This is a genomic window from Streptomyces sp. NBC_00273, from assembly GCF_036178145.1.
GTDB lineage: Bacteria > Actinomycetota > Actinomycetes > Streptomycetales > Streptomycetaceae > Streptomyces.
Map to the genome: position 1 here is coordinate 8,161,743 of NZ_CP108067.1, position 57,671 is coordinate 8,219,413.

The following is a 57,671-nucleotide window of genomic DNA, read 5'->3' on the forward strand; positions in this document are numbered from 1 at the left end:
GCTGGAGTCCGGAAAGGGTCGCGGGGCGTCGGCGAGGCGCAGGCCGGCGGCGTCGATGCCCAGGTCCGGGTGCGGCGCGGTCCGCGGCTGCGGAACGATCGTCCGGTGGTGGACGACCAGGGCCGTCTTGATCAGTCCGGCGATGCCCGCGGCGGACAGCGAGTGCCCGATGAGGGCCTTGCCCGCGCCGACGTAGCACAGCGAGGGGTCGTCGTCGGGGTACTCGGTGCGCAGCCGGCGCAGCGCCTCGACCTCGGCGCGGTCGCCGGTGGCGGTACCGGTCCCGTGGGCCTCCAGGAAGCCGACCGTGGACGGGGCGACCCCCGCGTCGTCGTAGGCCCGGCGCAGGGCGCGCAGCTGGCCTTCGGGAGCGGGCGCCAGCGGCCCGGGGGACGCGCCGTCGTTGGCCGAGCCGATGCCCTTGACCACCGCGTAGACCCGGTCGCCCGCGGCGAGCGCGTCGGCGAGCGGCCGTACGACGACGGCGCCGGCACCCTCACCGAGGACGAAACCGTCGGCCCCCTCGTCGAAGGGGCGGCACACCCCGGTGGCGGACAGCGCCCGGAGCGTGGAGAAACCGATCAGGCTGTCGGGCGTGAGGTTGAGGTACACGCCACCGACGACGGCGATCCGGCAGCTGCCCTGGCGCAGTTGGGCCATGGCCTGGTCCAGGGCGACGAGCGAGCCGGAGCAGGCGGCGTCGACGGCGAAGCTGGGCCCGCCGAGGTCGAAGTGCCGGCTGACGGTGCCGGGGGCCATGTTGAGCAGGCTCCCCGGCAGGCTGAAGGCCTGCACGGTGCCGAGCGATCCCGCGTGGTCCTTGACGGCGTCGAGGAGGCCGCCGGGGTCCGCCGCGGCCTGCCGCGCGTCCTCCGCCAGGGCGATGGCCCGGATGGGCGCCGACATCAGGTCCTTGTAGTCGGACACCGACATTCCGCAGAAGACCCCGGTGTTCTCCCGGTCGAAGTCGCCCCGGCCCAGCCCCGCGTCGTCCAGGGCCTCGCGGGTGACGTCCAGCAGCAGCCGGTGCTGCGGGTCCATGGCCCGGGCGCGAGCGGGCGGTACGCCGTAGTGCAGGGCGTCGAAGCGGTCCACGTCGTCCAGGAAGGCGACCTGGTCGGTGTACGTGGCATGGGGTGCGGAGGGATTGCCGGGTTCGTGGAAGGTCTCATGGTTCCAGCGCTCCTTCGGCACGGCGGAGAACTGTCGTTCCCCGCTCAGCAGGAGCTTCCAGTAGGCGCTGATGTCGGGAGCGCCGGGGAAGCGGCAGCCGAGTCCGGTGATGGCGATGTCGGTCATGGGAGTTCTTCCTTGCCGTGAGAGGGGGGTGGGACGGGGGTACGGGAGGGGACGGGTAGGGGAGGGGCGGCTGGGCAACGGCGGTCAGTGGCGCGCGCGGGCCGGGGTCCGCAGGGCGGGCCGGGCCGTGGGACACCTGCGGACGGGCGCGGGAGGCGGCCGGGACGCCGGGAGCGGCTCCTTGGGCCGGATGGGACGCGGCGCCCACCAGTTCAGTCCGCCCGCCAGGCGCATCAGCGCCGGTACGAGGACGCCCCGTACGAGCGTGGCGTCGAGGAGGACGCCGAGGCCCGCGCCGATCCCGAAGAACTGCAGGAGGGACACCTGCGAGGTGCCGAAGCTCAGGAGGGTGAAGGCGAGCAGCGCGCCGGCCGTGGTGACGATGCCGCCCGTGCGGGCCATGCCCGTGACGATCGAGCGGGCGTTGTCCTGCCCGGCTTCGTGCGCCTCCTTGATGCGCGCGAGGACGAACACCTCGTAGTCCACCGAGAGCCCGAAGACGATGCAGAACAGCAGGACCGGCATGGTCGTGCTGAGGGGTCCCGGCGTGAAGCCGAGCAGCTGGTGCAGGTGACCCGACTGGAAGACCCACACCATGGCGCCGAGGACGGCAGCGAGACTCAGCGCGTTCAGCGCGATGGCCTTCAGCGGCAGCAGCAGGCTGCGCGTGAAGCCCAGCAGCAGCGCGAAGGTGGTGAGCGAGATCAGTGCGAGGGCCAGCGGGATCCGGTCGCCCACGGTGGCCTTGGCGTCGACCAGGACCGCGCTGGGGCCGCCGACGAGGGCCTCGGTGCCCGCGGGAGCGGGGACCGCACGGACGTCGTGGACGAGCTGCTGGGCGGCGTGCGACTGGGGGTCGACCAGCGGCACCACGGAGAGCTGGACCGGGGCGTCCCCGGTGGGCCGGTTGGTGGCCGAGGCCGGGCTGGAGACCGCTGCCCGCTCCCCGTACCGGAACCCGCCGTCGGGTCCGACGACCTGGGCGACCTGCGGGAACGCGGACAGGCGGCGGGCGTACTCCACCCGCTCCGACGGGGAGGCGTTGCCCGTGGTGACGACCGTCAGCGCGCCGGAGCCCTTCATGTCGAACCGGTCGCGCACCAGGTCACCGGCCTGCCGGCTGGACGCGCCCGACGGCAGCGCCCGGTCGTCGGGGGTGGCGAAATCGGCGTGCGCGAAGGGCGCGGCGAGCAGCACCAGCAGGCCGATCACCGGCAGCGCCGCGATCAGCGGGCGGCGTACGACGAGCTGCGCCAGCCCCTCCCAGAACCCGGACCGGGAGCCCGAGCGGACCGTGCGGCGCCACGGCACGGCCCAGGAGTTCACCCGCTTTCCGAGCAGTGCGAGCAGGGCGGGCAGTACGGTCACGGCGCTCACCGCCGCGATCGCCACCACGGCGATGCCCGCGTAGGCGAAGGAGCGCAGGAAGTACGGCGGGAACACCAGCAGCGTGGCGAGCGCGGCGGAGACCGTGGCGGCGCTGAAGGCGATCGTGTGGCCCGCGGTGCGGACGGTCCGTACGGCGGCGGTGCTCGGGCGGAACCCGGCGGCGAGCTCCTCCCGGAACCGCGAGACGACCAGCAGCCCGTAGTCGATGCCCAGCCCCAGGCCGAGCGCCGTGGTGAGGTTCAGCGCGAAGACGGACACGTCGGTGACACGGCCGAGGAGGCTCAGGACCAGCAGCGTCCCGGCGATGGAGAGGACCCCGATCAGCAGGGGCAGGGCCGCGGCGACCACACTGCCGAACACCAGGACCAGCAGGACCAGGGTGCCCGGCAGGACGACGGACTCGGCCCGCTTCAGGTCGGACTCCGAGATGTCCTGGAGCTCGGCGTCGACGAGGGCGCTCCCTCCGACGTGCACCGTCAGGGCCTTGCCGGCACCCGCCGGGGTGGCCAGCTCCGCGCGCAGCCGCTCGGCCCGCCCCGCGAGCTCCTCCCCCTCGCCGTCCACGTGGGCGACCAGCATCGCGGCGCGACCGTCGCGGCTGCGCAACTCCGCCGCGCCGCCGGTCCAGTACGAGGTCACGGCGCTCACGTGCGGTTGCGCGGCGAGCCTTCCGGTCAGCTCCGCGCCCGCGCTGCGGGCGGCCGGGCCGTCCACGGAACCGCTGCCGCTCTCTGCTACCAGGACCAGGTTCGGGGAGGCGCCCAGGCGCTCGGCGGCCAGGTGCGCGGCGCGGCTGGACTCGGACCGCGGATCGTCGTACCCCTGAGTCTTCAGCCGTCCGGTCGCATCCATGCCGAAAACGACGGACAGGACGAGGAAGACGAGCGCGCCGACGAGGACGAGTCGGGGGTGACGGGTCACGAAGGCCCCTGCGCGGCGGAACATGGATGCCTCCGGTACGGACGGCGATTCGCTCCTGCTCTCGCGCAGGAAGGTCGATATCCACCGTGCCCGGAGGCGGGTCGGGGCCGTAGTCCCGGCCATTCGTACCTTGACAGGAGCGCAGGGGCGGTAGCCCCGGGGCGTCGACACGCAGGGTGACATTGCGTGTCCGCGGGTCACTCGATGTGGTGGGTCCGTGGTGGGAGTGGCGGCGCCGGGGTGCGTCCGGTGCGTCCGCCGCCGACTATGGGCGGCGTACCACCCCCACTGCCGTTGTCAGGAGCTCACCATGCTGGAGCGCAAACTGCGCAAGGACCACACCGAGGTCACCTTCATCCTGCCCGTCGACACCCCGCCGGGACCGGTCAGCGTGGTGGGCGACTTCAACGACTGGCAGCCCGGTGTCCACACCCTGGCCCGCCGCAAGGACGGCAAGCGCGCCGTGACCGTCGAGCTGCCCAGCAAGAGCACGCATTCCTTCCGGTACCTGGCGGCCGGGGACTACTGGTTCAACGACGAGAGCGCCGGGGACCAGGACGGCCCCAACAGCCGCCTGCACACCTGACGGCCCGGACTCCTCGCGAACCGCAGCGCGCCCCGGCCATGGGCCGGGGCGCGTTTGTGCGGCACTGATCAAGTGAAGTAAGGTTAGGCTAATCTAATCGATCAACAGTGCATATTTGGGGGCGAGTTGGTGGCCTCTCACTCCCGCCTGCCCGTTTTGTCTATCGACAGCGCGCCAGGGGATCAGCTTAGCTTTGCCTAAGTTTCGGTCGCGGTTGCGTCGGCGTGCCGACCCGTCCGGGCGGTGGATCGAAGGGATGACGTAGAGCGACATGGGCACGATTGCAGTGGAACGCCCCGTGCCCAGGGGCGTAACGGAGGCCCGTCGGCGGCGGGTCGTGGGTTCGGTCACCCTGGTGCTGGTCCTCCTGGCCGCCGTGGTGGTCTCGTTGGCCGTCGGCGCGCGGGCGCTGACTCCCGCCGAGGTGTGGCGCGGGTTATCGGCGGCGCCGGACCCCGACCAGCGGCTCACCGAGATACGGCTCATCGTGCGGACCGTACGGGTGCCGCGCACGGTGCTCGCGGTCGCGGCGGGCGTGGCCCTGGGGGTCGGCGGGGCACTGATCCAGGGGTACACGCGCAATCCGATCGCCGACACGGGTCTGCTGGGCGTGAACTCCGGTGCCTCCTTCGCCGTGGTGCTGGTGATCGCCCTGTTCGGGTTCGCCAACCCGTTCCAGTACGTCTGGTTCGCCTTCCTGGGCGCCGCCGTCGCCGGCGTCGTCGTCTTCGGACTGGCGAGCATCGGCCGGGGGGCCGGAAACCCGCTGACCCTCGCGCTGGCCGGACAAGGGGTCACGGTGTTCCTCGCCGCGATGACCACGGCGGTCGCGCTGTCCGACAAGGCCTCGCTGAACGCCCTGCGGTTCTGGAACGCGGGCTCCGTGGCCGGTGTCGGGTTCGACGTCATCTGGCCGGTGATCGCGTTCATCGCCGTCGGGCTGGTGCTCGCGCTGATCACGCTGCCCGCCCTGAACCTGCTCAACCTCGGCGACGACGTCGCGCGGGGGCTGGGCGTGAACATCGTGCTCAGCCGGACCATCGGCATCGCCGCCATCACCCTGCTCGCCGGAGCCGCCACGGCGGCGTGCGGCCCCATCGCCTTCCTCGGCCTGATGGTGGCCCACATGGCCCGGTACCTGACCGGGCCGGACTACCGCTGGCTGGTGCCGTACGCGGGCCTGCTCGGCGCCGTCGTCCTGCTGGTCTGCGACATAGCGGGGCGGCTGCTGGTGCGGCCGGGGGAGCTGGACGCGGGGGTCGTCGTGGCCCTCCTCGGAGCCCCGTTCTTCGCGGCGCTGGTGTGGCGCGGAAAGTTCAAGAGCGCATGACCGGAACCGAGGTGACCGAGGTGAAGGCATTGGCACCGGTGACGCCGGGCGTGCGGCTCGGCGCCGTCTCGTTCGTGTGGCGGCCGTGGGTCGTGTGCGTCACGCTGCTGCTGGCGGCGGCGACCTTCCTCGTGTTCTGCGTGTCCATCGGAGTGGGGGACTTCCCCATCGGCCTGTCGCGGGTGATGGCCACGGTCGTGGGCGGGGGCGAGCAGGTCGACAAGTTCGTGATCATGGATCTGCGGATGCCGCGCGCCCTGGCGGGGCTCGTCGTGGGCGTCGCGCTCGGGGTGTCCGGGGCGATCACCCAGTCGATCGCGCGCAATCCGCTGGCCAGCCCGGACATCCTGGGGATCACCGGGGGCGCCGGCGCGGTCGCGGTGTTCCTGGTGACGGTGTCCGGCGGGACCGCCGCGGCGGTCGTCAACTCCGTGGGCCTGTCCGGGGCGGCGCTCGCGGGCGGCCTCGGCACCGGGCTCCTCGTGTACTTCCTGGCGTGGCGGCGCGGGATCGACGGCTTCCGGCTCATCCTCATCGGCATCTCGGTGAGCGCCGTGATGGAGGCGGTCACGACCTGGCTGCTGGTCACGGCCGACATCAGGGACGTGGCCCGGGCCCAGGCCTGGCTGGTCGGCTCCCTGGACAACCGGTCGTGGGACGACGTGGGCGTGGCGCTGTGGTGCACCCTCGCCCTGATGGTCGTCGTGACGGTGGTCGCGTTCCAGTTCAAACCGCTGCACCTCGGTGACGACGTGGCCGCGGGCCTGGGCGTCCGGTACACGAGGGTGCGCGCCGTGCTGCTGCTGTGCGCGGTGCTGCTGGCCGGCGTGGCGGTGAGCGCGGCCGGCCCGGTCCCGTTCGTCGCGCTGGTGGCGCCGCAGGTGGCGATGCGGCTGACGAAGTGCCCGACACCGCCCATGGCGGCCTCCGGGATGGTCGGAGCCCTGCTGCTGATCGGCGCGGACCTGGTCGCCCGTACGGCGCTGCCGATCACCCTCCCGGTCGGCGTGGTGACCGCCGTGATCGGCGGTCCCTTCCTCATCCATCTGCTGGTGCGGGCCAATCTCCGCTAGCCGCCGTCCCCGTAGACCCTCGGGCACCAGACCTTCAGGCACCAGACCTTCAGACCTTCAGACATGCCTACTTCAGGGGGAGTTGTGGCCGCATCGCAGATCGCCGGGACCGAGTCCGACGGGGACGAGGCCGTACGGCTGGCGGCCAGAGGGGTCACCGTCGGGTACGGCGGCCGGGTCGTCATCGACGACCTCCACGTGGCGATCCCACCGCGGGTGATCACCACGATCATCGGCTCCAACGGGTGCGGGAAGTCGACCCTGTTGCGGACCCTGTCCCGGCTGCTCAAGCCGACCAGTGGATCGGTCGTGCTGGACGGCGAGGACATCGGCCGGCTCAGGACCAGGGACGTGGCCAAGAAGCTCGGCCTGCTGCCGCAGGCTCCGGTGGCGCCCGAGGGGCTCACCGTGGCCGACCTCGTCGCCAGGGGCCGCCATCCGCACCAGAGTTGGCTGCGGCAGTGGTCCTCCGACGACGCCGACGTCGTGGCGCGGGCCCTGGCCATGACCGGGGTGTCCGACCTGGCCGACCGCCCGGTCGACGCGCTGTCGGGCGGGCAGCGGCAGCGCGTCTGGATCTCGATGACGCTGGCCCAGGGCACCGACCTGCTGCTCCTGGACGAGCCGACCACCTATCTGGACCTGGCGCACGCGATCGACGTGCTCGACCTCGTGGACGACCTGCACGAGTCGGGATGCACCGTGGTCCTGGTGCTGCACGACCTCAACCTGGCCGCGCGCTACAGCGACAACCTCATCGTGATGAAGGCCGGTTCGATCCTTGCGCAGGGGCATCCCCGTGACGTGATCACCGCCGAGCTGTTGTACGAGGCGTTCGGGCTGCGCGCCAAGGTGATCGACGACCCGGTGGGCGACCGACCGCTCATCGTGCCCATCGGGCGCGCCCACGTGAACACCCCATAGATCAAACAAAGTTACGTTGCAAGTAAGGCTAGGCTAGCCTCACTTGGGCGCGGTAGGGTTTGGCTGCCCTCGGGCGGAACTGCAGTGGACGGCACGAAAGCAAGGGATTTCGGATGCTTTTCCATCGAACGACACGTATGAAGCCCTGGCAGCGGCTGGCGGCAGGAGTGTCCGCCGCGACCCTCGGTGTCGGCCTCCTGGCCGGATGCGGTTCCGATTCGGCGGACCAGGCCGACAAGAAGAGCGACGGCGCCCCGGCCGCCGGGGGTACCTTCCCGGTCACCGTGGAGCACGCCTTCGGATCGACCAAGGTCGAGAAGGCTCCCAAGCGGGTCGTCTCGGTCGGATACACCGACGACCAGGCCATCCTGGCGTTCGGCAGCAAGCCGGTCGGCATGGTCGACCAGTACCCGAACCCACCGGGCACCTCCCCCGACATCAACACCCAGTGGCCGTGGGTGAAGGAGAAGTGGGGGGACACCCGCCCCGAGGTCGTCATGAGCAACGGTGACGCCGGCCCGAACTACGAGAAGATCGCGGCCCTGCGGCCGGACCTGATCATCGCCGTGTACTCCGAGATCGACCAGGCCGGCTACGAGAAGCTCTCCAAGGTCGCTCCGACGGTGGGCCGCACCAAGGCCGAGAAGGAGCCGTTCAGCGCCCCCTGGCAGGACAACGCCGTCCACATCGCCAAGGCGCTGGGCCAGGAGGCCAAGGGCACCGAACTGGTGAAGGGCATCCAGGACAAGCTCGACACGGCCAAGAAGGCGCACCCCGAGTTCGCGAACCAGACGGCCGTCCCGCTGTCCTGGTACAAGGACTCGGTGGCCCCGTTCACCACCACCGACGTGCGCGGCCGGCTGGTGACGGGCATCGGCTACAAGGGCCAGACCGAGATCGACAAGATCGCGGACGGAAAGTTCTACACCACGCTCTCCCCGGAGCGCATGGACCTCGTCGACGTCGACCGCATCTTCGTCATCGCCGACAAGGCGGACCAGGAAGCACTGAAGAAGTTCCAGCTGTTCACCAACCTGAACGCGGTCAAGAACGGCAAGGTCTCCTACCTCCTCGACAGCGAGGGCCCGGCCGTCGGCGCGGCCATGTCCCAGGGCACCCTGCTCTCCCTGCCGTACGCGATCGACGAACTCGTCAAGTCGGTCGGTTAGGTGTGAGCACCACCGCCACGCGCGTCGCCCCGTCGACCCTGCGCACCACGACCGGACGCGAGGCCACCCGCTGGGTCGCGACGCACTGCCGCGAGGTGCCGTGGCTGACCTTCGCCACCGTGTTCACCACGGTGGCGGGGGCGGCCCTCCAGGTGCTCCCGCTGCTCCTGCTCGGCCGGGTCGCCGACGGGGTGGTCGCGGGCGGACCGCGCTCGATCCTGGTCACGACCGGGGTGTTGATGGTGGCCGCCGCGCTGCTCGGCGCGGCGGCCACCGCCCTGTCGACCTACCTCATCGGGCGCCTCGGCGCGGACCTGCTCGCCCGGCTGCGCGAAGGCGCCGTCCGGGCGGTGCTGGGGATGCCGAGCGCCCGCATCGAGCAGGTCGGCCGGGGAGACGTGCTCTCCCGGGTCGGCGACGACGTGGCCGTCCTGTCCAAGGGCATCAGGACGGCCGTCCCCACCGTGTTCTCGGCGGGGGTGCTGGTCGTCATCGCCACGCTCGGCATGTTCGGCCTGGACTGGCGGCTCGGACTGGCCGGTGCCTGCGCGCTGCCCGCGTACGGGCTGGCCCTGCGCTGGTACCTGCCCCGCTCCGCCCCGCTCTACCAGAAGCAGCGGGCGGCCCAGGCCGACCGCGCCCAGGCCCTGATCAGCGGGCTGAACGGGATCGACACGGTCCGCGCGTACCGCCTCGAAGGGGCCGTCCGCGAGAAGGTCACCCACGAGTCGTGGCGGGTGCGCGAACTCGGCATCGAGGTGTTCCGGCTCTTCGGCCGCTTCGTCGGCCGCGAGAACCGCGCCGAGTTCATCGGACTGGTCCTGATCATCGTGGTGGGGTACGCGCTGCTGGAGGCCGACGCCGCCAGCCTCGGCGAGGTCTCCGCGGCCCCCCTGCTGTTCCACCGCCTCTTCACCCCGCTCGGCTCGATCATGTTCACCTTCGACGAGGCGCAGAAGTCGGGCGCGAGCCTGACCCGCCTGGTCGGAGTACTGGAGGAGGACGCGGAGGACCGGCTGGTGGGGGCCCTGGCCGCGACGCGGGCGGCGGACCCGCCGGACCCGGTGACCGTGGAGGTGCGCGGGCTGACGTTCCGCTATCCCGACTCCGAGGATCCGGTCGTCCGGGACGTGGACCTCACGATCCCGGCAGGCACCTCGCTCGCGCTGGTCGGGGCCACCGGCGCGGGCAAGTCGACTCTCGCGGCGCTGATCGCGGGCATCGGCACCCCGCAGGCCGGGTCGGTCCGCATAGGGTCCACCGACCTCGCCGGTCTCGACGAGGCCGGGGCGCGGGCCCTGGTGAGCATCCTGACGCAGGAGACCCACGTCTTCTCCGGTCCGCTCGCCGAGGACCTGCGCCTGGCCGCACCGGAGGCGACCGACGCCGAGCTGAGGGACGCCCTGCGCACGGTCGGCGCCGACGCATGGGTCGACGCACTGCCCGACGGGCTGAACACCCCGGTCGGCGAGGGCGGCGAACGCCTCGACGTCACCAAGGTCGCCCACATCGCCCTGGCCCGGCTGGTTCTGGGCCGCACCCCCGTCGTGGTGCTCGACGAGTCCACGGCGGAGGCGGGCAGCGAGGGCGCGGCCGAGCTGGAACGGGCCGTGCTCGCCGCCTGCGCGGGCCGGACCACGCTGTTCGTGGCACACCGGCTCACCCAGGCGATGGCGGCGGACCGGATCGCCGTACTGGACGCGGGACGCGTCGTGGAGCAGGGGACGCACGAAGAGTTGGTGGCCCTGAGCGGCCGCTACGCACGACTGTGGCGGGCCTGGCGCGAAGGCAGCTAGGCCGCCCCTTTTTCGGTTGGGCCAACATATCGATCTGGAAAGGGCGTTGAGCCTCCGATGACGGAATCGACCGCTCGTCTCGTGCTGCTTCCTGCCACCCGCCTGGCCGACGTGCGCCGGCGATCCGGTGACTACGGCGATACGACCATCGCCCGGGCCTGCGCCATCGCACTGGCCTACTGGGCTACGGGACAGAGCCCCGACGGCCTGGAACTCACCCCCGGCACCCTCTTCGCCGACGTCCTCGGCTGGGCGGACAACGGCGGTGCCGCAGCGGCCGGCTGGGAGGTCGGGACCGACGGCCCGGACGGCGAGGACGGCCGCAGCATCAGCCTCCCGGAAGGCGTCGTACCGGCCGACGCACAGCTCGCCCTGGACGACCTGGCCGACTTCCCGGACCGACCCCTCTCCACCATCGGCCCGTCCGGTGTCGCGCAGCGACTCGCGACCCTGGCCGAGTGGAACGACACCGGGGCGGACCGGATCCGCCCGACCATCGTCGAGATGTTCCGCGAGCAGGCCCGCCTGCGGCCGGACGCCGTCGCCATCGTCGACGAGCACCGCTTGCTGACCTACCGTCAGGCGGCCGAGCTCTCCGGCCAGCTGGCCCACCACCTGATCGCCCGCGGAATCACCGCCGAACAGATCGTCGCCATCTCCCTGGACCGCTCCGCCGCCATGGTGATCAGCCTGCTCGGCGTGCTCCAGGCCGGAGCCGCGTTCGTACCGCTCGACCCGCAGTGGCCCGCCGCGCGCCGCTCCGTCGTCATCGCCGACGCCCGCGTCGTCCTGCAGCTCAACGACTCGGGCGAGCACGCCCCGGACGAACCGGAAGCCGTGCCCGTCGACCTCGGCGACTGGCGGTTCGGCTCCTACCCCGGCGAGGGGACCGCCCTCACCGTCCCCGGCGACGCCCTGGCCTATGTGATCTTCACGTCCGGGTCGACCGGCCGGCCCAAGGGCGCGATGATCCGCCACGAGGCCATCAGCGAGCGCCTGCTGTGGCAGGTCGACGAGATCCTGGGCTTCGGCCACGACGACGCGTCCCTGTTCAAGGCGCCGCTGTCCTTCGACATCTCCATCAACGAGATCTTCCTGCCGCTGGTGTGCGGCGGCCGGCTCGTGGTCCTGCGCCCCGGCGGCGAACGCGACCCGCACCACCTGCTCAGCGTGATCGCCGAGCAGCGCGTCACCTTCACCTACCTCGTGTCGTCCATGCTGGACGTACTGCTGGAGATCGCGGGCGACTCCGGACGCCTCGACAGCCTGCGGCACGTGTGGTGCGGCGGCGAAGTGCTGACGCCGGAGCTGTACGAGCGCTTCCGCACCCGCCTCGACATACCCATGTACCACGGCTACGGCCCGGCCGAGACGACCATCGGCGTCTCGCACGTGATCTACCGGGGCGCCGCGGAACGCCTGTCGACGTCGATCGGCAAGCCCAACCCCAACACCCAGCTGTACGTGCTGGACGACGAGCTGCGCCCGGTCCCGTTCGGGGTCGGCGGCGAGCTGTACGTGGGAGGGTTCCTGCTCGGGCGCGGATACGTGGGCGCACCCGGCCTGACCGCCTCCCGGTTCGTCGCGAACCCCTTCGCCACGGACGGGTCCCGGCTGTACCGCACCGGTGACCTCGCCCGCTTCGCCCCCGACGGATCCCTGGACTTCCTCGGCCGCGCCGACAACCAGATCAAGATCCGAGGCATGCGGCTGGAGATCGAGGACGTCGAGGTCGGCCTCGCCGAGCACCCCGCCGTACGCCACACCTGCGTCGTCGCGAAGAAGAACGCGGCCGGCGGCACCTACCTCGTGGGCTACGTGATCCCCGCCACCGGGAGCGAGGACCTGCGCGCCGACGAGGTCAAGGAGTGGGCCACCGGGCACATGGTGGAGTACATGGTGCCCACCCACATCGTCGTGATGAAGGAGTTCCCGCTCACCGCGAACGGCAAGCTCGACCGGGGCGCGCTGCCGGAGCCCCAGACCGGCGCCGGCGCGCTCGCCCCGCCCGTCACCGAGAACGAGCGCCTGGTGTGCGCGGCGGTCGCGGCGGTACTGCGGCGCGACGCGGTCGGCGTCGACCAGGACTTCTTCCAGCTCGGCGGGGACAGCATCCTGGCGATCTCCCTGCTGAGCGCCCTGCGCGAAGCGGGCCTCCACGTCACGGCCCGCCAGATCTTCACCAACAGCGTCGTGGGCGCGCTGGCAGCGGTCGCGGACCGCGAGGCCGCCGCAGTGGACCACGGCGACGTCGCCACCGGCACGGTCGTGGGATCGCCGATCGTGCAGTGGCTCGGTGCGACCACGGACGCCATCGACGGCTTCGTGCAGTCGGTGGTGCTCAACACCCCGGCGAACCTGACGGCCGACGCGCTCGACGCCGTCCTCACCGCCGTGGTCGCACGGCACGACATGCTGCGCGCCGAACTGGTGCGCGGCGAGCGCTGGAGCTTCGAGATCCCGGAGCCGGACCACGCCGTAGCGCGCTGGCAGGAGAGCGACCTGCCCCTCGACGAGTGCGTCGCGCTCGCCACCGCCGGGCTGGACCCGGAGAACGGCGTGATGCTGCGCGCCGTCTGGCGCAGCGAAGCGCGCCAACTGGTCCTGGTCGCCCACCACGTGGTCATCGACGGCGTGTCCTGGCGGATCCTGATGGAGGACCTCTCCACGGCCTGGCGCTGGTACGTCTCGGGCGCGCCGATCGACCTGCCCCCGGTGGGCACCTCCTTCCGGCGCTGGACGCAGCTGCTGGAGCGCGCGGGATTCGACGGCGACCGCGACCACTACCGGCGCGCCCTGCCGGGGGCGGACGCGCCGCTGGGCCGGCGCGCGCTGTCCGCGGCTGACACCGTCGCCCGCGAACGCACGACGACCCTCTCGGTCGGCCCCGACGTCACGGCCGCGCTCCTGGGCGAAGTCCCCGCGAGGTTCCACGCAGGAGTCAACGACGTCCTGCTGACCGCGCTCGCCGTCACCCTCGCCCGATGGCGCCGCGACCTCGGCCAGGACCAGACGTTCGCGCACGTCGAACTGGAGGGCCACGGCCGCGAAGGACGCCACGTGGCGGACTCCGCCGGCTTCGAGCCGGAACTGTCGCGGACCGTCGGCTGGTTCACCACCCTGTTCCCGGTGACCGTCGACCCCGGCGCCGCCGCCGACCTGACGGCCCCCGCCTACCTGGTCGCCGCGCTCAAGGCGGTCAAGGAGGACCTCGCCCGGGTGCCGAGCAACGGCGTCTCCTACGGAGCCCTGCGCTACCTGGCCGACACCGCATTCGACGCGCCCGCACCCCAAGTGTTGTTCAACTACCTCGGCCGCTTCGACGCGGGCTCCGCCGGCGACTGGGAACTCGCGCACACCACGGGCCAGTTGGGTGAGAGGCGCGACCCCCGGATGCGGCTGCCGCGCGCCCTGGAGTTCAACGCGATCGCCGAACCCGCCGCGGCCGGCGGCGGGTACGAACTGGTCACCACCCTCTCCTGGCCCGACGGGCTGCTCGGCGACCAGGACGTCGAGACCATCGGCGGGTACTTCCGCGAGGCCCTGACCGGACTGGCCGCACTGGCCGCCGTCGACCTGGCCGCACTCGGCCTGGGCGGCCACTCGCCCAGCGACTTCGCCCTGCCCGCACTCACCCAGTCCGACGTCGACGAGCTGGACGGCCCGGCGCTGCGGGACGTCCTGGCGCTGACCCCGCTCCAGGAAGGCCTCTACTTCCACTCGGTCTTCGACGACGACTCCGCGGGCAGCTACGTCGAGCAGCAGCTCCTGACCCTGGACGGCGAGGTGGACGCCGACCGGCTCGCCGCGGCGGCCACCCGACTGCTCACGCTCTTCCCCAACCTGGCCGCACGGTTCACGGCCCTCGCGGACGGCCGCGTGGTCTCCGTACTGGAGGGCGGGGTCCGGGCCCCGTTCACCACCCTGGACCGCCCCGGCATCACCGACGAGGAGATCCGCGAGCACGCCGAGCGCGACCGCCGCGCCGGGTTCGACCTGGCGAGCGGCCCGCTGATGCGGTACACGCTGATCCGCACGGGCCCCGCCCGCAGCGTCCTGGTGCAGACCGTGCACCACATCATCGCCGACGGCTGGTCGGTGCCGCCGATGCTCCGCGCGCTGCTGACCGAGTACCACGCACCGGGGACCGTGCACCCGCTCGGCGGCTTCACCGACTACGTGCGCTGGCTCGCCGGACGCGACGAGGACGAGAGCGACCGGGTGTGGCGCGAACAGCTCGCCGGACTCCCCGGCCCCTCACTCGTCGCCGAGGGGCACACGCCGTCCGACCGGTTCGCCGACACCGCCACCTCGCCGGAGGGGGACGTCGACGAGGCCGCCCGGTCCGCCGGTGTGCCGCTCAGCGTGGCCGTGCACAGCGCCTGGGCCGCCACGCTCGGCGGCCTCCTGCACACCAGGGACGTCGTCTTCGGCTCCACGGTGTCCGGGCGCGACGCGGACGTGCCCGGCATCGGGGACATGGTCGGCCTGTTCATCAACACGATCCCCGTGCGCGCCCGGTGGACCGCCACCACCCCGGCGCGCGACCTGCTCGCCTCGGTCCGGGACCACCAGAGCGCGGTGCTGGCGCACCAGCACGTCTCACTGGCGCGCATCAGCCGTCTGAGCGGAGCCGGCCCGCTCTTCGACACCCTGGTGGTGTTCGACGTGGCGACCGATGTCGCGGACCTGCGCGGCCCCCAGGACACGCTCGTCATCAGCGACATCGTGAACGAGGGCGCCCCGCACTACCCGTTGACCCTCGTGGTGGAGCGCGCGCTCGACGGCCGCCCCCGCTTCAACCTGATCTACGACGGCGCGCTGGTGCGGGAGTCGACCGCCCGGACGGTCCTGGACACCTTCACCCGCACCCTCACCGGCCTGCTCACCCGGCCGGACGACCTCGTCGACGACCTGGCTCCCACGGGCACCCGGACCCCCGCACCGATCACCCCGACGACGCTGGGCGCGCTGTTCGACGCCGCCGCGCACCGCGATCCGGCCGCCACCGCCGTCACCCAGTGCGCCCTCGACGGCGGTAGCCGGTCGCTGACCTACGGCGAACTGGCCGACGCGAAGGACGAGCTGGCCTCGGCCCTGCGCGCCGCCGGTGTCCGGCCGGGCGAACGGGTCGCCGTCGCCGTCCCGCGCTCCCTCGAACAGGTCGTCGCCCTCGTCGCCGTCGTCACCGCGGGCGGTGCGTACGTACCGCTGGACCTCGCCTACCCGGACGGACGCCTGGAGTACGTACTCGCCGACGCGGCCCCGCAGGTCGTGCTCGTGGACCGGGAGCACCGGGACCGCTTCACGCGGCTGCTGGCCCGGGCGGGCGTACCGGCCCGCGTGCTCGTACAGGGGGAGCTGCCGCCGCAGGACGCCCGGGTCGCCGGGGACGGCTCCGGGCCCGGAGCCGACTGGCACGATCCCGCGTACGTGATCTACACCTCCGGGTCGACCGGGCGGCCCAAGGGCGTCGTCGTCCCGCACTCCAGCGTGGTGACCCTGCTCGCGAACACGCGAACCGACATGGACTTCGGCCCGCACGACGTGTGGGTCCAGTTCCATTCGTACTCCTTCGACTTCGCGGTGTGGGAGCTGTGGGGCGCGCTGGCGCACGGGGCCGAGCTCCTCGTGCCGGAGTACGCACTGACCCGCTCACCCGTCGACTTCCACCGTCTGGTGCGCGAGCGCGGGGTGACCGTCCTCAACCAGACCCCGTCCGCCTTCTACCAGTTCATCGAGGCCGACCGGCACGCCGACCAACCCGTCACCACCCTGCGCCGGATCGTCTTCGGGGGCGAGGCACTGGATCCCGGGCGGCTGCGCGGCTGGGTCGAGCGGCACGGGACGGCCCGGCCCGAGCTGGTCAACATGTACGGCATCACCGAGACCACCGTGCACGTCACGCACCGGGTCCTGACCGACGAGGACTTCCGCCCCGGCGCCGGGGCCAGCCCGATCGGAGGCCCGATCCCCGGCCTGGTCACCTACCTGCTCGACGACCGGCTCCGACCGGTCCCGCCGGGCCGGGTGGGCGCCATCTACGTCGCCGGCGACCAGGTCTCCCTCGGCTACCTGGGCCGCCCGTCCCTCACCGCGGGCCGGTTCGTCGCGGACCCGTTCGCAGCCGACGGCTCCCGCATGTACCACACGGGCGACCTCGCCCGCCGTGCCCTCGACGGCGAGCTCGAGTTCACCGGCCGGGCCGACGACCAGGTGCAGCTCAAGGGCTTCCGCATCGAGCTCGGTGAGGTGGAGGCCGCGATCCGCGAACTCGACGGCGTCATCGACGCTGCCGTCACCGTGGCCGCCAGCGCGGACCACCTGGTCGCGCACGTCGTGGGCCGGGTTCCCTTCGACACCGCCGGCCTCGCCGCCCTCGCCGGCGTGCTGGCCTCGAAGCTGCCCGCCCACATGGTCCCCGGCCTGGTCCTCCCCGTCGACGCACTGCCGCTGACGGTCAACGGCAAACTGGACCGCAAGGCCCTGACCGCACGCGCCGCGGCGCACGACGCACCGGACGACGTACCGGCCGCCGCGACCGGCTCCACGACGGGTTCCACGACCGGCTCCGCGCTCACCGCCCTGGTCGACGTCTTCACCGAGACCCTGCCCGGCACCGCCGTCGACGGCGACAGCGACTTCTTCCGGGCCGGCGGCGACAGCATCCTCGCCATCACCGTCGTCAACCGGGCCAGGGCCCTGGGCCTCGCGATCGCCCCCCGGGACGTGTTCCTGCTCAGGACCCCGCGCGCGCTCGCCGAGCACCTGGCGACGAACACCCCGCACCCCGCGGTGCCCGGCGCACCCGCCCCCGCCACCGCACCCCGCGAGGACGGCCCGCTGACACCGACCCCGATCATCCTGCGCCGGCGCGAACTCGGCGGAACCCTCGCCCGGTTCGCCCAGGCCCGGGCCCTGGTCACGGCCGAGGGCACCGGCCACGCCGACGCCGAGCGCGCCGCGAACGCCGTCGTCGCCGCCCACCCGGCCCTGCGGCTGCGACTGCGCACCGAGCACGGCGTGTGGGCCCTGCGCACCGAACCCGCCCGCGCGGTCACCGTCGTACGCAGCGACGCGCCCGACGCGACGGCCGCCGCGGACGAAGCCGCCGGGCGGCTCGACCCCGAGGCCGGTGACGTCATCGCGTTCACCTGGCTGGACGCGACCCGGACCCTCGTGGTCACCGTGCACCACCTCGCCGTCGACGCCGTCTCCTGGCTGATCCTCCTGGACGACATCGCCACCGCCCTGCGCGGGAATCCGCTCGCGCCGCCGACCACCTCCTACGCCGAGTACGCGCAGGCACTGGCCGACCGGTCGGCCCACGAGACCGGCGGCCTCGGGCACTGGATCACCACCCTCCAGGCACCCCCGCTGCTGCCCGTGGCCGAGCGGCCGCGCGAGAGGACGGTCGTACTCCCGCCCGAGGTCAGCGACCTCGTGACGCGCACCGCGCCCCCCGCACTCGGCGTCGGCCTCACCGAGCTGCTGTGCGGCGCGCTGCGCACCGCGCTCACCCGCATCCAGCCCTCGCCCACCGATCTGGCGATCGAGCTGGAGCGGCACGGCCGGGTCCCGGCCTCGGCACACCACGACTACACCCGCACGGTCGGCTGGTTCACCGCCATCGCCCCGGTGCGCCTCACCGCGCACACCGACCCCGTCGCCGCCGCCCGAGAGGTCGCCGAACGCCAGCCGGACGAGCGCGCCCACGTCGCGTACGGCGGGCTCCGGTACCTCAACCCGCAGACGGCCCCCCTGCTCACCGCCCGCCCGCAGGTGCTGTTCAACTACCTCGGCCGGGGCAGCGAGTCGCAGGCCCTCCACCTCACCGGCGTCGACGAGGGCAGCCCGTACGCCGTCGAGGTCAACGCCTGGACGGACGCGGCCACCGGAAGCCTGCACGCGGTCTTCAGCCTCGCCGAGGGCGTACCCGACGAGATCACCCAGCACTGGCGGGCCGCCCTGGAACACGTCGCGGTCGCCGCCACGACCGCCGAGCGCACGGCCCCGGTCACCCCGCTCCAGCGCGGCCTGTTCTTCCAGGCGCAGCTGGCGGGCCCGGCCGGACACTACGTCGCGCAGAGCTGGTTCACCTTCGACCGGCGCCTGGACACCGACGCACTGGCCGAGGCGATGGCCTGGGTGATCGCCCGGCACCCGGTCGTGGGCGCCGGCTTCACCACCGATGACGACGGCAGGGCCGTCCAGGTCCTGGGCGCGGGCCGGCGGGTCGGTGTCCGTACGGTCGACCTCGCGACGGACGCGGAGGTCGACGCCCTGCTCGCCCGCGACCGCGACACCGGATTCGACCCGGGCGAGCCGCCGCTGATCCGCCTGACCGTGGTGCGGCTGCCCGGCGACCGCGACGGCCTGCTGCTCAGCTACCACCTGCTGCTCTGGGACGGCTGGTCCCGCGAGATCGTGCTGCGGGACCTGTTCGACGCCTACGAGGCCGCAGTGGCGGGCGAGCTGACGCCCCCGGCCCCGGCCACGCCCGGCTTCGAGGACTACGCCCGGGCGCTCGACGCGAAGGACCCGGCCGTCTCGGAACGCTTCTGGGCGCAGCACCTGACCGGTCTGTCCGGTCCGACGCTGCTCGCCGGACCGGCGCCGGCCCTGGTCGACGACCTGCCGCGCACGCTCGTGCACACCCTCTCCGCCGAAGGGTCACAGCTGCTGCGGGACGTCGCCCGGAGGTACGGCGTCACCCTCAACTCGGTGCTGACCGGCGCCTTCGGACTCCTGCTCGGAGCCCGCACGGGCCGCGCCGACGCCGTGTTCGGCGTGACCGTCTCCGGTCGCGAGGGCGAGGACCTCTCCGAGGTCGTCGGCGTCCTGCTCAACACCGTGCCCATGTGGACCAGGGCCCGGCCGGACGACACCGTCCGGGACTACCTGACGGCCGTACAGGCGGCCCGGGTCGAGGCGATGGAGCACGAGCACCTCGGGCTCGGCGAGATCCAGCGGGCCGGCGGTCACGACACCCTGTTCGACAACCTTTTCGTGCTCCAGAACTTCCTGGACATGGACGCGTTCGCCGAGATGAACGCCCGGCACGGCATCACCGCGGTACGGGCCGACGACTCCACGCACTACCCGTTCACCTGGGTCGTCACCCCCGGCGACCGGCTCACGGTCAAGCTGGAGTACCGCGACCACGACACCGGGGCGGCCCGACGGCTCCTCGACGACTACCTGGACCTGCTCACCGAGATGGCCCGCACCACCGGGCCGCTCGGCGCGCTGCCGGGCGCGGGGCCCGAGCCGGTGTCCGCCGTGCGCACGGAGGTCGGCACGGACACCGTCGTCGACCGGTTCGACCTGGCGGCCGACCGCGATCCGCAGCGGACCGCGCTCGTCGCCCACGGCCGGACCATGACCTTCGAGCGGCTCCGGGACCGCAGTCGCGACCTGGCGGGCGTGCTCGCCGCACGCGGCATCGGACCCGAGACGACGGTGGCCCTCGCCGTCCCGCGCTCCCTCGACTCGATCGTCGCGCTGTTCGCCGTACTGCGCGTGGGCGCCGCGTACGTGCCGCTGGAGCTGGACCACCCGGACGAGCGGATCGCCGCCATCGTCGCGGACGCCCGCCCGGACGTGACCCTCACCGTGAGCGCCGTATCGCCCCGGCTGACCGGAGACCTGATCGAACTGGACCGGCCCCTACCCGAGGCCGAGCCGTTCGTGACCTTCGCACCCGACGACCCGGACCGCCTGCGCCACCCCGCGTACACGATCTACACCTCCGGGTCCACCGGCAGGCCGAAGGGCGTGGTGACCGAGTACGCCGGGCTGACCAACATGCTGATCAACCACCAGCGCCGGATCTTCGAGCCGGTACTGGCGGACCACGGCCACCGGGTCTTCCGCATCGCCCACACCGTCTCCTTCGCCTTCGACATGTCGTGGGAGGAGCTGCTCTGGCTCGCCGACGGCCACGAGGTGCACATCTGCGACGAGGAACTGCGCCGCGACGCCCCGCGCCTGGTCGAGTACTGCCTGGAGCACGGGATCGACGTCATCAACGTGACCCCGACCTACGCGCAGCAGCTGGTGGCCGAGGGCCTGCTCGACCACTCCGAGCGGCGGCCGGCCCTGGTGCTGCTGGGCGGCGAGGCCGTCACCCCGACCCTGTGGCAGCGGCTCGCCGAGACCGAGGGCACGGCCGGCTACAACCTGTACGGACCCACCGAATACACCATCAACACCCTGGGCGTCGGCACCTTCGAATGCCAGGACCCGGTGGTGGGCGTCGCCATCGACAACACGGACGTGTACGTCCTGGACCCGTGGCTGCGGCCGCTGCCGGACGGCGTCCCCGGAGAGCTGTACGTGGCGGGCATCGGCATCGCCCGCGGCTACCTCGGACAGCCCGCCCAGACCGCGGACCGGTTCGTCGCCTGCCCCTTCGGCGCACCAGGCGAACGCATGTACCGCACCGGGGACCTGGTGGCCCGGCGGCCCGACGGGAACCTGATGTACCTGGGCCGCACCGACCAGCAGGTCAAGATCCGCGGACACCGCGTCGAACTGGGCGAGGTCGAGGCCGCGTTCGCCGCGCACCCGGCGGTGCGGTTCACCGCCGCGGTCGCCCAGCCCGACCCGCAGGTCGACGGCGCGTACCGGCTGGCCGCCTACCTCGTACTCGGCGGCCCCGACGGCCCCGGCGGCCCCGACGGCCCCGGCGGCCCGGACGGCCCGGACCTGGCGGCGGTCGCCGCCGAGGTGGGCGCCGGACTGCCCGACTTCCTGCGCCCGACGCACTACGCCCGGGTCGACCGCATCCCGCTGACCGTCAACGGGAAGGCCGACACCAAGGCCTTGCCGGAGGCCAAGCCGCTCGGCACGCTGACCACGGCGGGGGAGCGCGGCCCGGAGACCGAGACCGAGACCGTCGTGTGCGAGTTCTTCGCCGAAGCACTCGACCTGGACGACGACGAGGTGAGCGCGTTGAGCGATTTCGTGTCCCTGGGAGGGCACTCCATGCTGGCGGTGCGGCTGATCGGCCTGCTCCGCCGGGAGTACGGTCCTGTGATCACGGTCCGTGATCTCTTCACGTTGCGAACCCCGGAAATGATTGCCCGTCACCTCGATGAAAAGTCCTGACACGCAGCGGCCCCGACCGGGGTCCGACATCCTCAAGACCGCGCTGCGCCGCAACATCGGCGCCATGACCTGGGGCACCGTCCTCATGGGCCTGTACCAGGCCGGTGAGACCGCCTTCCCCATCGCGCTCGGCCTGATCGTCGAGCACACGATGCAGGACCGCAGCCCCGGTGCGCTCGCCCTGTCGATCGGCGCGCTGGCCGTGATCATCACGACCGTGTCGCTGTCGTGGCGGTTCGGCATGCGCATCCTGCAGAAGGCCAACACGACCGAGGCGCACCGCTGGCGGGTGCGGGTCGCGGACTGCGGGCTGGAGCCGGTCGCCAGGGACGCCGGCCTCAAGTCCGGCGAGGTACTGACCATCGCCACCGAGGACGCCGACCAGACGGCCGACATCATCGAGGTGGTGCCGCTGTTGATTAGCTCACTGGTCGCCGTGCTGGTCGCAGCGGTCGCCCTGGGATTGGCCGACGTCCGGCTCGGCCTGCTGGTGATCGTGGGCACCGCCCTGATCCTCTCCATCCTGAGCGTGATGTCCCGGCGGATCGGCTCCAGCACGCGCGAACAGCAGGCCCGGGTGGCCCGGGCGGGCGCGAAGGTGGCCGACCTGATCACCGGCCTGCGCCCGCTGCACGGCTTCGGCGGCAACCACGCCGCCTTCCGGTCCTACCGGAAGGTCAGCACGGAGGCCAAGCGCCAGGCGATCACCGTGGCCGGGGTGAACGGCGCCTACACGGGCACCGCGACGGCCCTCAACGCGGCGCTCGCCGCCGGCGTGACCCTGACGGCCGGTTGGCTGGCCTTCGACGGCCGGATCACCGTCGGAGAGCTCGTCATGGCCGTCGGGCTCGCCCAGTTCATCATGGAACCGCTGAAGTTGTTCTCGGACATGCCCAAGTACGTGATGATGGCCCGCGCTTCGGCCGAGCGCATGGCGCTGGTGCTGACCGCGCCCCCGGTGGCCACCCACGGGCCGGAGCGCCCGGCCGCCGGAGGTGGCCTGGAGGTCGACTGCGTCCGGTACGGGGCCCTGCGCGCCCTGAAGTTCCAGGTCCCGGCGGGCGAGTTCGTGGCGATCGCCGCCTACCAGCCGCGCGCGGCGGCCGACCTCGCCGCGATCCTGGCGGTGCAGGTCCCGCCGCACGCGTACGAAGGAGCGGTGCGGGTCAGCGGGGAGGAGCTCGCCGCCCTGTCGATCGAGGCGGTCCGCGCGCACATGCTGGTGAACCCGTACGACGGAGAGATCTTCGCGGGCACCCTCCGTACGAACATCGACCCGTCGGGCACCAGCCGCACGGTCGCCGAGGCCGTCGAGGCGTCCATGCTGACCGACGCCGTCGCCCTCCACCGCGAAGGACTCGACCACGGGGTCCGCGACCGCGGCGCGAACCTCTCCGGCGGCCAGCGCCAGCGGCTGTCCCTGGCCCGCGCCCTGGCGGCCGACTCCGACGTCCTCGTCCTGCACGATCCGACCACGGCCGTGGACGCGGTCACCGAGCAGCTCATCGCACGCAACATCGCGAAGCTGCGCCGGGGCCGCACCACGGTCGTGATCACCAGCAGCCCGGCCCTCCTGGACGCCGCCGACCGCGTGCTCGTCCTGGACGACGGGGTCATCACGGCCGAGGACACCCACCGCAACCTCCTCGCCGGGGACGAGGAGTACTGCTTGGCGGTGGCCCGCTGACCCCTGGGGGACGGTTGTCAGCCGAGCGCCCAGGCCACGTCCCGGAGCAGGGCCTGGCGCCAGCCCGCGCGGTCGTGGCCCGACGCCGAGCGGGAGGCCCGCACGGTCGCTCCGGCCCGTTCGGCCAGGCTCTCGACCAGTTCGCAGTGGGGCAGCATCCGCGTCTCGTGTTCCCCCACGTCGAAGGCGATCCGTAGGCCGGACAGGTCGGGGCGCTCCCGCAGGCGTGCGGCGACGGATCCGCCGACCGGGCCGCCGAGGGGGTCCGCCGACCGCACGGCGCCGGGTGTCCACCACAGCGAGGCCGACTGGCAGGCTACCCGGGACACCAGGTCCGGGAACTCGAGGGCCGCGTACACGGCGCTCAGCCCGCCCAGGCTCTGCCCGGCGACCACCAGTCGGTCCCCGTCCGCGGGTACGCCGGACTCCGCGACCAGCGGCAGCAGTTCGTCGCGGACCGCCTCCCACAGCTCCGGCCGGCACCCGAACTCGGCCTCCCGGTCCTTCGTCGGTAGGAAGACGAGGGTGACGGGGGGCGTCTCACCAGCGGCGACGGCGGAGTCGAAGGCGGTCATGGCCGGGTGGAGGTACAGCCAGTCGTCCCCGTCCAGCAGCAGCACCACGGGTCCGCCGCCGCCCGCCGCGTGGACCCGTACGGTCCGCCGCCTGCCGAGCCGCTCGCTCGCCCAGCGGAGCCGGGTCCGCGGCAGGGGCAGTACGTCGTCGGCCCCGAAGGCGGGCCAGTGCGGCTGGGCCGGAGCGTCCGGGGTGGCGGCGACGGACCGGTCACCGCCCGCCCCGGCCGGGTTGAACGGGTCGGCGTGCGCGGCGTCGCCCACGAGGAACTGGTAGGTCACCCGCAGCCGAGCGGGCATGCGGACCTCGGCGTACCAACAGTCCGTGTCGCCCCAGCGGCGCAGGGGGACCTCCGGCGACCAGCTCTCGAAGCCGATCCGGGCCGCGGCGCCCCGCCACAGGAACAGGGTCGTCCAGCCGCCGCCCTCGGCAGGCACCGCCCCGGGCCCCGAGGCCGCCGCCCAGAACTCCTCGGACCCCGGCTCACCGGGCAGCCCGTATGCGGCGAAGGCGGTCTCCGGGGGCATGAAGTCTCCTAGCGGCAGCGGGAGTTAGGCTGCCCTAAGTTTATAGCGTTCCGGTGGGGTCGGGGAGAGGAAGACGACCTTGATCGACGGAAGGGGCGTCGTACGGGGAGTGGTGTCGGCGGGTCGGATGGTCACGGGTCCGGGCGGACAGGTGCTCGCGGACGGGGCCGTCCTGCACGACGGGGCCCGATCGCGGCGGCCGGGCCGCGCGCGGAGGTCGTGGCGCAGGCCGGCCCCGGGGTTCCCCGACTGGCCTTCCCCGAAGGCACCTTGCTCCCGGGCCTGATCGACTCCCACGTCCCTCTCGTGCTCGATGCCGGCCCCGACCCCGTGGCCGGCCTCCAGGCCGCCCCGGACGCCGAGCTCCACGCCGCGATGGCCGACCGGGCGGGCACTGCTGGTGGTCGACGCCCTCGCGGCGCACGGCCGGCGGGAGGGTGTTCAGCCCGCTGCCGGGGGCCTCCTGAGCAGGGGTACCAGGGGCGCCAGGGGCGTGCGGGCCGCCGGGACGCGTTCCAGGACGCCGCCCGCGAAGACGTCGTAGAGCGGCAGCGTCTCCAGGTGGACGTAGCCGATGTGGCAGTCGCAGGTGGTCAGCGGGCACGGACGCGGGCCCAGCGCGGTCCGGTAGGTGCCGTCGTAGAGGTTGCCGAGCTCGGCGCGGACGAAGTGGCAGCGGCGGACCGTGCCGTCGCCGTCCACCGAGATCACCGACTCGCCGGTGCGGCACGGCAGTCCGGCCGAGCGGTGCGGGTGCCGGCTGTACGGGAACAGCGGGTCGAGGGCCGTCCACGTGTCGGCCTCGGCGTCGGTGTAGGTGTGGCCGTCGGCCGCGTTCACCCACAGGTAGACGTGGGCGGGCAGCGCGGCGCGCAGTCTGCGTGCGTGTTCCAGGTTCTCGGGGAGGCCGACGATGCCGACGCTGTGGCGGACGCCCCGGTCGGCGAGGTCGCGCAGCTTGCCCAGGAAGCGGTCGTACGGGGTCTGCCCCGGGTGGTAGGTGCACCACAGGGCGAGCGTGGCGGGGTCGGCCTCCGCGAGCCAGTCCGTGCGGCAGCTGAGGTTGGTCTGGATGGCGACGCGGTCGACGTGCGGCTGGTGCGAGAGGTCGACGAGGGCACGGCGGTACCAGGAACGGACGAGCCCCTCGCCCCACGGGGTGAACAGCAGGGAGAGCCGGTCCTCCCCGCTGCGGGAGCGCGCCCAGCCGGTGAACCGTTCGAGGGCGGCCCGGTCGGCACGCAGCTGGGCCGTGGTGTCGCGCCGCTTGGCGAAGGGGCAGTACGGGCAGTCGTAGTCGCAGGAGGCGAGCGGGCCGCGGTAGAGCAGGGTGAGGTCCACGGCGGCTACTTGGCCTCGTAGGCGGCCATCGCGGCCCGTACGGCCGGTGAGAACAGCTCGGGGCCGAGCGCGTCGGAGTGGGCCAGGCCCTCGGGCGTGAGGCGCAGGAGCGGGCCCGCGCCGTCCTGGTCGAGCCAGCCGCGGGCGGCGAACGCGGCCAGTTCGGCGGGGAAGTCCTCGTGCGGGTCGGCGCCGAACCGCTCCCGGTAGTCGGCGACCGGCATGCCCTGTGCCTGGAGCAGCGACTGGAGGAGGTGGCGCCGGCGCGCCTCGTCGCCGTTGGTGGGCCGGCCGTGGACGGCGCGGGTGAAGTCGTCGGTGGCGGTGTAGTCGTCGATGATGCCGCGGATCTCGCCCATGTCGACCGCGTAGTCGAACGAGTAGTGCAGCGCGGAAGTGTAGGAACGGGCGCCGCAGCCCAGGCCGATCATGCCGTCGGTCTGGCAGGCGTGGTCGTCCGGGCCCTGGGGTGCCGTACCGGCCAGCCGGAACATGCGCATCGACACCTGCTCGTAGCCGTGCGCGAGGAGGTGGTCGCGGCCCTGCCGGTACAGGCTCAGGCGCTGCTCGTCCCAGGCCCGGTCGGTCAGGGCGGTGCGCCGGGCGAGCCCGGTGAGCGGCCGGACGTACAGCGGGTACAGGTACAGCTCCTCCGGGCGCCAGGCCAGGGCGGCGTCCAGGGAGGTGCGCCAGGTGGCGGGGGTCTGGCCGTCGATGCCGTAGATCAGGTCGATGTTGAGGACGGGGACGCGGGCGTCGCGGATGCGGCCGAGCGCCGCCTCGACGTCGGCGCGGCGCTGGGGGCGCACGGCCGCCCGGGCCTCCTCGGGGAGGAAGCTCTGGACGCCGATGCTGACGCGGGTGGCGCCGCGCTCGGCGAGGACGGCGAGCCGGTCGGCGGTGGCGGTGGCGGGGGACGTCTCCACGGAGAGCGGGACGGCGCGCAGGTCGGCGCCCATGCGCTGCTCGGCGATGTCGCAGAGCCGGTCCAGTTCGGGTGCCGTCAAGAAGGTGGGCGTCCCGCCGCCGAAGGCGGCGTTGGCGAAGGAGACCGGGCCGTCGTCGCCGAGGGCGTCGCGGACGGCGGTGGCCTGGCGCTCCAGGGCGTCGAGGTAGCGCCCGGTGAGCCCGTCCGGGGCGCCGATGCGGGTGAAGAGGTTGCAGAAGCCGCAGCGGACCTCGCAGAAGGGTATGTGGAGGTAGAGCGAGAGGGCCTCCTTGCGCTCGCCGTGCCACAGGTCGCGCAGGGCGGGCCGCTCGGGCAGCGGCCGGTACGCGGTCTTGTGGGGGTAGGCGTACACGTAGGCGCTGTACGGGCTGCCCGGCGGCGCGGTGGGCGCGAGCGGGGCGGGTGCGGGGGCGGTCATGCGGACGGCTCCAGGAAGAAGTGGGCGTACGGCACGGTCCAGACGGCCTCGTGGGCGAGGCGGTGGCCGGTGTAGCCGTCGTCGCCGTAGGTGGTGCCGTGGTCGGAGCAGACGATGGCGAAGCAGCGGCGGCGGGAGCTCATGGCGGTGAGGAGCCGGCCGACGTGCCGGTCGACGTATTCGAGGGCGGCGGCGTGGGTGGCGCGGGTGTCGCCCGCTTCGGCGGTGGCACCGGCGAGGTGGAACCAGTTGGGCTGGTGCAGCGCGGAGGCGTTGACGAAGAGGAACAGCCTTTGGTCGGCGGGGAGCGCGGCCACGACCTGTTCGGCCCGCTCGACCTGCGCCTCGAAGGAGGTGGGCGAGGCGACGCCGAAGGCCGGTTCCCAGTGGCTCTCCTGGAACATGCCGGGGAGTACGTCGCCCAGCGCGCCCTGCTTGTTGAAGAAGCCGACGCCACCGATGCACACCGTCTGGTACCCGGCCGCGGCCAGGCCCGACACCAGGTCGGGGGTGTCGAACACGTACGTGCGGCCGGCGGTGCTCTCGCTGCCGGCGAAGCGGGCGGCGAACAGCCGGGGGTGCGGGCCGGGCCGGGCGGGGGTGGGCAGGAAACCGGCGAACATCGCCTGGTGGGAGGCGTAGGTGAAGCTGCCGGGGGCGTGCCGCTTCTCCCAGACGCCCCCGGGCAGGTGCCGGGCCAGGTTCGGAATGCGCCCTGCGGCGGCCAGTTCGACGGCGACGTCGTGGCGCAGGGTGTCCAGGGTGAGCAGGAGCAGGTCGTCGCGGCCGACGACCTCGTTCATGTCGGGGAGCGGGAGCGCTGGGGTCTCAGGCGGGTGCACGGTGGTTCCTCGGGGGGTGGTGCTGTACGTGTCTTCGGATGGCGGCGGCCACTTGTGCGGCGTAGGTGTCCTGGCCCTCGGCGCCGCTGCCGGGCAGTCCGGTCAGGCCCGGCAGGAGGTCGCCGAAGGCGTTGACCTCGGCGACGGCGAACCGCTGCCAACCGACGGCGGGCAACAGGTCGACGCCGACGCACAAGGTGCCCGGGAAGCAGGCCGCGGCCCGCTCGCAGGTCCGCAGGGCTTCGGCCCAGGCGGGGCCCGCGGCCCGGACCGCGGCGGCGAGGTCGCCGCGTCGGCCGCCGAGGTGGAGGTTGGTCATGGGGGTCCGGCTGGTGCGGACCACGGCGTGGGTGGCCCGACCGGCCACGACGACCACGCGCAGGTCGGCCGACCCGTCCCCGAGGGAGGCCTTGGGCCACCACCGTTCGAGGTGGAGCCCGTCGGGGGCGAGGGCGTCGACCAGCGCGGCCACCTCCGGCTCGCGCGTGAGGCGCCGTACCCGCAGGGAGTTGTGCAGCCGGCCGTCCTCCGCGCCCTCCACGGAGGTGGTCGCCCTGATCCGGCCCCTGCCGGCCGTCTCGACGGCGACGACACCGGAGGCCGAGGACCCGTGGGCCGGCTTCAGGAACACCCGGGGCATGCCGTGCGCGGCCATGAGGGCCCGTACGTCGTCCCAGCCGCGCACCGGAGCCTTGCCGCCGGAGGTCGGCGACCGCGGAACCGGGACGCCGGCGCGGGCGAGGACCTCGTGGCAGAGCCGCTTGTCGAAGAGGACGGCCAGCTCGTCGGGGTCGTCGAGGCGCCGGCCGCCGGTGAGCGTCCGGACGGCCGCCGTGAAGGCGGCGTACCAGCGGGCCCCGCCCTCCACCCGAGTGGGGTCCCCGGCGCCCCGCAGGAGCCGGTCGACCTCGGCGTTCTCCCCGGGCGACTCGATCCGTACGATCTCGTCGGCGGCGAAGGCGGCGCCGCCCCCGCGCAGGACGTCCGTCCAGGGCACGACGCGCGGCGCGGGCAGCCCCGCGTCGCGCACCGCCCCGGAGAACAGGGCGACGCGCCGGTTCTCCGGGTTGCCGACGACCGCCCAGCGCGGCGGTGGTGCGTGGTGCGTCATGGCCCGCGCGCTACTCGCCGACGGCGACGTAGCGCCAGACGCGGCCGTCGTCCTCGTCCTCTTCGGCGTGGCCGCGGTCCAGGTCGAGGGTGACGCCGGCGCCGCCCAGGACCTCCTGCAGGCGCTCGCGCAGCGGCCCGCCGAGGTAGTTGTGGTGCAGGTCCAGCTTCTTGAGGTGCGTCAGGGGCTGGCCGGAGAGCAGGGCGGCGCCGCCCTGGTCGGTGAGGACGCCCATCGACAGGTCGAAGGTCTCCAGGCGCGCGACGACGGGAGCGGACGCGACGGCGGTGGCGATCTCGTCCTGGATGTCGCTGTTGCGCAGGCCCAGGTGACGCAGGCTCGGCAGGCGGTCGCCGTCGAGGATCGGTGCCAGGTCGGTGACCGTCGCGTCCCCGCCGTACTCGCTCGTGCCGAGCCACAGGTCGAGGTGGACCAGGGCGGGCAGGTCACTGGCGGCGACGCCGCGGACCGCCTCGGCGGGCATGCCGCCGGTCTCGACGGTCAGGGAGCGCAGCTTGTGGTGCGTGACGGCGGGGAAGACCAGCCCGGAGCCGCCGCGCACGCCGAACTCCTCCAGTTCGGGGAAGCCGTCGAGGAGCGGACCGACGTCGCTCTGGGTGATCCAGGAGATCTCGCACTCCTCGGAATGCATGTCCCCGAGGAACAGGCCGCGCAGGGCGGGCAGGTGGGGACGTGCGTCGAGGAGGGCCCCGATGATCTCCTCGGGCCCGCTCTCGTAAGCCTCTTCCCAGGAGCCGACGACGATCGCCCGGACCGTCGTCGTGTCGACCGCGGCGCGGAACCGGGCGAACGCCTCGGTCCAGCTCTCCTCGCTGTCGTAGCTGTCGCTGGAGATCCGCCAGGCGACGGCGTCCGCCGCGGGCAGGGGAGTCGTGTCAGCGTCCTCCGGGCTCGGGAAATCGAAGACGGGCAGCCCGCACGATTCCGTCAGGTGTCTCGGGTGACTCATGGGGTGTCCGCCGTTCCTCGCCTGTCGCGTCCGATGTGCTGCAAGTTGTACCAAGGGGCGCTGACAGGGGCCGAGGCAGGGCCGGGAAGAAGGCCGTTGTCAGACCCGCCCCCTACCTTCGGAGGAGAACGCGGCGCACCGGGCGGCGCGGGGGGAAGGGGACACCCATGTACCGGCAGGGGGACGTGCTCATCGTGCCGCTGGACGAGTCGGCGGTGCCGCCGCACGCGGCCGACGCGGACCAGGAGCCGCGGGACGGGCGGGGCCGGATGGTCCTCGCGCTGGGCGAGGTCACCGGGCACGCCCACGCCGTGCTCGGGCCCGGGCGGCTCGTCCGCGAACCGGGGGCCTTCGGCCCGCTGCTGCTGCACCTCCCGGACGGCGGGCGGGTGGTGCACGAGGAGCACGCCGCGATCCCCTTGCCCAAGGGCTGGTACCGGGTGGTGCGGCAGCGGGAGTACATACCCGGATCCGTACGGATCGTGGCGGACTGACGGCGTGTCGGACGATGGGGGATCGGGGATCGTGTTGACGGACATCGACGTGTGGCGGACGGCCGCGGCGGCCACCGGGCCGGCCGATCGGGCAGCCGCGGAGGCCGGGGTGCGCCTCGCGTACCGGGCCGCGGGTCTGGCGGAGCCGGAGCGGATCGTCTGGGCGGGCTCGCCCCGGGAGGCGGTGCACCTGCTCGGCGGGGACGACGGGCCGTGCGGGCCGGCCGCGCGCGGGCGCGGCGTGCGGGAGGCGGTGCGCAGCGCGCCGTGGGCGGCCGAACGGGACCGGGTGCAGCGGCGGCTCGGCCCGCAGGGCTGGGGGCGGCACTGGAGCGCGACGGGCGGCCGCCTGTGGGAGAACACGGAACGCCTGGCGGAACGGATCCGCACCGGTCTCGTCGAGGAGTTGACGGCCGGGGCCGCAGCGCCCGCGGCCGAGGAGCGGTCGCTGCGGCTGCTGCTCCTGGACGCGGTGCTCGGGCAGCACGACGCGGCCTGGCTGTGCGCCTTCGACACGCGCGAGGGCACGCCCCTGCACGGACTCGGCGTCCTGGCCCGCTCGGCCGGCTGGTGGTGGCCCTACGAACGGCTGGCCGTGCTGTGCGAGCGCCCGACGGAGCTGCACCGCGACGAGGCGGGCAGGCTGGACCGCGGGGACGGGCCGGCGCTGGCGTTCCCCGACGGGTTCGCGTTGCACGCGTGGCGGGGCATGCCCGTTCCTGCCGAGTTCCTGGCGGGACTGGGCACGCTGACGCCGGAGCGGATCCGGGAGGAGGAGAACGCCGAACTGCGCCGGGTGATGCTGGAGTTTTACGGCTACGACCGCTATCTGCGGGAGTCGGGGGCCGCCCCCGTGCACCGGGACGAGACGGGCGTCCTGTGGCGCATACCCATGCCGGACGACGAGGCCGTCGTGATGGTGGAGGTCGTCAACTCGACCCCGGAGCCCGACGGCACCAGCCGCACCTACTGGCTGCGGGTCCCGCCGACGACCCGGACGGCCCGCCAGGGCGTGGCCTGGACGTTCGGCATCGGACCCGAGGCGTACGCACCGCTCCGGGAGACGTGACCGCCCCCCGACCTCCGAGGAGCAACTGACACATGCGGACACGGAAGTCCATGCCGTTCCTGCTGGGGCTCCTGCTGACGCTGAGCGGCTGCGGTCTCGTCGGAGGCGACCGGGGTCCCGAGCCGTTGACACCGATGCCGAGCGAGGTGCCGACCGGACCCGAGTACGCGTCGGTCGACGACGTGGTCGCCGCTCTGGCGAGGGGCGGATTCGACTGCAAGGTGACCCTGCGGAACGAGAACGCGTTCGGCTCGGACGCCACCTGTGAAGTGCAGCACCGCGGAACGACCGTTTCCAACTACATCCAGGTGCTGAGCACGGCCCGGTTCGGCCGGGACGAGATCGGAAACTCGATCGCGACGGGGCGTCGGGCCTACCGGCACACCTTCGTTGCCGCCGGAAACTGGTTCTTCTGGGTGCAGCCCGGGGTCTACGCCCACGACATGGCCGCGGCGCTGCCCGGTTCCGTGGTGCTGGATCCGATCGTGGAGAAGTAGCGGGCGGCAGTTGGCCCCGAACTCGAGGAACGCCAGGTCGCGGTGGGGGCTCGCCCGGGAACGCAGCAACAGGGCCGGCCCGCAGGCCCCGTAGCCACGCTCAGCGGGTGCGTCGTGAACACCGTGCGGTCGGCGGGCCGGAGGCGGTCGGGCGCCGGGCGTCGTGGGTGCGGAGCAGGGTGTCGGCGATGCCGCCGAAGGGGCGCCGCACCGGCGATCAGGCACGACGCGACGGACCGCACCCGGGCGGGGACGCCCGGGGCGACGAGTTCCTCGATGGCGAGGGGCATGGCGGCGGCGTACCAGTCGTCGCGGGGAAGCCGCCATCCCCGCCGGTGCAGGCCACGCCGTAGGCGCTGCCACCGATCGACTGGGTGCCGTGGAAGCAGGCGAGCGCCGCGCCACCACCCCGACCGGGCCGGGTCTCCTGCAGCCCCAGCACGCGGTCGACGTCGGCGACGGCCCGTTCCAGATTCGCCCTCGCCCCAGCCCTCGCCGCCCCCCGACCTGCGCGAACACCCGCCCCGCCGCCCCGCGGGTGACTGTTCCGAACGGGTGGGCCCGCAACGTCCACCGTTCTGAGCCGCTGCGGTGCGTCTACCTCACCCCGAAGAGTCATACCTTATGTCCCAATTTGAGGCGCTTTCGCCAGTGAAGCGGAACACTCTCCGCGATGCATTGCGCATGGGTTCCGGGAGTCGGGGCAGGCGGCCGGACCACGTCGGTCTGACCGACAGGGGGACTCAAAGGAACGAAAGGCAATACGTACCGTGACGGCAGCACAGCAGACCATCCACGTCGGCGGAGAGTGGCGCGCAGCCCTGTCCGGGGCCACGCGCGAGATCATCGACCCCGTCGACGCGACCCCCTTCGAGGTCGTGGCGGAGGGCGGTGTCGCGGACACCGACGACGCCGTGGCCGCGGCGCGAGCCGCGTTCGACTTCGGTGCCTGGCCGCGCACGCCCGTCGCGGAGCGGGCCGCCCTGTTGCGTCGGGTCGCCGTACTGCTGGAGCGCGACCGCGAACGGATCGGTGCCCTGGAAAGCCGGGACGCGGGCAAGACGCTGCAGGAAGGCCGCGTCGACGTCGACTGCGTCCGCGACGCCTTCCGCTACTTCGCCGACCTCGTGGAGAACGAGGACGGCGGCGGACGGGCCGTCGACGCCGGTTCGGACGAGATCCGCAGCGTCGTCGTGCACGAGCCGGTCGGCGTCTGCGCCCTGATCACGCCGTGGAACTACCCGCTGCTCCAGGCCAGCTGGAAGATCGCGCCCGCGCTCGCCGCCGGCAACACCTTCGTGATCAAGCCCAGCGAGATCACCCCGCTGACCACCGTCGTACTGGTCGAACTGCTCCTGGAGGCCGGACTTCCGCTCGGCGCGGCCAACATCGTCACCGGCCCCGGCGACACGGTCGGCGCCCGGCTCGCCGAGCACCCCCAAGTCGACCTCGTCTCGTTCACCGGCGGTCTCATCAGCGGCACCAAGGTCGCCCGGGCGGCAGCCGACAGCGTCAAGAAGGTCGCACTCGAACTGGGCGGGAAGAACCCCAACGTCGTCTTCGCCGACGCCTGTTCGACGCCCGAAGGCTTCGACACCGCCGTCGACCAGGCGCTCAACGCCGCCTTCATCCACAGCGGCCAGGTCTGCTCCGCCGGCTCCCGCCTCATCATCGAGGAGCCGCTGCGCGACCGTTTCGTCGCCGAGCTCTCCCGCCGGGCCGAACTGATCCGGCTGGGACGCGGCACCGACACGGGCGTCGAGTGCGGTCCGCTCGTCTCCGCGGCCCAGTTGGCACGGACCGAGGCGTACGTGGCCTCCGCCCTCGCCGAGGGCGCGGCCCTGCGCGCGGGCGGCGGGAGGCCGGCCGGCCCCGGCTACTTCTTCCGGCCCACGGTCCTCGACCGGTGCCACCGCGGCATGCGCGTCGTCCGCGAAGAGGTCTTCGGCCCGGTCCTCACCGTGGAGACCTTCCGTACGGAGGAAGAGGCCGTCGCCCTCGCCAACGACACCGAGTACGGCCTCGCCGGAGCGGTGTGGACCTCCGACGAACACCGGGCCCGGCGGGTCGCCGGCCTGCTGCGGCACGGCACCGTCTGGATCAACGACTTCCACCCCTACCTGCCGCAGGCGGAATGGGGCGGCTTCGGAAAGTCCGGCATCGGCCGCGAACTGGGCCCCGGCGGCTTCGCCGAATACCGCGAGGCCAAGCACATCTACCAGAACCTCGCCCCGCGCCCCGTGCGCTGGTTCGCGGGTGCGACGGCGAAGGGCTGAACATGAACGAGCACCACGTGTACGACTACGTCGTCGTCGGCGGCGGGACCGCCGGATCCGTCATTGCGTCCCGGCTGACCGAGGACCCCGACGTCAGCGTCGCCGTGATCGAGGGCGGCCCCAGCGACGTCGGCCGCGACGACGTCCTCACCCTGCGCCGCTGGATGGGCCTGCTCGGCGGTGAGCTCGACTACGACTACCCCACCACCGAGCAGCCCCGGGGCAACTCGCACATCCGCCACAGCCGTGCGCGGGTGCTGGGCGGCTGTTCCTCCCACAACACCCTCATCGCCTTCAAACCCCTTCCCTCCGACTGGGACGAGTGGGCCGACGCCGGCGCCGACGGGTGGGACGCGAAGTCCATGGACCCCTACTTCCCCCGGCTGCGCAACAACATCGTCCCCGTGGGCGAGGCCGACCGGAACGCGATCGCCCGGGACTTCGTCGACGCGGCGCAGACCGCACTCGGCGTGCCGCGGGTCGAGGGCTTCAACAAAAGCCCCTTCGACGAAGGCGTCGGCTTCTTCGACCTCGCCTACCACCCGGAGAACAACAAGCGCTCGTCCGCCTCCGTCGCCTATCTGCACCCGTTCCTGGACCGGCCGAACCTCCACATAGCCCTGGAGACCTGGGCGTTCCGGCTGGAACTGGAGGGCACCCGTGCCACCGGCGTGCACATCCGTACCAAGGAGGGCGCGGAGCACGTCGTACGCGCCCGGCGCGAGGTCCTGGTGTGCGCCGGGGCCGTGGACACGCCGCGCCTGCTGCTGCACTCCGGCATCGGGCCGCGCGCCGACCTGGAGGAGCTCGGCATCCCCGTCGTGCACGACCTGCCGGGCGTCGGGGAGAACCTGCTCGACCACCCCGAGTCGGTCATCGTGTGGGAGACCCACGGGCCGATCCCGGAGAACTCCGCGATGGACTCCGACGCCGGACTGTTCGTCCGCCGGGACCCCGAGGCCGAGGGCCCGGACCTGATGTTCCACTTCTACCAGGTCCCCTTCACCGACAATCCGGAGCGCCTCGGGTACGAACGGCCCGCGCACGGCGTGTCGATGACCCCGAACATCCCCAAGCCGCGCAGCCGCGGCCGGCTCTACCTGACGAGCGCAGACCCCCAGGTCAAGCCCGCGCTCGACTTCCGGTACTTCACCGACGAGGACGACTACGACGGCCGGACCCTCGTCGACGGGATCCGCATCGCCCGGCGGATCGCGGCGAGCGAACCGCTGGCCGGCTGGCTGAGGCGCGAGGTGTGCCCGGGCCCCGAGGTGACCTCCGACGAGGAACTCAGCGCGTACGCCCGCCAGGTCGCGCACACCGTCTACCACCCCGCCGGCACCTGCCGGATGGGGGCCGCCGATGACGAACTCGCCGTCGTCGCGCCCGACCTGAAGATCCGGGGCCTCGACGGCATCCGGATAGCCGACGCGTCCGTCTTCCCCACCATGACCGCCGTCAACCCCATGATCGGCGTGCTCATGGTCGGCGAGAAGTGCGCCGACCTGCTGGGAGGTACCACCCGATGAACACCCCGCCGCACTCCTCCGCGGAATCCGTCTTCTCCGTACGCGACCTGTGGAAGGTCTTCGGTCCGAAGGCGGACCGCGTGCCCGCCGACAAGGAGCTCGCAGCCCTCGGCGCCGCCGAGCTGCGCGAGCGCACCGGCTGCACCGCCGCCGTCCGCGACGTCTCCTTCGACGTCCGCAAGGGCGAGGTCTTCGTCGTCATGGGCCTGTCGGGCTCGGGCAAGTCCACGCTCGTACGCTGCCTCACCCGGCTCATCGAACCGACCTCGGGCACGATCTCCATCGACGGCGAGGACGTGCTGTCCATGGACACCGGCCGGCTCCGCGAGCTGCGCCGGCACCGGGCGGCCATGGTCTTCCAGCACTTCGGGCTGCTGCCGCACCGGACGGTGCTCGACAACATCGCCTACGGGCTGGAGATCCAGGGCGTGGGACGCGGCGAACGGCGCGACCGGGCGGCCGAGTTCGTCACCAAGGTCGGCCTGGACGGCCTGGAGCACCGCAGGCCGGGCCAGTTGTCCGGCGGCCAGCAGCAGCGCGTGGGCCTTGCCCGGGCACTCGCCGTGGACCCCGAGGTCCTGCTGTTCGACGAGCCGTTCAGCGCGCTCGACCCGCTCATCCGCCGGGACATGCAGGAGGAAGTCGTACGCCTGCACCGGGAGGAAGGACGCACGATGGTCTTCATCACGCACGACCTGAGCGAGGCGCTGAAGCTCGGCGACCGCATCGCGCTGATGCGCGACGGCCGGATCGTGCAGATCGGCACCCCGGAGGAGATCGTCGGTGCCCCCGCCGACGACTACGTCAGGGACTTCGTCCGGGACGTGCCGCGCGAGCAGGTGCTGACCGTTCGCTCGGCGATGCGCCCCGCACTCACCGACGAGTCCGAGGCCGGCCCGGCGCTCGCCCCGACCGCCACCGTCCACGAGGCCATCGAGGCCGTCGCCCGGACCGGCGAGAACGCGCGGGTCGTCGAGGGCGGCAGGTGCCTCGGCGTGGTCGACCGCGCGGGACTCCTCGGTGTCGTCGCCGGGATACCGGCCGGGACGGGAAAGGCGGTGGCCTGATGTACGGCCATACGACCTGGCCGCCGCCGTGCGGCACGACCGGCGCCGGCACCGGCGCCCCCACCGGCGCCGATCCCCGCACCGGCACGGTGCCGGCCCGCACCGGGCGGTGGAACCGATGACCACCACCGTCACCCCCGCCCCGCCGGGCCCCGCGACCACGACCACGACCACCACACCCCCCACCGACGACGGACCCGGAGTGCTGCGCACGCTCGCGCACCACCGCGGTCGGCTCATCGGCATCTGCGCGGCGCTCGCGTTCGTCCTCGGCTGCGTACTCCTGGGCGCCGAAAACTGGCCCGCGGCGCTCTCCGTCGACCTGTCAGGACCGCTCGAGCGCACCAGCGACTGGATCATCGACAACCGCGACGGCCACCCGCTCTTCCTCTACTTCTTCGGGCACGTCAGCAACGTCGTGGTCCTGTCCGTCCGCGCCGTGTACCTGGTGCTGCTCGCCCTCGGCTGGGCCGGCGTCACCGCCGCCGCCGCTCTGCTCGCCTGGCGGGCGGCGGGAGTGCGACTCGCGCTGACCGCCCTCGCCGCCTTCTCCGCGTGCGGACTGCTCGGCATGTGGGTGCCCACCATGCAGACGCTCGCCCTGATGGTGGTCGCCGTCACCGCGTCCGTGCTGCTCGGAGGGGTCCTCGGGCTGGCCGCCGGCCTGTCGGACCGGATGCACCGGATCCTGCGGCCCGTGCTCGACACCATGCAGGTGCTGCCGGCCTTCGCGTACCTCCTGCCCGTCGTCCTCGTCTTCGGCATCGGCGTGCCCGCGGCCGTCCTCGCGACCGTCGTCTACGCGGCCCCGCCCATGGCCCGCCTCACCGCGCTCGGCCTGCGCGACGCGGACGCCGGGGTCGTGGAGGCCGCCACATCCCTCGGCGCCACCGGCAGGCAGCGGCTGTTGACGGCCCGGCTGCCGTTGGCCCGCAGGGAACTGCTGCTCGGCGTCAACCAGTCGATCATGATGGCGCTCGGGATGGCCGTGATCGCGTCCGTCATCGGCGCGGGCGGTCTCGGCGACCGCGTCTACCAGGCGCTGGCCTCCGTCGACGTCGGCGCCGCCCTCGCCGCAGGTGTGCCGATCGTGCTGCTCGCCATCGCCCTGGACCGGGTCACCGCCGCCGCGGGGGAGCGGATCGGCCAGGCCCCGGCCGACCGGTCCGGGCTCCGCTGGGCCGTTGCCGCGGCGGCGACCGTCGCCGTCGCCGTCGGAGCCCGCCTGCTCGACCGGCTCTCCTGGCCCGACGCATGGACGGTGGACATCGCCGGGCCCGTCAACGAAGCGGTCGACTGGATGACCGCCCACCTCTACTCCGGCGTGCCCCTCGTCGGCGGCACCGCGGACTGGGCAGGGCACTTCACCACATGGGTCCTGAACCCCCTGCGCGACGGACTGCAGTGGCTGCCCTGGTGGACGGTGCTGCTGACCGTCGGCGTACTCGCCCTGCTCATCGGCACCTGGCGCACCGCTGCGACCGCCGTCCTGGCGATGGCCGCGATCGGTGTCCTCGGCGTCTGGGACCCGGCGCTCGACACCCTGTCCCAGGTCCTGGCCGCCGTCGCCGTGACCCTGCTGATCGGCTTCGCCCTCGGCGTCGCCGCGGCCCGCAGCAGCCGCCTGGGGCGCGCACTGCGTCCGGTGCTCGACGTCTTCCAGACGATGCCGCAGTTCGTCTACCTGATCCCCGTCGTCGCCCTCTTCGGCGTGGGCCGCGCCCCGGCCGCCGCGGCCGCCGTGGTCTACGCGCTGCCCGCGGTGGTGCGCATCACGGCCCAGGGCGTGCGCGCGGTGGACCCGGCCGCGCTGGAGTCCGCGCGCTCGATGGGCGCGACCGGGCGGCAGCAACTGCTCCAGGTCCAGCTGCCGCTGGCCCGGCCCGCGCTGCTGCTCGCCGTCAACCAGGGCGTGGTGCTCGTCCTCGCCGTCGTCGTCATCGGCGGTCTCGTAGGCGGCGGTGCGCTCGGCTACGACGCGGTCTTCGGCCTCGCCCAGGGCGACTTGGCGACCGGCCTGGTCGCCGGCGCGGCGATCGTCTGCCTCGGCCTGATGCTCGACCGCGTCACCCAGCCGACCGGTCGCCGCGACCCCGCCGGAAAGGGGGCCTGACATGGCTCGCACCACACGCTCCACACGCACCGCCGCACTCGCAGCGGCCGCCGCCCTCGCCCTGACGGCCCTCACGGGCTGCGGCGCCGCCGACATGACCCGCCAGGCCTCCCCGTACGCCGACGCGAAGGGCTCCCGCACGGTGACGCTGTCCGTGCAGTCGTGGGTGGGCGCGCAGGCCAACGTCGCCGTCGCCCAGTACCTGCTGGAGCACGAGCTCGGCTACCGGGTGGACACCGTCCAGATCGACGAGGTACCCGCCTGGGACGCGCTCAGCCAGGGCCGGGTGGACGCCATCCTGGAGGACTGGGGCCACCCCGAGCAGGAGAAGCGGTACATCGACGACAAGGGGACCATCGAGCGGGGCGGCGACCTCGGAGTGACCGGCCACATCGGCTGGTTCGTGCCGACGTACTTCGCCGAGGAACACCCGGACGTCACCGACTGGAAGAACCTCGACAAGTACGCCGACCAGTTCCGCACCGCGGAAAGCGGCGGCAAGGGCCAGTTGCTGGACGGCTCCCCGTCCTACGTGACGAACGACAAGGCCCTCGTGAAGAACCTGGACCTCGACTACCAGGTCGTGTTCGCGGGCTCCGAGGCGGCGCAGATCACCCAGATCAGGCAGTTCGCCAAGGAGAAGAAGCCCTTCCTCAGCTACTGGTACAAGCCCCAGTGGCTGTTCGAGAAGGTCCCGATGACCGAGGTGGAACTGCCCGAATACAAGGAGGGCTGCGACGCCGACCCGCAGAAGGTGGCCTGCGCCTACCCGCACACGCCGCTGCAGAAGTTCCTCAACGCCCGCTTCGCGGCCGACGGAGGCGACGCCGCGGCCTTCCTGAAGAAGTTCCGGTGGACGACCGAGATGCAGAACGACGTCGCCCTGATGATCGCCGAGGAGAAGCTGTCGCCGCAGGAAGCGGCGGCCCGCTGGGCGGAACAGAACGAGCCCACCTGGCGGTCCTGGCTCCCGTCCTGACACGGCGGCCCGGAAGGGAGCCCTGTCCCTTCCGGCCGCAGGTGCCGGGAACCGGTGGCGCTGCGGGTCGCCGGGTCCCCGCGCGGGGACGATACTGAAGGTCACGGTGCGTGGAGGCGACATGCGTGAACCGGAGCATCGCGGCCCGGGGCCGGCCTCGGGCTCCGTCAGCGGCACGGCAGCGGTCGTCCTGGATGACGCAGGCGTGGTCATCGCCCGTTCGGAGGGGGCCGCGACGCTGCTGGAATGCCCGCCGGGCCAGATCTGCGCGCCCTTGCTGGGGATGGTGCCGCCCGCCGGTACGGGTACGGGCACGGGACCGGTCGGGCACCTGACGACCGTTCCGGGTGGCGATCACACGGGTCAAAAGGTCCCGCTGGTCTGCACGGTCGTCCGGCTCGCGGCCCACGCTCCGGGCGGTGCGGGCGCCGCCACGCAGTGGCTCGTCCTGGTCACCCCGGCGGAAACGGCGCAGGAGGCGGCCGAGCGCGATGCGCGAAGACGCCGGACGGGGCTCGCCCAAGCCGCCGCCGCGGGCATCGGCACCTCACTGGACGTGACCGAGCTGGCCGAGACCCTGGTGAACCTGCTCGTCCCGGACTTCGCCGACCTGGCGACCGTGGACATCGCCGAGAACGTGCTGGTGGGCGACGAGCCCCCGCACTTCCACACCACCGGCGACGTCCGCCTGCGCCGGACCTCTGCCGCGCAGAGCCCGGAGATATCCGCCGAGGACCTGCTGGCGGTGGGAGAGGCCCTTCCTCCGGTGACGGACAGCACCTTGATGCGCCCCCTCATGGAGGGGCTGCCCGTGCTGGTGCCGGACGTCGCCGTCCTACAGGCCGAACTCGGCGTGGATCCGGAGGCCCTGCCGTTGTTCGTCCCCAGCGGAGCCCACTCCTCCGTAGCCATGCCGCTCTACGCACGCGGCCTGATCCTCGGCTGCGTCACGGTCTGGCGCAGCCAGTTGCCCTCCGCGTTCGGCGAGGAGGACGCCGCACTGCTGAAGGACGTCGTGTCCAGGGCCGCACTCGGCGTGGACAACGCGCGCCGCTACACCAAGGAACACCGGTCCGTGGTGACCCTGCAGCGGAGCCTGCTGCCGCGCTCGGCCCTGGACTCCGCCGCCGCCGAAACGGTGGGCGTCTACCAACCGGCGGGCGGCGGCTCGAGAGTCGGCGGAGACTGGTTCGACGTGATCCCCCTGCCGTCGTTGCGCGTCGCGTTCGTCGTCGGAGACGTCGTCGGCCACGGCCTCGACGCCACCGCGGCCATGGCGCGCCTGCGGACCGCGGTGCAGACCCTCGCCGACCTCGATCTGGATCCGGGCGAGCTGCTCACGCACCTCGACGACCTGGTGCTCGGCTTCTCCGAGGAGCAGATGACCAGCGAATCCCACGCGGAGCATGCGGGGCGCTCGGAGCGCTCGGAGCCGGCGGTGCTGGGAGCGACGTGCCTGTACGCCGTCTACGACCCGGTGACGGGGCGGTGCGCCACCGCCGCCGCCGGACATCCGCCGCCGGTCCTGCTGCCGCCGGACGGGGAACCGGTCTTCCTCGGCGTGACGCCGGGGCCGCCGCTGGGGGTGGGCGGAGTGCCGTTCGAGGTGACGGAGTTCGGCGTGCGGCCCGGCAGCATGCTCGCGTTCTTCACGGACGGACTCGTGGCGAGCCGGGGCGGCGACATCGAGGAGGGGATGGAGAGACTGCGGGGCTCGTTCGCCGGAGCCGACCCGAGGCTGCCGCTCGACGAGCTCAGCCGGGCCGTTTTCGACGGGGTGCGGCCTCAAGAGTCCGTCGACGACGCCGCCTTGCTGCTCGCCCGCATCCACGCGCTCCCGCCCGACCAGCTCGCCGAGTGGGAACTCGAAGCCGACCTCTCCCTCGTCGCGCACGCCCGTGAGCTGGTGGTGGGCCAGCTGTCCGAGTGGCAGCTGGACGAACTGGGCTTCGTGACCGAACTCGTCGCCAGCGAGCTCGTCACGAACGCCATCCGCTACGCGGGGGGACCGGTCGGGCTCCGGCTGATCCGCGACCGGGTGCTCGTCTGCGAGGTGTCCGACCCCAGCAGCACCCAGCCGCGCCTGCGTCGTGCCCGGGAAACGGACGAGGGCGGCCGGGGCCTGTTCCTCGTGGCCCAGCTCGCCGACCGCTGGGGCTGCCGGTTCACCGGCACCGGCAAGACCATCTGGACGGAGCAGCCCATCGGCGGGTCCCTCGGCTAGGCGGTCAGCGCCCGCCGCCGCCCGCCGCCGCCCGCCGCTGCGCGGGCCGCCGATCGCTCCGCGTGCGCGCGTACGGTCCACCCGGTAGCGTCGAGAGCGAGCGTTCCGTCCACACCGCTGCCGCACCTGAGGGCCTGCGGGGCCGCCGTCGATATCGGCAGAGGAACGAGAACCCATGCCACAGCACGCCATCCGCGCGGTGACCGCCGCGGCCGCTCTGGTCTCCCTGGCAGCGTTCGGCCCCGCACCGGGCAGCACGCCGTCACCACCCGCCCAGTCCGCCGACCGGACCGGTTCGCAGGCCCCGTCCCGGTTCGTGCCCGGTCCTTGTCCCGAGCCGCCCGAGCCGATCGCAGCGCTCGGCAACGCACGGTGCGGCTACCTCGAAGTCCCCGAGAACCGTTCCCGCCCCGGCGGGAGGACCATCAAGCTCGCCGCGGCGGTCATTCCGGCTGCCGAACCGGCGACACCGGCCCAGGACCCCGTGGTGTTCATGGCGGGCGGCCCCGGCGGCGACACGTTCGACGACATTCCGTTCCTCGTCGAGTCCGGCCTGAACAAGGACCGCGAACTGATCGTCATGGCCCAGCGCGGCAACCTCTACGACCGGCCGAACCTCGCCTGCCCGGAGATCGACCGCTTCAACGCCCGGGCCGTGGGCCTGGGCTACGACGCGAAGCAGGCGGAACAGCTCATGCTGAAGGCGGCGAAGGAGTGCCGCGACCGCCTGACGGCCGACGGCGTCGACCTGAGCGCCTACAACACCACCGAGAACGCCGCCGACTTCGCCGACCTGCGCAAGGCGCTGCACATCCCCCGGTGGAACGTCTACGGGTACTCCTACGGCAGCGACCTGGCCCTCACCTACCTGCGCCTGCACCCCGAGGGAATCCGCGCCGTGGCGATCGACTCGGTCACACCTCCCCAGAGCGCGACCTTGCCGTGGGGCTGGAGCAGCGCCGCCGAGGGGATCGACCACATCTTCGCGGCGTGCGCGGCGCAGCCCGCCTGCAAGAGCCGGTACCCGGACCTCCCCCGCATGCTGACGGAGCAGGTGCGCAAGTTGGAGGCGCACCCCCTGACGCTGAACGTCCCGCCGCCGGGCGGAGGAAAGCCCGTCAAGGTCGTCCTCGACGGGGGCGCGCTGCTGAACCAGATCGTCGCCTTCGCTCCCCGGCCCAAAGACCTCCCGGCGGCGCTCGACGAGCTCAGCCGCGGAAACCCCGAGCGTTTCGCACGGGCCCGGGCGGCCGGATCGGTCCAGAACGTCGGCGCGTTCGCACACGGCCTGACGGAATCGGTGGCGTGCAGCGAGTGGGCGCCGGGGTACTCGGAACCCGACGTGCTGGAGGCGGGGCGCAAGGCCTTCCCCGGGTGGCCGGACACGGTCTTGGCCCAGGTGCCGCAACTTCCCTTCCAGTACCCGGTGTGTCGGGTCTGGAACGTTCCGGACCGCGCGGCCGTCCAGCGGGTGGCCACGGTCAGCCAGGTGCCCGCGCTCCTCGTCTCCGGCACGTTCGACGCCAAGACCGGGGCGAGTTGGGCGAAGGGCGTGGCCCGCGACCTGTCCCGCTCGACCGCCGTGCAGATCCCCGGGATCGGCCACTGGGTGGTCCCGCAGTCACCCTGCGCGCAACGCGTCCTGGCCTCGTTCCTCGCCCGCCCGACCGCCCCCGACACCAGCTGCGTGGACGGCCTGGAGCCCGAACCGTTCACGATCATCCCGAAATGACCGGGAGGGCAGATGGCATTCCACCCAGCGCCCCGTCGGCGCCGCACCGCACGACGGCTCCTGACGACGTCGGTCGGCATGGTGACCGGTCTCCTCGTCACCGGCCTGCTCGCAGCGCCCGCTCCGGCGCAGTCCCGTACCGATGCCAGCGCCAGCCCCGACGCGCCGATCGGCACGGTCGCCCGCACGGTGGGCGACGCCCGCTTCGAACCGGGCCCCTGCCCCAAGACACCGGAACCGATCGAAGCGCTGGACGACGCCCGCTGCGGAACGCTCACCGTGCCCGAGAACCGCGCCGAACCGAGCGGCCGGACGATCGAGCTCGGCGTCGCGATCGTCCCCGCCGCCACCGACAAGCCGAAACCCGACCCCATCGTGTGGCTCGCGGGCGGACCCGGTGACGACGCCGTGGGGGAGGCGAAGCTGGCGATCGACGGCGGCCTGAACCGCGACCGCGACGTGATCTTCATGTCCCAGCGCGGTACGTACTCGGCCGAGCCGAACCTCCTGTGCCCCAACATCGACGAGTTCAACGCACGCTCCGTCGGCCTCGTCTACGACGCCCCGTCCACCGAACGCCTGCACGTCGAGGCCACGAAGGCCTGCCGCGACCGACTGGCGGGCCGCGGGATCGACCTCAGCGCCTACAACGACACAGAGAGCGCCGCCGACTACGAGGACCTGCGCAAGGCGCTGGGCATCGAGCAGTGGAACCTGTTCGGGATCTCCTACGGAACCCACCTGGCACTGGCCTACATGAGGCTGCATCCCGAGGGGCTCCGCTCGGTGGGCATCGACGGCATACTGCCGCCGTCCAAGTCCGGGTCGGCAGCGACCTGGAGCAGCGCCCGACAGGGCTTCGACGGCCTGTTCAAGGCCTGCGCGGACCAGCCGGCGTGCAACAAGCGCTATCCGAACCTGTCGGCCACCTTCGACCGGCTCGTGCGCGAACTCGAAGCCAAGCCGGTCACCACCACCGTCACCCTCCCCGGCAGCGACAAGCCGGTGAAGGTCGTCCTCGACGGCGGAGCCCTGGTCAACTGGATGACCTCCGCCACCCACGTGGCGCCCCAGGTGCCCGCCGCCCTCGACGAGCTGGCGCACGGCAAGCCGCAGCGGATCGCCCAGCAGTGGGCCGGCGGCAAGCTCAGCCCCCAGGCCATCGGCAGGGTCGCGCACGGCCTCGCCTACGGCGTCTTCTGCAGCGAGTGGACACCGTACGAGAGCGCGGATGCGGCGCTGCGGGGCGGCCGGGCGACGTTCCCGTCCTTCCCGCGCTCGGTACAGGCCCAGGCCCCGCAGCTCACCTTCCTCCACCCGGACTGCGACGCCTGGAACGTCCCTGCGGCGTCGCCCTCGATCCGGGAGGCCACGCGCGGTGACATCCCGACCCTCGCCCTGTCGGGCGGGTTCGACTCCCAGACCGGGGCGGACAACGGGCCGTACGTCGCCAGCACGCTGGGAAAGGCCAAGGTCGTCACGGTCCCGTACGAGCCGCACGTCGTGTTCGCCACCTCGAAGTGCGCCCAGGAGATCACCGTCTCGTTCTTCGACGACCCGGCGGCGCCGAACACCGCATGCCTGAAGGACCTCAAGGCGCCCGAGTTCGAGATCGGGCCCTGAGCCCGCCGTGAGATCACCTTGCGCCCCCGGGTCCCCGTACTCGCCTCCGGCCTGCTGTTTCACCGCTGTGGAGGCATGCCGGGGCAGAGGCTAGGGTGAGGTGAGGAGGCCGGGGGAGAGCCAGGAGCCCGTGATGCGCGGACACCGTCCCGAGCCGCCCGACGACGTGCAAGAACTCCTGGTCGCTCTCGGGCAGCTCGTCGATCAGGCCCTGGACCGGATCGAGTACCAGCGGGCCAGGGTCGAACTGGCCGTGGCCCTGCAGCGCCACATGCTCCCGCCCGGGCTGCCGCAGCTGCCCGGGCTGCGTCTGGCCGCCAGGTACGCGCCCTCACGGGGCGGCCTGGAGGTGGGCGGGGACTGGTACGACGCCTTCGTCATGCACGACGGGTCACTGGGGCTCACCGTCGGCGACGTACAAGGTCATGACGTGGAGGCCATCGCCTTCATGGGACAGGTGCGCACCAGCCTGCGCGCCCTCGCGCAGACGACGAGCGACACCCGAGAGGTACTGGGCCGCGCCAACGATCTGCTGATCGCCATGGGGTGCGGACTCTTCGCGACGTGCTGTTTCCTCCGCTTCGACCCGGTCAGCCGCGACCTGACGGTCTCCAGGGCCGGCCACGTCCCGATGGTCTGGGCCACGGCCGGAGGCGGTCACGGCATCGCGCTCGACCGCGGTGGGCCGCCGCTCGGCATCGTGTCGGGCGAGCGGTACCCGGTGACGCACCGGCGTCTGACGGAGGCCGGGGTGCTCGTCCTGCTCACCGACGGAGTGGTGGAGGGCCCGCACTACCCGATGGAGTCCGGTTTGGCCGAGGTGGTGAAACTGGTGCGGGCGGGGTTCGACGCCGATCCCGACGTGCTGGCCTCCGCCGTCGTCAAAGTGGCCGACCTGACGGGACACCGCGACGACGCCGCGGTCCTCGTCGTCCGTTACGACGGCCCCCGGGAGCCGGGCTGACCGGCGGGGCCACGGGGGCGGCTGGGGTCGCCGGTGGCGGGATCTGAGCGCAGACTGCTGTCGTGAGCAGTGCGGAGGTGGGTCGTCTCGGGTCCACCGCGCTGCGCATCCTCGCCGTCGCCGCCGTCTACTACGCGGCCGCACGGATCGGCCTCCTCCAGCAGCTGGTCCGTGACCAGGTCACCCCCCTGTGGCCACCGACCGGCGTCGCGCTGGCCGCGCTGCTCATGATGGGGCTGCGGGTCTGGCCTGGCATCGCGCTGGGCGCGTTCCTGGCCAATGTGTTCCTCGGGCCCTCGCTGCTCTCCGTACTGGTCATCACCGCGGGCAACACCCTGGCGCCGGTCTGCGCCGCTCTGATGCTGCGCAGGGCCGGGTTCAGGAACGAGCTGGACCGCCTGCGGGACGTACTGGCACTGGTCTTCCTCGGCGCGCTCGCCGGGATGTCGATCAGTTCGACCATCGGTACCGGGGTACTGGTCCTCTCCGGAGCGCTGGACGCCGGCGACTTCTGGCCCACGTGGTCGGTGTGGTGGGCCGGTGACGCGATGGGGATCCTCGTCGTCACACCCTTCCTGCTCGTGCTGCGCAAGGCCCGGTGGCCGTCGGGGGTCGGCCCCGGCCGATGGATCGAGGCGGTGGCGCTGGCCCTCGGCACGCTCTTCGTCACGCTGCTGGCGACGCGCTCGCGCGACTCGAACCTGCTCTTCCTCGTCTCGCCGTTCCTGATCTGGGCGGCCTTCCGCTTCCGGCTGGCCGGGGCGGCGCCGTGCGCGCTCGCCGTCGTGACGCTGGCGGTCCTGGCGGCCGCCGGCGACAGGGGCCCGTTCGTCGGCGACGACGTCTTCGCCACCATGTGACGCTCCAGGCCTTCAACGGCACGACCGCACTGACGGCCCTCCTTCTCGCGGCCGTCATCACCGAACGCGACCGGACGTACGAGGAGATCAAGCAGCTCTGCGGGCGGCTCGCGGAGGTGGTGGCGCGGATGGAGCCGCGCCCCGAGTCCTACCGGTCCCCGCCCGAGGACCATCCGCCGCCCCGATGACCCCGAGGGGTGGGCGCACGCGCTCAGCAGCAGGGGCGGGCAGCCGAGGTCGAATGCCCGCCCCCGCCGGCCGGTGCCGGTCAGCTCGTGCCGAGAAGGGCCTTCATCCGGGCGATCTCCGCGCTCTGGGAGGCGACGATCGCTGCGGCCATGTCCTTGGCGGGCCGGTACGCGCCTTCGGCCTGCTCGGTCTTGGCCATGGCCACGGCGCCCTCGTGGTGCTCGACCATCATCTGGAGGAAGGCCGTGTCGAACGCCTTGCCGGAGGCGGCCGCGAGCTGCTGCATCTCCTCGGCGGTCATCATGCCGGACATGGTGTGTCCGCCGTGGTCCCCGTCCGTGGCCGGGACCTTCTCGCCCCAGGAAGCCAGCCAGCCGGAGAGGGTCTTGATCTCCGGATCCTGGGCCTTCTTGACCTCCTCCGCGAGCTTCTTCACCTCTGCGGACTCCGCGCGGGTCGCGGCGAGGTCGGCCATCTCGACGGCCTGCCGGTGGTGGGGGATCATTCCCTGGGCGAAGACCGCGTCGGCGGCGTTGTGGTCGCCCTGCCGTGCCGGGGCAGGGGCGGACGGCGAGGCGGAGGAGCCGTGTCCGTCGTGGGCGGAGCCGGCGTCGTCGCCGTTGCCGCCACAGGCGGCGAGGACGAGTGCGGCGGTGGCGGCCGCGGCCACGGTCGTGGCACGGCGGATCAGGGAACGCTTGCTGGTCATGATGCTGCTCCTGCGGTGAGGGCACGCGCGCGTCGGGGCGTGCCGGGGTAGGGAACGGTCCGAGTGCTCGGGCCGCCCTATATGCGCAGGAGTTGCAATTCGCTCAGGGACGGTGGCGCGCGTCCGCCGACCCCACCGCTCGTGTCGATCCCGCCACCGAGGACCGGCACGGCCGCGACGCCGCTCGGGGCGGCGGCCGGGGAGGGCAGGACGGGGGCGCCCGCCGTGCCCGCGGCGGCGCAGGTCGCATCCGCGTGCTGGGCGTGCCCGCCGCTTCCGTCACCGGCCGGTTCGTCGGCCCGCGCGGCGCCGTCGTGCTGCACCGCGTGCTCGTCGGCGGCAGGCGCGCCGTGCCCGGGGGCCGTCCCGTGGGCGGCGGCGCATCCGGGTGCGGCGGCGGAAACCGGAACGGCGCCCGGCCCGAGGCCGTGCATGCCCACGAGGCCCACCAGTACGGCCAGGACCAGCAGGAGGCGGGAACGCAGCCCGAGCGGCCTCATCGCGCGCGTCGCCTGCTGATCCATACCGGCATCGTAAGCGTCCCCTCCGCACGGGGCGAAGCCGGCCCGCAACCCCGCCCCTTACATGCGCGGGCATACGGCACGCCCGTCCGCCCTTCCGTCCGCCCTTCCGCCCGCCCGTCCGCGTGCCGGTTCGACGTCGTACGCGACCGGGTGGCCGCGGACCGTGCCCGCGAGAGCGAGACCGGGACCCGGGTCTCCGTACCCGCGACGGAATCCCGACCACGGATCAGGCCCCGGCTCACCGTCACCCGGCGGTCATCGCCCGTCAGGAAGGCCCGCTGCCCCTCGCGACGTGCCAGGGCGCGAACGCATTCGTAAGTCCCGCGAGAGACGTGCGCAGCTCCGGATAGTGCCGCAGCAGCACGGTGACCATGCTGTTGTCGTCGATCCAGGCCATGCCGGCCTTGGAGTACACCTCGGGGGTGTAGTAGTCGGTGAAGAAGCGGTCGCTGTTCAGTCGGCGCGAGGCCATCAGGATGAAGATGCGGAATGCCGTGTCGCTGAAGGCGAATCCGGTCGGAAGCTTCTCGGCATACATTCCGACTGTCAGGTCGACGTCTTCGATGTCGTCGTAGAGCCGCTCGATCTCCTTGGCCCACACGGGATTGTCCGTCAGGTCCTCGAAGTTCGCCGCGGGCTTCAGCCGCAGCAACCGCCGGAACTCGTTGTAGCGGGGGATGCCCAGTTCCCGGTTGCGCAGGATGTCCGTGGCGGCGAGGTCCTGTCGTTGTCCATCGGGGCGCTCGAAGTCCTGGAGGAAGTGCGGGAAGTTGTGCAGGGTCACCAGTCCCGGGTGGAGGGTGCCGAAGCTGTACAGCAGGTTGGCCATTCCCTTGGTCTTCAGCACGTTCAGCGCCGCAGGCCCGGCGATGTCGCGGAAGGTGCAGTCGCTGAGGGTGGAGTCGTCGGAGGCGGAGCGCAGGTGCCAGTGGTCGCGGACGAGCGGGTGCATGCGGTAGACGGCCACGAATTCCTCGGTGAGGGAGTACGGGACGCCGTAGTGGTCCGTCTTGCTGCCGGGGATGCCGCTGACGGTCTCGCTCTCCGTGATCCGGCCGTAGAAGTTGTGGACGCGCTCACCCGCGATGCCCCACCAGTTGGATCGCAGGGCTTTGACGGTGGTCGGGTGGCTGATGACGGCAGGGGTCCACTCCACCGTATGGATCTTGGCGAGGAGCGCGGCGTTGACGAGGCGGGCCCGCTGGAACAGCTCCTCGTCGTCCCAGGACGGGTAGACGGCGTGCAGGTGGTCGCAGATCGCGTTGTGCTCCTGGGCGAACAGGTTCTGCATCATGACGAGACCCAGCCAGAAGCCGGGAACGCGCGAGGGGTCGAGGGCGGGGTCGGAGGGGAGCGGGGTCGACTCTTCGCCGAAAAGGTGCAGTTTGCCCGTCTTGCCGGTGCGCACCTGGCGCTGTTCCGCCTCGTTGTTCCCGTAGATCTGGGACGCGTCCCACCAGTGGGACGAGACGTTGACGCGGGTGTCGGGAGTCCCCGCGGGTGACCGGGGGTCGCGGGTCGGGTCGTCCGGTGTCCGCATGATCCGCATCGGGCGTTCGGGCCACGGATCGTCGTCCAGGAGGGGAACTTCCCAAGGCCGTTCCGTGGGGCTGGTTCCGTGACTGAACCAGTCGCGGACCATGAACTGCAGCCAGGCGGCGACCAGGGAGTTGACCGACTCGGCCGGGATCAGTGCCTGGCGGGTGAGGAGGACGCGGCTGACCTCGCGCGGGTTCGGCCGCGAGAGGACGCTCTCCGGCGTGGCCGGGGCGATCTTGTCCAGCGGGATGTTCCGGCCGAAGCGCGTTCCCGCCATGCCCATGCGCGGTTCTTCGAGGTCATTGTGGCTGCCGTCGGGAGTCCGGTTGACCCGGTGCCTATCGGAGGGCGGCGCGGGGGTCGGGAGGCCTACGGAGGGCAGCCGGGACGTGTCGTGGAGGTTCTCCTGACGGAGCTTGACCCGCAGCCCGAAGAGGGTCAGCAGACCGGGCGTGACCGCCAGGCGGTCCCAACCGGTGCGTCGGTCGACGAACTCGGCGATGCGGGTGATGATCCGCCACGGTAGGGACGAGCGGTATCCGGAGCCGGATCGTCGGGGGACGGAGCGTCGTTGCATGCTCATCGTGGTGCTCCTCAGGATCGGTTCCCGGGTCAGGTCGGGTGTCGCGAGGCGGCCAGGACGGTTCGCGGGCGCGATGCATCGCCGAGGATCACGTCGCTCGCCTTCTCGCTGATCATGTAGATCGGAACGGCGATGAAGAAGCCGGGAATTCGGGGGAAGACCGAGGCGTCGACGATCCGCAGGCGGTTCACACCGCGTACCCGGAAGCGGCTGTCCACGACCGCCGAGGGATCGTCGGCCCGGCCCATCTTGCAACTGCAGGACGCGTGATGGCCCCATGCCTCGTCCTGCACGAAGCGGCGGACGCTCTCGGCGTCGCCGACCCGCTCTCCCGGGCACAGCTCCGTGCGGATCACGGAGTCGGCGCTGCGGTTCATGCTGCGCACGAACTGCACGGCGGAGACCATGGCATCGAGGTCCCCGGCCTGCTCGTCCGTGCCCTCGGCGAAGTAGTGGAAGTTCACCAGGGGGGTGTCCCGGGGGTCGGCGGAGCGCAGTTGCACCCGGCCGTTGGTGTTGTGGGTCCGGCTCTTGAGGATGACCCACGTGAAGCGGTCCCGGTGGCGTGTCAGGTCGAGCGAGTAGCCGGGGTAGTAGCCGTGGAAGTCGAAGGGGCCGCCGAAGATGAACAGGTCGGGGGAGTCCATCGAAGGGCGGGACTTGCGGGTGATCCCGACGACGGCACCGTTGGTCGTGTACACGCCGTCGCCGAGCTGCCAGGCCCGGTAGCAGGCATCCGGCTCGGCTCCGGGCTCCGGCGCGTGGAAGTCGCAGTCCCCGACGACCGGGAACTCGCGGTCCATCTGGCTCACCACGCCGATCTCGTACCGGTCCTGCAGGTTCGCGCCCACGCCTTGGAGCGGGACGCGAACGGCGATGCCGTGCCCTTCCAGCTCCTCACGCGGCCCGATGCCCGAAAGCATCAGCAGCTGAGGCGTGTTGAAGGCCCCTGCGGCCAGGATCACCTCACGGGACGCGAGCACCCTGCGCGGGACCGGCAGCGCGCGACCGTCCCGGGCCCCGGGGTCGGCCCGGTAGGCGTGCGGCTGGTGCACGTAGTCGACGCCGATCGCCGCGCCCTCCTCGTCGAGCACGACCCGCGTCACCAACGAGTGTGTCCGGACGACCAGGTCGTCCGGGTGGCTGCGTTGTACGGCCCGCACGCGTTCGCGGGCGGCGCTGCGCCGTCCGTCGGTCGTCGAGATCGGGATCTGCCACAGCCCTTGCAGACCCTCGGTCTGCACGCGCCAGTCATTGGGATCGACGAACGATCCGAGCCCCTCCAGAGGGGAGAGCGGCCGGCCGATGAAGTCGGCGAGCGTGTCCTGGGCGGCGGACAGGATGACCTTCAACAACTGCTCGTCCCGGATGACCAGTTCGGGGTCGGCGAGATCGGTCGGCAGCCAACCGTCGAACCCGTGACGCGAGTCGTTGCGGTACCGGGCGGCGACGAAGGGAAGGAGCTCCAGCAAGGCGGCCAACAACCGATTGGCGGGCGGGTCCTTGGGTCTGGGGCGGTACGTACAGCGCTCCAGCCGCTCGAAGTACCGACGCATGGCGGTGCTGCGCCACGACGCGTCACCGGTCTCGCGCGCGATGTCGTCCCAGTCGCGGTTGTAGGGGTAGACGGTGATCAGCGCGTGATGCGCGGTGCAGCCGCCGACCGCCCCGGCCCGCGGATAGAGGATGCCCTCACCCGGTACGAGCTTGCTGTCGCGCTGGTGCTGCTGCTCGTCCGCGTAGTGCCGCACGAAGTAGTCCCAGCGCTGAACGGGGTCCTCGGAGGCATCGGCGTGGAAGGCGGGAACCAGGTAGTTGTCGTTCTCCTCGGCACCCCCCGCGTCGAGCAGAAGGACGCGCATGCCCGAGGCCGCGAGGTTGGCCGCCAGCGGTCCACCGCCGGCGCCCGCGCCGACGACGACGAAGTCGAAACCCGTTTCGGCCGGTGGGGCGCCGGACTCCGTGGTCACTTCCCTTTCCTCTTCCCGAAGTCGGCCGCACGGGCGGCCAGGGTCGTGTTGACGGCTGAGATGAGCGTGGTCAGGGCGGCCGTGCGGGGCGGCAGTTGGCCGCGGAGGCCGAGCAGGGCGGCAGTGGCGGTGTCACTGCCGTGGATCAGCACGCCCTCTCGGAGATCTTCCTGGAGCCGCTGGCCGTGGTTGGTGAGCAGATCGAGACCGAGCAGGATGGTGCGGATCCCGAAGAGCCGGAAGGCGTAGATCGCCGCCGGACTGACGTCACGGTCGGGGTCGAGGCGCCGGATGAGCAGGGTGGGCGCCAGTAGTCCGGTGATGCCGTTGAAGAGCCGGATGCCGGCCAGGGCGTACACCGAGGTCGGACGTCGGGCAGCGCGATGCTTGGCCATGCTGTCTCCCTGGAGTGCAGTGGCTGCTGCGGCCACGAATAGCCCCCGGGATGCGATGACTCCCCACCAACCACACTAGGGTGATGGCTGTGCGTGTGCATCTTGGGACCTTGGGTGGGGGCGCGAACCTTCGCACGTGACCCGAGGGGCGTTCACCATGGTGTGCGACTGCACCATCGCTTGCGCGTTGGTACGCTGACTGTACGGGGGCTGCTCCTGACAGCCCTTCACGCTGCGGCTGACGCACCTGCTCACGGATCCGGCCGCCCGGTCGACACGCACCTGCAGTCGACGCGCACCCGCAACGGCTTCGAGACGTGCCGCGGGCGCTACCCGCTCGGCGGCTTACGCCTCATCATCACCGACGATCACGATGTGGCCTGTGGACCGAGTGGGAGCCGGGTCATGCGCGTGCAAGTGAAGTGGTGGCCACAGGGGTTGCGGTGGCGGGTAGCGCCGGCACTGGTCCTGTTGGTGACGCTGTTCGTCGTCGCGGGTCGGGTGGACGCCGCCCTCGGCCGGATCGGGGCACCGGGGTACCCGTCTGCGGGCTGGGGCAGCCTGGTCTCGCTCGATCCCAGCTCCAACGAAGCCCGCACGCAGGCCCGTACGGCCTGGTGCGTATGGTTCAACACCCAGGGCCCCGATCCGGGGCCGTACGTGCAGGCCTGCCTCGACGCGTTCACGAGCGAAGGACACGACCGGGTCCAGGCACCAACGACCGGGGGAGCCGAGGCGCGACTGCTGATCCGGTGGTACGTCGCGATCGACGCGGTTCTCATCCTGTTGTACATGTGGTTGTTCTCCCGGGCCCTGATCGCCCTCGGTGCCAGGGTCCGCCGGTCGGCGGACCCGAGTGCCTCCCTGCGATGGGCCACCGAGCCCTCCCGGCGTCGCCTTCTGATCGCTGCCCTGCTGTTGGTGGAAGCGGTGGAGGACACGCACCAGTGGAAGCTGTCCGGGCGCGACATGACACCGGAGCGGATCGATGGACTCTTCCAGATCGTGGGCTGGGCGGCCGTCTGCAAGTGGGCCCTGGTGGCTCTGGCCGTGTTGCAGCTGATCGCGCTGATCGTCTGCACGAAGGCGTGGACGACGCAGCCGTGACGGGGCGGATCCTGCGGCGGCCGAGCCGGAACGGGTCCGCACCTTCGGCAACCCGTTGACCTGCCGTTGACCTGCGGTCGCTGACCGGGCTATGGCACGGCTCCGAGCCGGGCGGCGCGCCTCACGGCAGCGAACCGGCGGACCCCACCAGCAGCTCTTTCACTGCCTCCGGTCCGTCCACATGGGCGGCGTGCCCGGCGGCCAGCGGTTTTTTGGAGAGGCCGACTCCTCGCCGCCTATGGAGCGGGCGCCCCGCTCCGGACGCGGAGCGGGAACGCTGGCAGCGGATCGGCCTGTTCCGGCACCGGGGCGTTCCCGCGCATCACGAGATCCCGCAGGTCGAGAGTCCGCGGTCCGCTTCCGACGTTCCGGACGAGGTCCACCGGTCTCCCCGACGGATCAGACGTACGTGGACGCGCCCCGCGCACGCGGTAGCGGTGCATCGCTACCACCGAGCGGACCGGAACGGCCGGAACGGGCCCTCTTGACCGTGAAGTGCACCTGAAGCGCTCCGGTCCACACGAGCGCCGAGCCCAGCAGGTGGAGCATCACGAGGAGCGAGGGCAGGGCCGTCAGCGACTGCACCAGCCCCACGAGGCCCTGACCGAGGAGCACGGCCAGGAAGACGACCGTCTTGCGGCGCGCGGCGCCGAAGCCCTCCTCGGGCAGCGCCGACAGCAGGGCTCCGGCCAGGACCAGGGTCGCCCCGGCCAGCACGCCGTGAACGACGGTCACGCCCGTCCAGTCGAAGGGCATCCGCGCCACGTCGGAGGAGTCACCCGCGTGCGGTCCGGAACCGGTGGCGAGCGTGCCCACGACGACCAGGAGGGCCGTCACCGTGACCAGGGCCGTCGACAGCGCCCGGATCCGCGCGACGGACCCGGGTGCGAGGGGGACCGGTTCGAGGGGGACCGGTGCGCCGGCCTGCTCACCTTCGGTATCCGCGTACGCCGCGTGCCAGGTGTACACCGCGGCCGTGAGCAGCAGCGTGGCGGCGAGGAAGTGCGCGGCGACGATGTACGGGCTCAGCCGCATCCATACGGTCACTCCGCCGACGACCGCGTTCAGTACGACGATCCAGAACTGTGCCCAGCCTCCGCGCAGCACCGTGGGCATCGGCCTTTCCTGGAGGCGCGCGGTGATGACGACCCAGCCCACCACCGCGCACAGCGCTCCGGTGAGCAGCCGGTTCCCGAACTCGATGGCGCCGTGCATCCCCATTTCCGCAGTGGGGGCCAGCGTCTCTCCCGTACACATGGGCCAGTCGGTGCAGCCGAGACCGGAGCCCGTGACGCGGACGATCCCACCGGTCACGATGATCGCGATGCTTGCCGCGACGGAACCGAGTGCGGCCAGTCTGACGCTTCTCGCTCCCAGCGAGTACCTGCCGGCAAGCCATGAGAGGGGAGTTCGCACGATCAGCCTTCCATTGTTCTGTTTTCCCGGCCGCAGGGCGGAACCCCAGCGTACGCCGCGCGTTCGCTCCGGCCTGACGGGGTGTCGTACAACCGGGTCAGTCGCGTACGCCGTCGATGTCGACCTGCACGTGCCGCGGTCCGCGGAAGATCTGGTTGCGCCGGTAGGGCGGCGGGTCCTCGACGAGCCGGGGGTTCTCCACCCTGCGGAAGAACTCGCCGACCGCGACCTGGACCTCGAGCCGCGCGAGCGGAGCGCCGAAGCAGAAGTGGATGCCCTGGCTGAATCCGAGGTGCTGGTTGTCGCGGCGCTCGAGGTCGAGCTCGTCGGGGTCGGTGAACCGGTCCGGGTCGCGGTTCGCCGAGCCGTATGCCAGGAAGATCGGCGCCCCCTTCGGGATGGTGGTGCCGGCGATGTCGATGTCTTCCACGGCCGAGCGGGTCGGCCAGAACTGCACCGACGACTCGAAGCGCAGCAGCTCCTCCACCCCGGGCACGATCAGCGCGGGCCGCCGGCGCAGCTCCTCGAGCGCGTCGGGGCGTCGCAGCAGGGTGAGCACGCCGTGGGCGATGAGATTGACCGTGGTCTCGTGCCCGGCGAAGAGCAGCAGCACGGCATTGCTCGTGACCAGGCCCCTGGGCATCCCTCCCTCCGGGCCGTCCTCGTGCACCATCGCCGAGAGCATGCCCGGGCCCGGCTGCCGGGCGTACCGGTCGTGCAGCTCCGCTGCGAACTGCCCGAACTCCTGCAGGGCCTGGTTGCCCCCGGCCAGCCGGCTCCGGAACTCTTCGGAGGCGGTCTCGGGCCCGTACTCCCAAGCGTCCAGGGCGGTCTCGATCCAGTGGTGGAAGCGTGGCTCGTCCTCCAGCGGCACGCCCAGAACCTCGCAGATCACCGTCACCGGCAGGGGATAGGCGAAGTCGTCGACGGCATCGATCCGATCCTTGCCCCGCATGCGGTCCAGGAGGCCGTCGACGATGCGGTGGATCTCGGGCTCCAGGTTGGAGATCAGGTGAGGCGCATGGGGCGGACCGACGAAATGAGGCGTCATCATCCGGCGATCCCGATCGTGCTCGGGCGGATCGCACGTGATGATGCTCGGTTCCGCCGCCTGTTCGGCCCCCTGTTCCGCCGCCTGTTCGGCCGCCGGCTCCGCCGAGTCCCCCGTCCGGTCCGATCCCGGGGCGGGACACTTTCGTGGATCCGAACTGACCCGCGGGTCATGCAGCAGCGTGACGATCTCCCGGTAGGTGCTGACGACGTAGGTTCCGTCCGGCTGCCGCGCCACCGGTGTCTTGCGCAGTTCTTCGTAGAAGGGGTACGGATTGGCGCGGTTGACATAGCGGAGGGCCTGCTGCCAGGGGGTTTCCTCGACCACGAGGCTCCCCTCCTTCTTCCTGTCGGTGCGGTCCGCCCAGACGCCCGGCCGGCGCGCGCATCAGTGACGTCGAGGCCGGAACTCGGCCGTCCGCTCGCTCGGGGCGTGGCCGGTCAGGACGACGTCGGGGACCTCCGTCGGGACGCCGGGTTCCGGGAATTCGGCCGGCATCGGCTTCATGTCGGGCGGCCGGTCCCAGCCCGGCGGCGGAGGCGGAAACGGAGCGGATCGCTCGATCAGCTTCCCGTAGTGCTCCAGCCACTTGCCGTGATCGAACGTGACGGCCGCGACGATGCGGCCCCGGTGGCCGTAAGCGGCCGCGAAACTGCGCCCTGCGACGGACCCCTGGGTGAAGACGATCTCGTCACCGAAGGGCGGGACGCCGACGGACTTGATGTTGACGCCGAACTGACC

Annotated in this window: 37 protein-coding genes and 1 pseudogene (2 of these 38 cut by a window edge); 22 read left to right on the plus strand and 16 right to left on the minus strand. The window is 72.4% G+C overall.

What is annotated here, in order from left to right; translation table 11 throughout:
* On the minus strand, positions 1–1,299 hold the start of the coding sequence (locus tag OG386_RS36525; protein ID WP_328791649.1) for a type I polyketide synthase. The gene continues 3,501 nt to the left of window position 1, outside the view; only the first 1,299 of its 4,800 coding nucleotides appear in the window; it begins with the start codon at positions 1,297–1,299; its stop codon lies beyond the left edge, outside the window.
* An 84-nt stretch (positions 1,300–1,383) separates the two neighbouring features.
* Positions 1,384–3,633 carry an MMPL family transporter gene (locus OG386_RS36530; RefSeq protein ID WP_328791650.1) on the minus strand — a complete coding sequence of 750 codons (2,250 nt, stop codon included), beginning with the start codon at positions 3,631–3,633 and terminating at the stop codon, positions 1,384–1,386.
* Positions 3,634–3,919: 286 nt separating this feature from the next.
* On the opposite strand from OG386_RS36530, the gene OG386_RS36535 reads away from it, so the two are divergent.
* From OG386_RS36535 to OG386_RS36570, 8 genes are all read left to right on the plus strand, one after another.
* Entirely contained in the window at positions 3,920–4,195 is a 276-nt protein-coding gene (locus tag OG386_RS36535; protein WP_030009921.1) for an isoamylase early set domain-containing protein, read from the plus strand.
* A 271-nt stretch (positions 4,196–4,466) separates the two neighbouring features.
* Positions 4,467–5,525: a FecCD family ABC transporter permease gene (locus OG386_RS36540; RefSeq protein WP_328791651.1), complete on the plus strand. Its 1,059-nt coding sequence runs from the start codon at positions 4,467–4,469 to the stop codon at positions 5,523–5,525.
* The gene (locus tag OG386_RS36545) at positions 5,522–6,598 is read left to right on the plus strand and encodes a FecCD family ABC transporter permease (RefSeq protein ID WP_328791652.1); all 1,077 of its coding nucleotides are present in this window, start codon (positions 5,522–5,524) and stop codon (positions 6,596–6,598) included. The genes OG386_RS36540 and OG386_RS36545 overlap by 4 nt, the downstream gene beginning before the upstream one ends.
* 63 nt (positions 6,599–6,661) lie before the next feature.
* The gene (locus OG386_RS36550; protein WP_328791653.1) at positions 6,662–7,522 is read left to right on the plus strand and encodes an ABC transporter ATP-binding protein; all 861 of its coding nucleotides are present in this window, start codon (positions 6,662–6,664) and stop codon (positions 7,520–7,522) included.
* Positions 7,523–7,635: 113 nt separating this feature from the next.
* Complete coding sequence (locus OG386_RS36555; protein ID WP_328791654.1) at positions 7,636–8,691, plus strand: iron-siderophore ABC transporter substrate-binding protein; 1,056 nt, start codon at positions 7,636–7,638, stop codon at positions 8,689–8,691.
* A gap of 2 nt (positions 8,692–8,693) precedes the next feature.
* On the plus strand, positions 8,694–10,487 hold the full coding sequence (locus OG386_RS36560) for an ABC transporter ATP-binding protein (protein WP_328791655.1): 1,794 nt from the start codon (positions 8,694–8,696) through the stop codon (positions 10,485–10,487).
* 57 nt (positions 10,488–10,544) lie between these two features.
* Positions 10,545–21,599 (plus strand): non-ribosomal peptide synthetase, encoded by an 11,055-nt coding sequence (locus tag OG386_RS36565; protein WP_328791656.1) that lies wholly within the window; start codon positions 10,545–10,547, stop codon positions 21,597–21,599.
* Positions 21,586–23,286, plus strand: coding sequence for an ABC transporter ATP-binding protein (locus tag OG386_RS36570; protein ID WP_328791657.1), 1,701 nt, complete (start codon positions 21,586–21,588; stop codon positions 23,284–23,286). The genes OG386_RS36565 and OG386_RS36570 overlap by 14 nt, the downstream gene beginning before the upstream one ends.
* Before the next feature lie 17 nt (positions 23,287–23,303).
* Here OG386_RS36570 and OG386_RS36575 read toward each other — a convergent pair whose 3' ends face one another.
* The 6 genes from OG386_RS36575 to OG386_RS36600 all read right to left on the minus strand — a co-directional run bounded on the left by OG386_RS36575 (position 23,304) and on the right by OG386_RS36600 (position 30,020).
* On the minus strand, positions 23,304–24,389 hold the full coding sequence (locus OG386_RS36575; protein ID WP_328791658.1) for an alpha/beta hydrolase-fold protein: 1,086 nt from the start codon (positions 24,387–24,389) through the stop codon (positions 23,304–23,306).
* 441 nt (positions 24,390–24,830) lie between these two features.
* Positions 24,831–25,730: an STM4011 family radical SAM protein gene (locus OG386_RS36580; protein WP_328791659.1), complete on the minus strand. Its 900-nt coding sequence runs from the start codon at positions 25,728–25,730 to the stop codon at positions 24,831–24,833.
* A gap of 5 nt (positions 25,731–25,735) precedes the next feature.
* A complete protein-coding gene (locus tag OG386_RS36585) occupies positions 25,736–27,097 on the minus strand; it encodes an STM4012 family radical SAM protein (RefSeq protein ID WP_328791660.1) in 1,362 nt (453 codons plus the stop codon).
* Complete coding sequence (locus OG386_RS36590) at positions 27,094–27,900, minus strand: STM4013/SEN3800 family hydrolase (protein ID WP_328793485.1); 807 nt, start codon at positions 27,898–27,900, stop codon at positions 27,094–27,096. Before OG386_RS36590 ends, OG386_RS36585 begins: the two co-directional genes overlap by 4 nt.
* A 25-nt stretch (positions 27,901–27,925) precedes the next feature.
* On the minus strand, positions 27,926–29,050 hold the full coding sequence (locus OG386_RS36595; protein ID WP_328791661.1) for an STM4014 family protein: 1,125 nt from the start codon (positions 29,048–29,050) through the stop codon (positions 27,926–27,928).
* Between the two features lie 10 nt (positions 29,051–29,060).
* Positions 29,061–30,020: an STM4015 family protein gene (locus OG386_RS36600; RefSeq protein ID WP_328791662.1), complete on the minus strand. Its 960-nt coding sequence runs from the start codon at positions 30,018–30,020 to the stop codon at positions 29,061–29,063.
* Between the two features lie 167 nt (positions 30,021–30,187).
* Between OG386_RS36600 and OG386_RS36605 the strand changes: the two genes are divergently transcribed.
* The 13 genes and pseudogenes from OG386_RS36605 (at position 30,188) to OG386_RS36665 (ending at position 47,635) form a co-directional block, all read left to right on the plus strand.
* Positions 30,188–30,514, plus strand: a complete 327-nt coding sequence (locus OG386_RS36605; protein WP_189734523.1) for a hypothetical protein — start codon at positions 30,188–30,190, stop codon at positions 30,512–30,514.
* 34 nt (positions 30,515–30,548) lie between these two features.
* Complete coding sequence (locus OG386_RS36610) at positions 30,549–31,583, plus strand: DUF6745 domain-containing protein (RefSeq protein ID WP_328793486.1); 1,035 nt, start codon at positions 30,549–30,551, stop codon at positions 31,581–31,583.
* A 32-nt stretch (positions 31,584–31,615) separates the two neighbouring features.
* Complete coding sequence (locus OG386_RS36615; protein WP_327386732.1) at positions 31,616–32,080, plus strand: hypothetical protein; 465 nt, start codon at positions 31,616–31,618, stop codon at positions 32,078–32,080.
* Between the two features lie 770 nt (positions 32,081–32,850).
* Positions 32,851–34,356 carry an aldehyde dehydrogenase family protein gene (locus tag OG386_RS36620; RefSeq protein WP_328791663.1) on the plus strand — a complete coding sequence of 502 codons (1,506 nt, stop codon included), beginning with the start codon at positions 32,851–32,853 and terminating at the stop codon, positions 34,354–34,356.
* A 2-nt stretch (positions 34,357–34,358) separates the two neighbouring features.
* The gene (locus tag OG386_RS36625) at positions 34,359–35,885 is read left to right on the plus strand and encodes a GMC family oxidoreductase (protein ID WP_328791664.1); all 1,527 of its coding nucleotides are present in this window, start codon (positions 34,359–34,361) and stop codon (positions 35,883–35,885) included.
* A complete protein-coding gene (locus tag OG386_RS36630) occupies positions 35,882–36,952 on the plus strand; it encodes a quaternary amine ABC transporter ATP-binding protein (RefSeq protein ID WP_328791665.1) in 1,071 nt (356 codons plus the stop codon). Before OG386_RS36625 ends, OG386_RS36630 begins: the two co-directional genes overlap by 4 nt.
* Before the next feature lie 118 nt (positions 36,953–37,070).
* Positions 37,071–39,065, plus strand: coding sequence for an ABC transporter permease subunit (locus tag OG386_RS36635; protein WP_328791666.1), 1,995 nt, complete (start codon positions 37,071–37,073; stop codon positions 39,063–39,065).
* A 1-nt stretch (position 39,066) separates the two neighbouring features.
* On the plus strand, positions 39,067–40,044 hold the full coding sequence (locus OG386_RS36640) for an ABC transporter substrate-binding protein (protein ID WP_328791667.1): 978 nt from the start codon (positions 39,067–39,069) through the stop codon (positions 40,042–40,044).
* 121 nt (positions 40,045–40,165) lie between these two features.
* On the plus strand, positions 40,166–42,268 hold the full coding sequence (locus OG386_RS36645) for an ATP-binding SpoIIE family protein phosphatase (protein ID WP_328791668.1): 2,103 nt from the start codon (positions 40,166–40,168) through the stop codon (positions 42,266–42,268).
* Positions 42,269–42,443: 175 nt separating this feature from the next.
* Entirely contained in the window at positions 42,444–44,000 is a 1,557-nt protein-coding gene (locus OG386_RS36650; RefSeq protein WP_328791669.1) for an alpha/beta hydrolase, read from the plus strand.
* A 78-nt stretch (positions 44,001–44,078) separates the two neighbouring features.
* Positions 44,079–45,623, plus strand: coding sequence for an alpha/beta hydrolase (locus OG386_RS36655; protein WP_328793488.1), 1,545 nt, complete (start codon positions 44,079–44,081; stop codon positions 45,621–45,623).
* Positions 45,624–45,756: 133 nt separating this feature from the next.
* Entirely contained in the window at positions 45,757–46,587 is an 831-nt protein-coding gene (locus tag OG386_RS36660) for a PP2C family protein-serine/threonine phosphatase (RefSeq protein ID WP_328791670.1), read from the plus strand.
* A 62-nt stretch (positions 46,588–46,649) separates the two neighbouring features.
* A pseudogene (locus tag OG386_RS36665) lies at positions 46,650–47,635 on the plus strand (MASE1 domain-containing protein).
* 80 nt (positions 47,636–47,715) lie between these two features.
* On the opposite strand, the gene OG386_RS36670 reads toward OG386_RS36665, so the two are convergent.
* The 5 genes from OG386_RS36670 to OG386_RS36690 form a co-directional block, all read right to left on the minus strand.
* Positions 47,716–48,345, minus strand: coding sequence for a DUF305 domain-containing protein (locus tag OG386_RS36670; protein ID WP_328791671.1), 630 nt, complete (start codon positions 48,343–48,345; stop codon positions 47,716–47,718).
* A gap of 77 nt (positions 48,346–48,422) precedes the next feature.
* Positions 48,423–48,869, minus strand: coding sequence for a DUF6153 family protein (locus OG386_RS36675; protein WP_328791672.1), 447 nt, complete (start codon positions 48,867–48,869; stop codon positions 48,423–48,425).
* Positions 48,870–49,134: 265 nt separating this feature from the next.
* Positions 49,135–50,991 (minus strand): peroxidase family protein, encoded by a 1,857-nt coding sequence (locus OG386_RS36680; protein WP_328791673.1) that lies wholly within the window; start codon positions 50,989–50,991, stop codon positions 49,135–49,137.
* A 29-nt stretch (positions 50,992–51,020) separates the two neighbouring features.
* Positions 51,021–52,961 (minus strand): GMC family oxidoreductase, encoded by a 1,941-nt coding sequence (locus OG386_RS36685; RefSeq protein ID WP_328791674.1) that lies wholly within the window; start codon positions 52,959–52,961, stop codon positions 51,021–51,023.
* A complete protein-coding gene (locus OG386_RS36690; protein WP_328791675.1) occupies positions 52,958–53,356 on the minus strand; it encodes a hypothetical protein in 399 nt (132 codons plus the stop codon). Before OG386_RS36690 ends, OG386_RS36685 begins: the two co-directional genes overlap by 4 nt.
* Before the next feature lie 405 nt (positions 53,357–53,761).
* On the opposite strand from OG386_RS36690, the gene OG386_RS36695 reads away from it, so the two are divergent.
* Entirely contained in the window at positions 53,762–54,463 is a 702-nt protein-coding gene (locus OG386_RS36695) for a hypothetical protein (protein WP_328791676.1), read from the plus strand.
* Between the two features lie 399 nt (positions 54,464–54,862).
* Here OG386_RS36695 and OG386_RS36700 read toward each other — a convergent pair whose 3' ends face one another.
* The 3 genes from OG386_RS36700 to OG386_RS36710 form a co-directional block, all read right to left on the minus strand.
* Positions 54,863–55,879 (minus strand): COX15/CtaA family protein, encoded by a 1,017-nt coding sequence (locus OG386_RS36700; protein ID WP_328791677.1) that lies wholly within the window; start codon positions 55,877–55,879, stop codon positions 54,863–54,865.
* Between the two features lie 97 nt (positions 55,880–55,976).
* Positions 55,977–57,257 (minus strand): cytochrome P450, encoded by a 1,281-nt coding sequence (locus OG386_RS36705; protein ID WP_328791678.1) that lies wholly within the window; start codon positions 57,255–57,257, stop codon positions 55,977–55,979.
* Positions 57,258–57,317: 60 nt separating this feature from the next.
* Positions 57,318–57,671 carry the 3' portion of an NAD(P)/FAD-dependent oxidoreductase gene (locus tag OG386_RS36710; protein ID WP_328791679.1) on the minus strand. Its footprint extends 1,050 nt past the window's final position, so the window shows 354 of its 1,404 coding nt (coding positions 1,051–1,404); its start codon lies beyond the right edge, outside the window — the gene reads right to left on this strand; its stop codon occupies positions 57,318–57,320.

What these genes read in the sequence shown, in the direction of transcription:
- OG386_RS36530 (WP_328791650.1), bottom strand. Translation starts at nt 3,633, where the DNA reads ATGTTCCGCCGCGCAGGGGCCTTCGTGACCCGTCACCCCCGACTCGTC.
- OG386_RS36535 (WP_030009921.1), top strand. Translation starts at nt 3,920, where the DNA reads ATGCTGGAGCGCAAACTGCGCAAGGACCACACCGAGGTCACCTTCATC.
- OG386_RS36540 (WP_328791651.1), top strand. Translation starts at nt 4,467, where the DNA reads ATGGGCACGATTGCAGTGGAACGCCCCGTGCCCAGGGGCGTAACGGAG.
- OG386_RS36545 (WP_328791652.1), top strand. Translation starts at nt 5,522, where the DNA reads ATGACCGGAACCGAGGTGACCGAGGTGAAGGCATTGGCACCGGTGACG.
- OG386_RS36550 (WP_328791653.1), top strand. Translation starts at nt 6,662, where the DNA reads ATGCCTACTTCAGGGGGAGTTGTGGCCGCATCGCAGATCGCCGGGACC.
- OG386_RS36555 (WP_328791654.1), top strand. Translation starts at nt 7,636, where the DNA reads ATGCTTTTCCATCGAACGACACGTATGAAGCCCTGGCAGCGGCTGGCG.
- OG386_RS36565 (WP_328791656.1), top strand. Translation starts at nt 10,545, where the DNA reads ATGACGGAATCGACCGCTCGTCTCGTGCTGCTTCCTGCCACCCGCCTG.
- OG386_RS36570 (WP_328791657.1), top strand. Translation starts at nt 21,586, where the DNA reads ATGAAAAGTCCTGACACGCAGCGGCCCCGACCGGGGTCCGACATCCTC.
- OG386_RS36575 (WP_328791658.1), bottom strand. Translation starts at nt 24,389, where the DNA reads ATGCCCCCGGAGACCGCCTTCGCCGCATACGGGCTGCCCGGTGAGCCG.
- OG386_RS36585 (WP_328791660.1), bottom strand. Translation starts at nt 27,097, where the DNA reads ATGACCGCCCCCGCACCCGCCCCGCTCGCGCCCACCGCGCCGCCGGGC.
- OG386_RS36590 (WP_328793485.1), bottom strand. Translation starts at nt 27,900, where the DNA reads ATGAACGAGGTCGTCGGCCGCGACGACCTGCTCCTGCTCACCCTGGAC.
- OG386_RS36595 (WP_328791661.1), bottom strand. Translation starts at nt 29,050, where the DNA reads ATGACGCACCACGCACCACCGCCGCGCTGGGCGGTCGTCGGCAACCCG.
- OG386_RS36600 (WP_328791662.1), bottom strand. Translation starts at nt 30,020, where the DNA reads ATGAGTCACCCGAGACACCTGACGGAATCGTGCGGGCTGCCCGTCTTC.
- OG386_RS36605 (WP_189734523.1), top strand. Translation starts at nt 30,188, where the DNA reads ATGTACCGGCAGGGGGACGTGCTCATCGTGCCGCTGGACGAGTCGGCG.
- OG386_RS36615 (WP_327386732.1), top strand. Translation starts at nt 31,616, where the DNA reads ATGCGGACACGGAAGTCCATGCCGTTCCTGCTGGGGCTCCTGCTGACG.
- OG386_RS36625 (WP_328791664.1), top strand. Translation starts at nt 34,359, where the DNA reads ATGAACGAGCACCACGTGTACGACTACGTCGTCGTCGGCGGCGGGACC.
- OG386_RS36630 (WP_328791665.1), top strand. Translation starts at nt 35,882, where the DNA reads ATGAACACCCCGCCGCACTCCTCCGCGGAATCCGTCTTCTCCGTACGC.
- OG386_RS36635 (WP_328791666.1), top strand. Translation starts at nt 37,071, where the DNA reads ATGACCACCACCGTCACCCCCGCCCCGCCGGGCCCCGCGACCACGACC.
- OG386_RS36640 (WP_328791667.1), top strand. Translation starts at nt 39,067, where the DNA reads ATGGCTCGCACCACACGCTCCACACGCACCGCCGCACTCGCAGCGGCC.
- OG386_RS36645 (WP_328791668.1), top strand. Translation starts at nt 40,166, where the DNA reads ATGCGTGAACCGGAGCATCGCGGCCCGGGGCCGGCCTCGGGCTCCGTC.
- OG386_RS36650 (WP_328791669.1), top strand. Translation starts at nt 42,444, where the DNA reads ATGCCACAGCACGCCATCCGCGCGGTGACCGCCGCGGCCGCTCTGGTC.
- OG386_RS36655 (WP_328793488.1), top strand. Translation starts at nt 44,079, where the DNA reads ATGGTGACCGGTCTCCTCGTCACCGGCCTGCTCGCAGCGCCCGCTCCG.
- OG386_RS36660 (WP_328791670.1), top strand. Translation starts at nt 45,757, where the DNA reads ATGCGCGGACACCGTCCCGAGCCGCCCGACGACGTGCAAGAACTCCTG.
- OG386_RS36670 (WP_328791671.1), bottom strand. Translation starts at nt 48,345, where the DNA reads ATGACCAGCAAGCGTTCCCTGATCCGCCGTGCCACGACCGTGGCCGCG.
- OG386_RS36675 (WP_328791672.1), bottom strand. Translation starts at nt 48,869, where the DNA reads ATGGATCAGCAGGCGACGCGCGCGATGAGGCCGCTCGGGCTGCGTTCC.
- OG386_RS36680 (WP_328791673.1), bottom strand. Translation starts at nt 50,991, where the DNA reads ATGAGCATGCAACGACGCTCCGTCCCCCGACGATCCGGCTCCGGATAC.
- OG386_RS36690 (WP_328791675.1), bottom strand. Translation starts at nt 53,356, where the DNA reads ATGGCCAAGCATCGCGCTGCCCGACGTCCGACCTCGGTGTACGCCCTG.
- OG386_RS36695 (WP_328791676.1), top strand. Translation starts at nt 53,762, where the DNA reads ATGCGCGTGCAAGTGAAGTGGTGGCCACAGGGGTTGCGGTGGCGGGTA.